Annotated in this window: 35 protein-coding genes; 13 read left to right on the top strand and 22 right to left on the bottom strand. The window is 41.6% G+C overall.

What is annotated here, in order from left to right; genetic code table 11:
• Positions 1-111: 111 nt before the first annotated feature.
• The 7 genes from BM308_RS07905 to BM308_RS07935 all read right to left on the bottom strand — a co-directional run bounded on the left by BM308_RS07905 (position 112) and on the right by BM308_RS07935 (position 8,293).
• Complete coding sequence (locus tag BM308_RS07905) at positions 112-1,392, bottom strand: TRAP transporter large permease (RefSeq protein WP_074944332.1); 1,281 nt, start codon at positions 1,390-1,392, stop codon at positions 112-114.
• Between the two features lie 19 nt (positions 1,393-1,411).
• Positions 1,412-1,906 carry a TRAP transporter small permease gene (locus tag BM308_RS07910; protein WP_074944334.1) on the bottom strand — a complete coding sequence of 165 codons (495 nt, stop codon included), beginning with the start codon at positions 1,904-1,906 and terminating at the stop codon, positions 1,412-1,414.
• Positions 1,907-1,964: 58 nt separating this feature from the next.
• Positions 1,965-2,939, bottom strand: a complete 975-nt coding sequence (locus tag BM308_RS07915; protein WP_074944336.1) for a TRAP transporter substrate-binding protein — start codon at positions 2,937-2,939, stop codon at positions 1,965-1,967.
• A 308-nt stretch (positions 2,940-3,247) separates the two neighbouring features.
• Positions 3,248-4,693: an L-arabinose isomerase gene (gene araA, locus BM308_RS07920; RefSeq protein ID WP_074944338.1), complete on the bottom strand. Its 1,446-nt coding sequence runs from the start codon at positions 4,691-4,693 to the stop codon at positions 3,248-3,250.
• An 84-nt stretch (positions 4,694-4,777) separates the two neighbouring features.
• Positions 4,778-5,758, bottom strand: a complete 981-nt coding sequence (locus BM308_RS07925; RefSeq protein ID WP_083425503.1) for an ABC transporter permease — start codon at positions 5,756-5,758, stop codon at positions 4,778-4,780.
• 70 nt (positions 5,759-5,828) lie between these two features.
• Positions 5,829-7,328 carry a sugar ABC transporter ATP-binding protein gene (locus BM308_RS07930; RefSeq protein ID WP_074944340.1) on the bottom strand — a complete coding sequence of 500 codons (1,500 nt, stop codon included), beginning with the start codon at positions 7,326-7,328 and terminating at the stop codon, positions 5,829-5,831.
• A 14-nt stretch (positions 7,329-7,342) separates the two neighbouring features.
• Positions 7,343-8,293: an ABC transporter permease gene (locus BM308_RS07935; protein ID WP_074944342.1), complete on the bottom strand. Its 951-nt coding sequence runs from the start codon at positions 8,291-8,293 to the stop codon at positions 7,343-7,345.
• Between the two features lie 600 nt (positions 8,294-8,893).
• Here BM308_RS07935 and BM308_RS07940 point away from each other — a divergent pair.
• Positions 8,894-10,036, top strand: a complete 1,143-nt coding sequence (locus tag BM308_RS07940) for a sugar ABC transporter substrate-binding protein (RefSeq protein WP_306705852.1) — start codon at positions 8,894-8,896, stop codon at positions 10,034-10,036.
• A gap of 56 nt (positions 10,037-10,092) precedes the next feature.
• On the opposite strand, the gene BM308_RS07945 is transcribed toward BM308_RS07940, so the two are convergent.
• Positions 10,093-10,647, bottom strand: coding sequence for a TetR/AcrR family transcriptional regulator (locus tag BM308_RS07945; RefSeq protein ID WP_074944344.1), 555 nt, complete (start codon positions 10,645-10,647; stop codon positions 10,093-10,095).
• Positions 10,648-10,873: 226 nt separating this feature from the next.
• On the opposite strand from BM308_RS07945, the gene BM308_RS07950 reads away from it, so the two are divergent.
• Together BM308_RS07950 and BM308_RS07955 are read left to right on the top strand one after the other, a co-directional pair.
• A complete protein-coding gene (locus BM308_RS07950) occupies positions 10,874-11,956 on the top strand; it encodes an efflux RND transporter periplasmic adaptor subunit (RefSeq protein WP_074944346.1) in 1,083 nt (360 codons plus the stop codon).
• Positions 11,956-15,000 (top strand): efflux RND transporter permease subunit, encoded by a 3,045-nt coding sequence (locus BM308_RS07955; RefSeq protein ID WP_074944347.1) that lies wholly within the window; start codon positions 11,956-11,958, stop codon positions 14,998-15,000. The genes BM308_RS07950 and BM308_RS07955 overlap by 1 nt, the downstream gene beginning before the upstream one ends.
• 243 nt (positions 15,001-15,243) lie before the next feature.
• On the opposite strand, the gene BM308_RS07960 is transcribed toward BM308_RS07955, so the two are convergent.
• The 5 genes from BM308_RS07960 to BM308_RS07980 form a co-directional block, all read right to left on the bottom strand.
• A complete protein-coding gene (locus BM308_RS07960) occupies positions 15,244-16,647 on the bottom strand; it encodes a sodium-dependent transporter (protein ID WP_074944349.1) in 1,404 nt (467 codons plus the stop codon).
• 316 nt (positions 16,648-16,963) lie between these two features.
• Entirely contained in the window at positions 16,964-18,319 is a 1,356-nt protein-coding gene (locus tag BM308_RS07965; RefSeq protein WP_074944350.1) for an ATP-binding protein, read from the bottom strand.
• Between the two features lie 184 nt (positions 18,320-18,503).
• Entirely contained in the window at positions 18,504-19,013 is a 510-nt protein-coding gene (locus BM308_RS07970) for a flavodoxin (RefSeq protein WP_074944352.1), read from the bottom strand.
• Between the two features lie 291 nt (positions 19,014-19,304).
• Positions 19,305-19,844, bottom strand: coding sequence for a hypoxanthine phosphoribosyltransferase (gene hpt, locus BM308_RS07975; RefSeq protein ID WP_074944354.1), 540 nt, complete (start codon positions 19,842-19,844; stop codon positions 19,305-19,307).
• 340 nt (positions 19,845-20,184) lie between these two features.
• Complete coding sequence (locus BM308_RS07980) at positions 20,185-20,640, bottom strand: DUF805 domain-containing protein (RefSeq protein ID WP_074944356.1); 456 nt, start codon at positions 20,638-20,640, stop codon at positions 20,185-20,187.
• Positions 20,641-21,028: 388 nt separating this feature from the next.
• On the opposite strand from BM308_RS07980, the gene BM308_RS07985 reads away from it, so the two are divergent.
• The gene (locus BM308_RS07985) at positions 21,029-22,177 is read left to right on the top strand and encodes a hypothetical protein (protein ID WP_074944359.1); all 1,149 of its coding nucleotides are present in this window, start codon (positions 21,029-21,031) and stop codon (positions 22,175-22,177) included.
• 72 nt (positions 22,178-22,249) lie between these two features.
• Here BM308_RS07985 and BM308_RS07990 read toward each other — a convergent pair whose 3' ends face one another.
• The gene (locus BM308_RS07990; RefSeq protein WP_074944361.1) at positions 22,250-25,513 is read right to left on the bottom strand and encodes an efflux RND transporter permease subunit; all 3,264 of its coding nucleotides are present in this window, start codon (positions 25,511-25,513) and stop codon (positions 22,250-22,252) included.
• 24 nt (positions 25,514-25,537) lie between these two features.
• Positions 25,538-26,719: an efflux RND transporter periplasmic adaptor subunit gene (locus tag BM308_RS07995; protein ID WP_074944363.1), complete on the bottom strand. Its 1,182-nt coding sequence runs from the start codon at positions 26,717-26,719 to the stop codon at positions 25,538-25,540.
• A gap of 378 nt (positions 26,720-27,097) precedes the next feature.
• Here BM308_RS07995 and BM308_RS08000 point away from each other — a divergent pair, with 378 nt between their 5' ends.
• Positions 27,098-27,736, top strand: coding sequence for a TetR family transcriptional regulator (locus tag BM308_RS08000; protein WP_074944365.1), 639 nt, complete (start codon positions 27,098-27,100; stop codon positions 27,734-27,736).
• 22 nt (positions 27,737-27,758) lie between these two features.
• Here BM308_RS08000 and yciA read toward each other — a convergent pair whose 3' ends face one another.
• Entirely contained in the window at positions 27,759-28,256 is a 498-nt protein-coding gene (gene yciA, locus BM308_RS08005; RefSeq protein ID WP_074944367.1) for an acyl-CoA thioester hydrolase YciA, read from the bottom strand.
• 89 nt (positions 28,257-28,345) lie between these two features.
• On the opposite strand from yciA, the gene BM308_RS08010 reads away from it, so the two are divergent.
• Both BM308_RS08010 and BM308_RS08015 read left to right on the top strand, forming a co-directional pair.
• Positions 28,346-29,368: a squalene/phytoene synthase family protein gene (locus tag BM308_RS08010; RefSeq protein ID WP_083425504.1), complete on the top strand. Its 1,023-nt coding sequence runs from the start codon at positions 28,346-28,348 to the stop codon at positions 29,366-29,368.
• Between the two features lie 14 nt (positions 29,369-29,382).
• Positions 29,383-30,000: a thiol:disulfide interchange protein DsbA/DsbL gene (locus BM308_RS08015; protein ID WP_074944369.1), complete on the top strand. Its 618-nt coding sequence runs from the start codon at positions 29,383-29,385 to the stop codon at positions 29,998-30,000.
• Between the two features lie 190 nt (positions 30,001-30,190).
• Here the strand turns inward: BM308_RS08015 and BM308_RS08020 are convergent, their stop codons facing one another.
• The 4 genes from BM308_RS08020 to BM308_RS08035 form a co-directional block, all read right to left on the bottom strand.
• Entirely contained in the window at positions 30,191-31,552 is a 1,362-nt protein-coding gene (locus tag BM308_RS08020; protein ID WP_074944371.1) for a sensor domain-containing diguanylate cyclase, read from the bottom strand.
• A gap of 51 nt (positions 31,553-31,603) precedes the next feature.
• Positions 31,604-32,362: a hypothetical protein gene (locus BM308_RS08025; RefSeq protein ID WP_074944373.1), complete on the bottom strand. Its 759-nt coding sequence runs from the start codon at positions 32,360-32,362 to the stop codon at positions 31,604-31,606.
• 181 nt (positions 32,363-32,543) lie between these two features.
• Positions 32,544-33,923, bottom strand: coding sequence for an ATP-binding protein (locus tag BM308_RS08030; protein WP_074944375.1), 1,380 nt, complete (start codon positions 33,921-33,923; stop codon positions 32,544-32,546).
• Positions 33,924-34,144: 221 nt separating this feature from the next.
• Positions 34,145-35,062: an acetyltransferase gene (locus BM308_RS08035; protein WP_074944377.1), complete on the bottom strand. Its 918-nt coding sequence runs from the start codon at positions 35,060-35,062 to the stop codon at positions 34,145-34,147.
• A 244-nt stretch (positions 35,063-35,306) separates the two neighbouring features.
• On the opposite strand from BM308_RS08035, the gene BM308_RS08040 reads away from it, so the two are divergent.
• From BM308_RS08040 to BM308_RS08060, 5 genes are all read left to right on the top strand, one after another.
• Positions 35,307-36,236, top strand: a complete 930-nt coding sequence (locus BM308_RS08040) for a branched-chain amino acid transaminase (protein WP_074944379.1) — start codon at positions 35,307-35,309, stop codon at positions 36,234-36,236.
• Positions 36,237-36,336: 100 nt separating this feature from the next.
• Positions 36,337-38,187, top strand: a complete 1,851-nt coding sequence (ilvD, locus tag BM308_RS08045) for a dihydroxy-acid dehydratase (RefSeq protein WP_074944381.1) — start codon at positions 36,337-36,339, stop codon at positions 38,185-38,187.
• A 4-nt stretch (positions 38,188-38,191) separates the two neighbouring features.
• A complete protein-coding gene (ilvA, locus tag BM308_RS08050) occupies positions 38,192-39,718 on the top strand; it encodes a threonine ammonia-lyase, biosynthetic (protein ID WP_074944383.1) in 1,527 nt (508 codons plus the stop codon).
• An 8-nt stretch (positions 39,719-39,726) separates the two neighbouring features.
• Positions 39,727-40,161: a hypothetical protein gene (locus tag BM308_RS08055; protein ID WP_074944385.1), complete on the top strand. Its 435-nt coding sequence runs from the start codon at positions 39,727-39,729 to the stop codon at positions 40,159-40,161.
• Positions 40,162-40,365: 204 nt separating this feature from the next.
• Entirely contained in the window at positions 40,366-41,415 is a 1,050-nt protein-coding gene (locus tag BM308_RS08060; RefSeq protein WP_074944387.1) for an OmpA family protein, read from the top strand.
• 179 nt (positions 41,416-41,594) lie between these two features.
• Here the strand turns inward: BM308_RS08060 and BM308_RS08065 are convergent, their stop codons facing one another.
• Entirely contained in the window at positions 41,595-42,311 is a 717-nt protein-coding gene (locus BM308_RS08065) for a hypothetical protein (RefSeq protein ID WP_074944390.1), read from the bottom strand.
• Between the two features lie 310 nt (positions 42,312-42,621).
• On the opposite strand from BM308_RS08065, the gene BM308_RS08070 reads away from it, so the two are divergent.
• Positions 42,622-43,656 (top strand): OmpA family protein, encoded by a 1,035-nt coding sequence (locus BM308_RS08070; RefSeq protein WP_074944391.1) that lies wholly within the window; start codon positions 42,622-42,624, stop codon positions 43,654-43,656.
• 370 nt (positions 43,657-44,026) lie between these two features.
• On the opposite strand, the gene BM308_RS08075 is transcribed toward BM308_RS08070, so the two are convergent.
• On the bottom strand, positions 44,027-44,217 hold a 191-nt coding region (locus tag BM308_RS08075), incomplete at its 5' end, for a zinc ribbon domain-containing protein (RefSeq protein WP_143098582.1).

Here is a 44,217-nt window from a genome sequence, read left to right on the forward strand (position 1 = left end):
CAACAAAATCGTATTTGAAAATTTCAATTCCCTAGAAATAACAAAATTCTATGTTTGAAAAATGAAAGAGGCTGACATACTTTTTAGTCAGCCTCATGAGAAGAATTTCCATTAATGCATCATATCCGGTACGAATGTGATGATTGATGGGAAATATGTCAGAACGAGTAAATCGACAATGAACATGGCCAGATAAGGCAGAATCTTAGCTGTTACCTTATCTACAGAGATACCTGTAATTGAAGATACCACGAACAGATCCAGTCCTACTGGTGGAGTTACGCAGCCGATAGCCAGGTTAACAACCATCAGCACACCGAAGAACATAGGATCGATTCCCATGCCGACTGCTACAGGAAGCAGAATTGGGGTCAGAATAACCACAGCTGCTGAAGCGTTAACCAGAGTACCGATAATCAGTAACAGCACGTTAATCATCATCAGGAAGACGAACTTATTGTCAGTTACGCTTGCGAAGAACTCTGCCAGCATGTGTGGCACATGTGCATTGGTCAGAATCCAGCCGAACAGGTTAGCGGCACCAACCACGAACATAATCATGGTGGTATTGTAAGCTGCACTTAGAAGCGTCTTTGGAAGATCACTCCACTTAAGCTCCTTATAAATGAACAGTCCTACAACTGCACCGTAAACAGCAGCGACAGCGGCAGCCTCGGTTGGAGTGAACAGACCAAGATAGATACCGCCTAAGATAATAACCGGCATCATCAGAGCCCAGAAACACTCTTTGAAGGATTTTGCCACCTTAACAATTGAGAAATTGCCTTCTCCGCTGTATCCGTTCTTTTTGGAAATGAACCAGGAAACGATACACATGGTTATACCCATCAGAATACCAGGAGCAAAACCTGCCATGAACAGATCGGCAACAGATACGTTGGCGATAGAGCCGTAAACAACCATGGTGATTGAAGGAGGAATAATAATACCTACCGTACCGCCGGCCGCCACGACAGCAGCTGCAAAGGCACGAGGATAACCACGTCTCTCCATCTCATCGATCATTGATGCACCGATTGCTGCGGTAGTTGCTGCAGATGATCCTGATAGGGCAGCAAAGAACATACCAGCAACAGATACCACCAGAGCCAGACCGCCTGATAGTGAACCTACCAGAGACATTGAGAAATCAACGATTCTCTTGGTAACACCACCGTCAGACATGAATGCACCTGCCAGCATGAAGAAAGGCACTGCCATGAACGAGAAGGAGTCTACTGATGTGAACATACGCTGCACAATAACCAGAAGCGGAGGCATATGTTCGCCGAAGAATAATCCTGCTGCAGAAGCAAGTCCCAGACCTACACCGATAGATGCACCGGTAGCCAGGATTACTGCAAAGGATACTAAAACGATTAAAAGAACCATATTTTCCTAAGCTCCTATACTATTCACTGCCCTTTGGCTTAATCTCTGAAGCAGGTGTTTTGAGAACCTTCAGCAGATTTAAGATGACATAGATAAGCATAACTGCACAGCCAAATGGAATTACCACATATACATATGACATTGGGATCTGCATGGCAGGTGAGGTTTGGAAACTGGTTCTTCCAACCATGATGCAACCGTAGTACACCATGATCCCCAGGAAAGTTATAGAGAATATGTCGGCGACAATATTCAGGAACTTAAGTGTTGCTCCTTTAACACGACTGGTCAGGGTTTCAATACACATATGTCCGCCGTAGCTGGCTACAAGAGGCATTGAAAGGAAAACAACCCAAACGAAAAGATAGCGTGCCAGCTCTTCACCCCAGGCAGGAGTCCAGCTGAACACATATCTGGTGATAACCTGAGCAAAAACCAGAATCAGCATCAGTCCGTTTGCGAATGTAACCAGAAGCTTGAGGAATTTTTCTAATGCCTGAAATAAAGCTAGCATAAAATCATCCTTGAATTCTGTTTAAAAAATCCTCGCCCGAAGGCGAGGAAGTAGGTTTTTATTTTACGTTTACGATTGCATCGACGGTTTCGTTACCGAATTTCTTGGTATATAGCTCCCAGACACTCTTGGTTGCATCGATGAAAGCCTGCTTATCAACGTCATTGTTGATCTGAGCTCCACCTTCCACGATGGTCTTGGCGAACTTGTCCTCAAGATCACGGCATAGCTGACGCTGCCAGTCTTTTGTTTCCATTGCGGCCTTGGAAATGATTTCCTTCTGTGAATCATTCAGTCCGTCCCATGCAAACTTGCTGATTAGAACAACCTCAGGAGCATAAGTATGAGCTGTTAGAGATACATACTTCTGAACTTCGTAGAAATGCTTGGTAGCAATCTGGCTTAATGGGTTTTCCTGACCGTCGATAACGCCTTTCTGAAGTGCGGTGTAAAGCTCACTCATAGCCATTGGGGTAGGGCTTGCCTTTAAAGCCTTCATAAGTTCGATATAAACAGGCTGTTCCATAACACGAACCTTCAGACCTTCCATGTCTTTTGGTGTCTTGATTGGACGCTTGTTGTTGGTCATGTGACGGATACCGTTTTCCCAGATAGCAAGAGTGATCATGCCTTTTGGCTCAACATATTTCTTGCACAGATCCATACCGATGGTATCCAGTGCCTTATAAGCGTGGTCTGTGTCTCTGAATAGGAATGGAAGATCGAATACTGAAACTTCTGGAGCAAAGTTTCCTAATACAGCGGTACCGGTCAGAGTCATTTCAACAGTGCCAAGAGTTAAACCTTCTACAAGGTCACGCTGGTTACCTAACTGTGATGATGGGAATACCTGAACCTCAATATCTCCGTTTGAATAGTTCTTAACAAGTTCTGCAAAATGATCTGCGCCCATGCCGTATGGGTTTGATGGTTCTGCGATATGACCTAGTTTAAGGGTTACTGAAGCAGCATTTGCGGCACTTAGAGAAAACATACATGCAGCAATGCAGGTTGCAACGAAACGAAACTTCATATGAGCTCCTATGTATCTGTAAAAACGTAATAAAAACCTAAAAAAAGTTTCAGATATGTTAAAAAACGACGTTTTTCGGACGTTTAATAAAACATACATCCGTTGTCAAAATTAAAATTAAGAGGATATTTAGTCAAGAAACATAAGTTTTTGTGTATAACATCTGATAGGTTACTCACACTTGGATTATTTTCTTAAAATTATTTTTGAAGTAGGTCACTAAGGCGGGTAGTTTTGGAGCAAAAAAAAGCCTACAGCCGTGAGCCATGGACTGCAGGCAAAAAATCATAAAGACTTAAAACTAGAAACTATTTGTAGTACTGAGTTGCCATCTTCTCAAGATCTGCCTCAGTGGTATCCTCACCAATGCAGATTAGCTCAGTACCGGTTAACTTGGCGAACAGAGCAATATCCTCACGGGTTAGAGCAGTTGATACAACGCTGTGGTGAGCACCACCTGCATAGCACCAGCCTGCAGTACCGATACGGAAGTTTGGCTTGTGACGGTACATGATTCTTGCAACTGGCAGCTTAGGCATTGGCTTAGGCTGTTTTACAAGCTCGATATCAGCACAGATAATTCTGAAGTGAGTGCCCATATCAACCAGAGTTACCTGAATACCGTCACCCTCAACACCGTCGAAGATCAGACGTGCAGGATCTTCCTTGCCACCGATGCCTAATGGAAGAACATCAATCTCTGGCTTGGTAGCTGCAAAGGTTACAGGAACCTCTAGCATGTGAGATGCAAGCTCAAGCTCTTTGCCCTCGGTTAAATCGTAGGTGTAATCCTCGATGAAGCCGGTTGCACCCTTACGGCCCTCAGCCATGTTCATAAGAACAGCTGACAGAGCTGAAATCTTGTAGTCACCCTCTGGACCAAAGCCGATACCCTTGCCCATCAGATTCTGAGCTGCAATACCTGGAAGCTGCTTTAGACCATGCAGATCCTGGAAAGTATCAGCAAATGCGCCTAGCTTTCTTGCTGACAGGAACTTCTCTAAACCAACCTCATAGCGAGCCTGTTCACGAACAGCTTCAATGTTGGTGGTCTTCATGGTGTACTTGGAGGTGTACTCATTCATCTTGGTATCAATTTCAGCTTCTGAAACTGCATTGATTTCCTTAACCAGATCACCCAGAGCAAAGTAGTTGCACTCCCAGCCGTAACGGATCTGTGACTCAACACGATCTCCGTCGGTAACTGCTACTTCACGCATGTTGTTACCGAATGAAGCAACCTTAAGGTGTCTTGAGAAATTGATTGCACGTGCAACATCAACGAATCTTGAAATTCTGTCAATTACGTCCTGATGCTCATAGTAGCCAGCAACAACCTGGTGTGGTATACGCAGACGTGCAAGAATAAATCCGTACTCACGGTCACCGTGAGCTGCCTGATTCAGGTTCATGAAGTCCATGTCAATTTCGTCGTATGGAAGCTTCTCATTTGCCTGAGTGTGCAGGTGAATCAGAGGCTTGCGCAGCTCCTGTAAACCCTTAATCCACATTTTTGCAGGTGAGAAGGTGTGCATCCAGGTCATAACACCGATACAGTCCTCGTCAGTGCTTACCTTTCGCATGTCCTCAATACAGGTCTCTGAATTGATAACAGTTGGAAGCAGCTCAACCTTAACGCCCTGAAGTTTCTTGTTAAAGAACTCAGTCATTCTTGCTGCATCTGCTGCAACCTGCTTTAAGCACTCCTCACCGTATAGATCCTGTGAGCCAACAACAAAATATAACTTAGCCATAATTGATGTTTATCCTTAAATGAATTTGATTAAAAATATTGTTATAGTTTCAAAAAACACCCCGCATAGAATGCGGGGGAACTGCTACTTGATAACGTGAATTGCTTTTCTGTCAGCAAAGATTGCTACGAAGATTAAGAATACGATACCTTCGATTAACTGCATCATTGGGATGCTGAAGCCGATCATGTTCAGACCTGAGTTCAGAACTACGAACAGCAGTGAACCTACGATGAAGTTACCGAATCTTGCCATAGCACCACCAGAGATTGGCATACCGCCTAAAACCAGAGCGATAAGGATCTGGGTCTCTAACTGGTTACCGCCTGAAGAGGTAACAGAACCGTTCTTGATGGATAGAATGAATGCTGCGAAACCGGTGATTGCACCTGATAATACATAAACCAGGAACTTGATTCTGTCGGTACGGATACCTGAGAACTTAGCTGCCTTTTCACCTGCACCGATAGCCTTCAGGTAGGTTCCGAACTTGGTGAAGCAGAAGAATACGAAACCAACTGCAACTACTGCTGCGGTACAGCCAACCTTAAGTGCGGTGCTGTCCAACTCAATCAGTTCGAAAGAACCTGCAACAGGTGCCTCAGTGGTCAGATACTTGATTAAGCCTCTGAACAGGAACATGGTACAGATTGTTACAATGAAGGATTTTATTTTACGGTTAACGTAGAAATATCCGTTGATTGCACCGATAGCAGCACCGGTCAGAATACCTCCGATGATTGCAAGCGAAATGCTGTACTGAGACAGAGAGCAGACCACAATTGCGGATAAGCCCAGAATTGAACCCTGTGAGAAGTCCAGACCGCCCATGGTCATGATGAAGAACACGCCCATTGAAGCAATCATGATTACGTATACCTGAGACATAGCTAATGGCAGCTTGTGCATCATTTTGCCATCGGTCAGGAAGTTGAACAGGAAGAATACTAAAACAAGTCCAACGATAGGCAGCAGAGAACGAATCATTCTCATTCTGCGAAGTTTTTTCTGTTCCAGATCTTTTTTATTATTATTCTGGTCTTTATTTCCTAGTGTGTCTGACATGGTCTGGCTCCTTAAACCAATATCTAAAGAAGTATTGTTTGCAATGTCTGTCATTTTTATTATTTCTCCGTTAAACCATCATTGAGATCAGGCTGTTTTCATTCAGTTCGCGGGAACGTGGCAGCTCACCCTTCAGTGCACCGTCCTTCATAATAATGATGCGGTCGCACATACCGATAAGCTCCATCAGCTCCTCAGAGATCATGATGATTGACTTACCCTGTTTTCTCATGCGGTCCATCAGCTGGTAAATATCCTGCTTAACCTTGATATCGATACCACGGGTTGGGGAATCGAGTACCACGATGTCTGAACCCTTACCAATCCAGCGAGCCAGAACAACCTTCTGCTTGTTACCGCCAGACAGTTCAGATACAAACTGATCGGTATTTACCATCTTTACAGACATTTCCTTTGCATAGTCGATTGCAAATTTCTTAATCTTGCCCCAGTTAAGAATACCGGCATTGTTTGATAATTCATTCAGTGAAGGCAGGGCGATGTTGTCGCGGATACTCTGATTCAGAACAACAGACTCATTATCTCTATCCTTTGAGGTGTATGCGATAGAGTGAGAAATTGCTGTTGGAATATCGTTAATCTGAGTGCCGTCTGCAAGTACTACAGAACCTTCTCTGTCAAAACTTGCACCGAAGATTGCCTTGCCGATTTCGTGCATACCGGACTCGGACAGACCACCGAAGCCAAGAATTTCACCTTTGTGAAGATCGAAGCTTACATTCTGGATCAGTCCAGGAACTGTTACGTTCTTAACTGAAAGTACAACCTCATCGCTAACCTTCTCACCGTAGTCTGAACGGTAGTAGTCACCGGTAACCTCACGGCCTACCATCAGCTTCTTCAGATCATCTTCTGTTACATCCTTACTCTTTACAGTGTCGATGTACTCACCGTCACGGAGAATGGTGATGGTGTCAGACTTGGCCAGAATTTCTGGTAAGTCGTGGGAGATGAAGATAACTGTATTACCCTGCTCACGGATACGGTTCATGTGCTTGTAAAGCTCTTCACGACCTTCCTGAGACAGTGCGGTAGTGGTCTCATCGATAACTACAATCTTTGGATTGAAGTAGGTTGCCTTTACGATTTCGATCAGCTTTCTTTCCTCGAAATTGTAGTTGTCTACAAGATCGTCTGCCTTGATGAAGTCAAATCCGTATTCTTTTAACAGACGGTTTGCCTCTGCGTTCATTGCTGGAGTATTTCTGAAACCGTAAGTGATGAATCTTTCCTCATGACCTAAAAAGATGTTCTCAGCAACGGTCAGACCAGACAGAGTTCCTAACTCCTGAACAATGATGGATACGCCTCTGTTGTTTGCATCTACCTGATTCTTTGGATGGATATCCTCACCGTCCAGGGTAAAGGTACCGCTTTCCATTGGGTAGATACCGGTTAACATGTTGGTCATGGTTGATTTACCAGAACCGTTTTCGCCGATAAGTGCGTGTACTTCGCCTTTGTTGATATCAAAAGATACGTTGTTAAGTGCTCTGTTGATACCGAAATGTTTGGTAATGTTTCTAACCTGTAATCTTACTTCGCTCATTTTTCTTATCCTTATTACTTAACGATTTCGCCCTTAGATACCTTGGTGGTTAATGTGATGATTACCAGCAGAGCAAGACCTGTGATAACGTCCTGAATAGCTGTTGGAGCACCAAGTGAAATGAAGCCGAAGAAGATGATGTTAACGATGAACTCACCCAGGATAATAGCCTGAAGAGGAATTCCGTACTTCATGAATGCAAGACCGAAGAAGCATCCCATTGTTGGAACGAAGTTACGTGCCATTGATGACATGCCGGTGGCTGCAACCATTGATGAACCGTAGCTGATGGTTAGAACAGCCATGGCACCGAAGAATGCGCCTGATAGAATGAATGCGTAAACCTTGAACTTGTCAACGTTGATACCCATGTTCTTGGCTACGAACTCGTCAGAACCGATTGCGTAGGTGTAGGTACCGAACTTGGTGTAGTTCAGAATACCGTATGCAATGATGAAGGTGATAACTGCAAGAATGATGTTGCCTGGCATTGAACCGAAAGCACGTAGTGATGAAGGAAGAGTCTGAACTACGCCACCTGCCATATAGTTGGCAACTGACTCATATATAAGAGCAAGACCTGCGGTAACAATCATTGAAGGGATACGCAACTTTACATATAGAACACCGTTTACAAGACCAACTAAAGCGCCGGTAATAATTGCGCCGCCAATCAGTCCGGTGTAGCCCATCTGGAAGTGGGTTGCCAGCTGGCAGCCTACAACTGCTGACAGGATGATGTTAGCACCGATAGAAAAGTCGAACAGACCCATATCCATCACGAAATAGAATCCGATGGCACCAACTGTGGCAATCAAACTTGCCTGAAAGTAGTTTAGAAGATTGTCTGGTGCTCCGAAGTTGTCTGGAGTTAAAACTTTGAATATAGCCCAGGATAGAAATACCAGTGCTACTAAAACTATGTAACCTTTAGTTGCACCGGAGAGATTTTTTATTCCAGTCATGATGTTGATTCCTTTTTTGCATGTGAGGTAAAACCTGACATGGGTTTGTTTTTAGTCTAAGGCACAAGCCATTTGTTGTATCCATGCACATTTGTGCATTTGAGTTAATTTAAATGTATACGAATTTTGATTTAAAATCACGTAAACGGTTACGATAATATATGAATACGCACAAATTTTAATTAAATTTGGTCATTTTTATGAATCAAATCACAAAAACTTTCAAAAAAATTTTAAGTTACAGATGGTTAAGAACCTTTATTCTTCCTATGTATGTAAAGAAGTTTCATATTGTCTGACCGGTAAATGCGCAAGTCCTTGCTATTACTAAAAAAATTTACAAAGCTTTTCGTTAAACTTTTGAGGAGATTAAAAAAATACACAAATGTAAACTTTGAATAAAAATGTTAACTAACTGAAAATAAAAGAGAAGTTATAAATGACAGGCACATATTAAAAAATAGTTTTCTGATTTTGTGATCTCCGCACACGTTTACGATAAAAAAATTTGTATTATTTACACATGTAACGAACGAGAGTTTTCTCTTCATTACGTGCAACCATAATTACGTTGCCAATCAAACATTGAAGGATAAATATATGAAATTTACTATGAAAAAATTTGCAAAAGCAATTGCTTGCGCAGCTGTTGCTACTACAATTGCATCTTTCAGCACCACTGCAAATGCAATTGAAAACAAGGACATCAAGATCGGTGTTTCCATCTGGTCATCAACTGACGTTCTAGGTTCATGCTGTAAGAAGGTTCTAGATGCTGCTGCAAGCGCACTAGGCGTTCAGGTTCAGTATATCGACCAGGCTCACGTATCAGAGAAGGTTACTTCTTCAGTAGAGCAGTTAGCCGCAGCAGGCTGTCAGGGTATCATTATCTGTAATTCTTCAGATACTGAAATGACTTCTGCAATCAAGACTGCAAATGACAACGAAGTATATTTAACTCAGTTCTTCCGTATTATTTCTAAGGATGCAAGCCCAGCTATCTACAAGATGGCAGAGAAATCACCTTACTACATCGGTGCTGTTCACGAGAACGAGCCAGAGAATGGTGAGAAGTTAGTAGGCATCCTATTAGACAAAGGCTGCCGTAACATCGGTCTGATTGGCTGGGAGCAGGGTGACGCTACCTGGTTAGGCCGCTGGGCTGGTTACAAGGCTGGCGTAGAGAAGTGGAACAAGGATCATCCAAATGATAAGGCTGTTCTATCAGATCCACAGTACGCAGGTACCACTTCAGAAGGTGGTTCAAAGGCTGCTGAAGCTTTAATGGCTGCAAATCCTAAGCTAGATGCTCTAATCCCAGCTGGTGGTGGCGGTGACCCATTACAGGGTGCTATTGCTGCTGTTGAGCGTGCAGGCAAGACCGGCAAGATCCAGATCGTTTCAACCGACTTCCTACCTGATTTAGGTGAGAGATTAAAGAATGGCTCAATGGCTGGTCAGTCAGGCGGTCACTACTGCGATCCTCTATTTGCCTTCATGATGACCTACAACGCAATCAAGGGCAACTACAAGGATTTCGAGGGCAAGTTTGAAGATGTTAACTTCCCATACCTATATGTATCTTCTCCAGCTGATTATGCTGAGTACGAGAAGTATTTCGTAGAGAAGCTACCATATACCGCTGAAGAGTTCGTTGAAATGTCTAAGCTAGACATGGAAGGCTTAAAGGCTGCTGCAGCTAAGCTATCAATCCAGGACGCAGCTGCTCGTTCAGCTAAATAATTTCCAAAACTCTTTTTAATAACGTAATGCTCCGGCTCTAATAAAGCCGGAGTTTTTTATTTGTAAATCTTGTACAAAACGTTGTTTAAAAGCTCTATCAGCTCTTTTTTCTTAAAAGGAATCTCTCCGCTCATCCAGCGGTTGATAACACCGATAAAGCCGCAGATGGCAAAAGTGCCTTCAATAAGATCCTGTCTTATAAGTTTCTCCTGCTCTTCCTTATATTCACAGCTGATGTATTTTCTAACAAAGATATTTACAGCACGGGAGGTGAATTCACCATTGGAATTTTTGATTAAAAGCAGGATGTTATCCTTGTTTTTTTCAAAATAATCAATCAGATAAACGATAAGACAGCTTACATTCTCAACTTTCTTGTCCTGAGCATTCTGATCATAGATTTCAGCCATATTGGCTATGGTTTCATCTTCAATAGCTTTTACCAGATCATCAATGCTCCTGTAGTGCTGGTAGAAGGTACCTCTGCCTAAAAGGGCATGTCTTGAGATTTCTGCAACTGTAATTTCACTGGATTTCTTGTTCTTAAGCAGATGGAAGAAGCTCTCTCTTATGGCAAGTTCTGTTTTTTTGAATCGTAAATCTTCTTTCATTTCTTGAGTCCTTATGCCATGGCCTTGTTCAGAGTTAAAAAAGATAATGAACACATGTTTAATAATTGTTTATTATCAGACAGATCTCATGTTCGATGAATTGACGCCTTATATATAGTTTATATACTTCTAATAAACAGGTGTTCATTAATTTTTAGCTATAAATTATCATCCTGATTTTACAGCAGAATTTTTTAAGAAAAATTAGGGTATTAAGGGATTTTCAATGAAATTTTCACGTAAGCAGTACCTGTACGGATTTGCTGCAACCGTGCTATTTGCGGTTGTTGCGATCTGCAATCTAGGTATAAGCAGAGAACAGATTCAGGCACAGCCACAGCCTTTGAGAGTAAAGACCATGACTGTATCCTCGGATATGCTGTCTTCTTCTCAGCTATTTGCCGGTGAAATTCATAGTCAGTTCGAAACCCCATTATCCTTCCAGGTTGCAGGCAAAATCTTAGAGCGACATGTGGAAGTCGGTGATCGTGTAACTAAGGGACAGGTACTGATTACTCTGGATAAGAAAGATCTGGAGCAGAGTCTCAGAAATTCATCAGCTCAGGTTAAGCACGCAAAATCAGCTTTGGAGCTGGCAAAGAAGAATCTTGAACGTTATAAGAAGCTGTTAAGCGCAGGTGCTGTAAGCAAGCTTGCATACGATCAGACCCAGCATGAATATAAGTCAGCTTTATCCTCTTTAGAACAGGCCAATGCCAATTATGAGGAGTGCAGAAACCAGCTTAACTATGCTGAACTTAAGGCTGATAAGGATGGAATTATCATTCAGACTCATGCCGATCCCGGTCAGGTTGTAAACACAGGCACCACTGTTCTTACCATGGCTGTACATTCCAATCTGCAGGCCCAGTTCAATGTTCCTGAACAGACCGTATCAAAGATTAAAGCCGGTGATGCGGTTAAGATTTCCTCAAACTACAGCTCTGACGAGATTGAAGGTCGAATCTTTGAGATTTCACCAATTGCAGATGAAAAGACTCATACCTTTAAGGTTAAAGCCTCATTTGAGGATAAAAGCACGCTTAAGCTTGGAATGACTGTAAGAGTTGCTTTGTCGACTGCAGGTTCTGATAACAGCAGCTTTATTCCACGCAGTGCTGTAACCGCCATAAACGGCGAAAGTGGTGTCTATGCTGTTGAAAACAATAAGGCTATCTTCAGAAAGGTATCTTTAGGACGCCTGCAGGATAGCAAGGTTGAGATCAAATCCGGTCTGAATACCGGTGAGGTTATTGTAATCGCAGGTGCTAACAGACTGCATGATGGTCAGCTTGTGGAGATCATGTAATGCGTCTGAACCTTGCAGGATGGAGCCTTTCACATAAGGCTCTTGTTTATTTCTTTTCCTTTCTTTTAGTCGTATCCGGCATTTTCTCCTATCTGTCCCTAGGCCGTATGGAAGATCCTGACTACACCATAAGACAGATGGTGATTTATACCCAGTGGCCGGGATCTACAGCCAAGCAGGTGGAAGAGCAGGTTACAGATGTTCTTGAGAAAAGACTTCAGGATCTGGAGAATCTTGATCATCTTGAAAGCTACTCTATGCCAAATCAGAGCATTATTTACGTAAATCTAAAGGATTCAGTAAGTAAGGATGATATCCGCCGTCTGTGGACTGATGCTCGTAATCTGGTGATTTCCGAAACACCTAATCTGCCATCCAGTGTAAAAACTCCTCAGGTAAATGATCATTTTGATGATGTTTACGGCATGATTTACGCTCTGACTGCCGATGAAGGCTATACCATGAGAGATCTTAAGGATGAGGCTGAGAATATCAAAGCTTCGATTCTTAACCTCAAGCAGACCAAAAAGGTAATGCTTTTAGGTACTAAGACTCAGTGTATCTACGCTGATGCTGATCCTTACGTGATGCAGAAATCAGATGTCAGTGTTTCAGAGATCAGAAAGCTGATTCAGAGTGAGAACACTGTAACTGATTCAGGAATCATATCCGGTTCTACCGATATGATCCCTCTGAGAGTAAACAACAATTTCAAATCAGAGGATGAGCTCTCCTTACTTCCTATTAATAAGAATGGAAAAGTAATAAGACTTGCAGACCTTCTAAAGGTAAGAAACACCTATGTGGAAACAGGAGAAAACGCCTTTTTCTACAATGGTGAGCCTGCCATTGGTATCGCTGTTTCAATGGTATCTGGCGAAAATATCATTGAATTTGGCGAGAAGCTTTCAAAGGTCATAAAAGAGTGTAATGATTCCTTGCCTGCCGGAATGGAACTCCACAAGGTAGCAGATCAGGCAAAGAATGTTGATAATGCCATATTCAGCTTTGTCCGCTGTCTGGTGGAAGCTCTTATTATCATTTTTGGCGTAAGTATCTTCAGTCTTGGAACTCACGCAGGCCTCGTTGTTGCTCTGTGTATTCCCCTGGTTCTGGCCATTACCTTCAGTATTATGTACTATCTGGGAATTGATCTTCAGAGTGTATCACTGGGAGGTCTTATAATTGGACTTGGACTTCTGGTAGATGATGCGATGATTGTAATTGAAATGATTATCGTAAAACTAAGTGAAGGCCTAGGAAAGGTTGAGTCTGCTGTGGTTGCCTTCAGTGAAACAGCTGTTCCGATGCTGACAGGAACACTCATCACCTGTGCAGGCTTTATTCCGGTTGCTCTTGCTGAAGGTTCCGCCTCAGAGTTCTGCTGCTCTCTGTTCTATGTCATAACTATTGCGCTGATTGTCTCCTGGCTGGTAGCAGGTCTTGCTACTCCGCTTTTTGCATATCATCTTATCGGCACCATCTCAGAGAAAAAGGAAAGTCCGGTTGCTGCCTTTATTCTTCGTTTCAGAGCTAATTATAAAAAGCTACTGACATTCTGCATTGAAAAAAGAAAGCCTGTGCTTCTTTCGGTCTTTATTGTGTTTGTTCTGTGTGCCTATGGCTTTACACAGCTGCGAACTGAGTTCTTCCCTGCCTCCTCTCATCCTGAGCTGGTATTAAGAATGGAACTGCCTGCCGGAGCCTCCTATAAGAACAGTGAAGAAATCGCAGGCCGTTTTGCAAAGGAAATTAAAGAAAGCGATAATCTTGAATATTATTCCTATACCATAGGCCAGGGCAATCCTCGTTTTGTGCTGACTTTCTCTCCTGCCAATGCCAAACCAAATATGGCTGAATTCATTATGGTGGCAAAGGGAATTGAGGAGAGAACTAAGTTAGAGAAGGAAGTAAAGACTCTTATTGCCGAGAAGTTCCCTGAGGTAATTGGTCATACCATGTTGATAGTTACCGGTTCTCCAACAGAATATGCTGTGACCTTCAGGATCCAGGGCCCTGATCTAAACAAGGTAAGAGACATCACCTCCAAGGTTGAGAAGATCATGTACACCTACGATAGCCTGAAGAACATCAGGAAGAAAGGTGGAGAGGAGATGATAAGCCTTGATACCAGAACTCAGAATCTTAAATTAAAACAGTTAGGTCTAACCTCAGGTTCTATCGCTTCACAGGTGAAACTTCTAACCTCAGGAGAAATCATCAGCTCTATACAGGATAAGGATGTAACCATTCCTATTATCTTCAGGCTTAAGTCTGAGAATGCTGATATCTATCAGACCTTGGAAGATATGCCGATTGAGCTTCCTGACGGGAAGAAACTGACTTTAGGTTCTGTTGCTGACCTTGAGGCAGGAGTAGAGGAGGCCAATATTCTTCGTCGTGATCGTCTGCCTGCAGTAAAAATCTGTGCGGAGGTTAAAGACGGACTTAGCGGTGATGATGTAACTGCTCAGATATACAATGATCTTAAGGAGTTCAGAAACTCACTTCCTCGCGGTTACAGCATAGAGCTGGATGGCGGGCTTGAGGATAGCCAGAAGAATACAGCCTCCTTCCTGAAGCCAGCTCCGGTAATGGCTATCATAATTCTGGTTATTCTGATGTTTGAACTTCAGAGTATCAAGAAGGTAGTAATTACTCTGCTTACGGCACCACTGGGCATTATCGGTGTAACTATCGGTCTTGGATTAACCGGAAGACCGGTCGGCTTTGTCGTTATATTAGGTCTGCTGGCCCTGTTCGGTATTATTATCAGAAACTCAGTGATACTTATCGATCAGATTGAAAAGCACATCAAAGAGGGCATGAGTGTTTACGATTCTCTGGTCAGTGCCTCTATCAGCCGTTTAAGACCAATTATGCTGACAGCTATGGCTGCAATTCTTGCTATGATTCCTCTGGCAACAAATGCTCTATGGGGGCCTATGGCAACTGCTATGGCCTTTGGTCTGCTCTTTGCTACTATCCTAACTCTGCTTGTTCTTCCTGCCATGTACGCTTCTGTGTATTTAAAAGAAGAGTAATCAAAGTTTGGCCTGATTATCTTCAGAAATTGATTTGATAACAGGCCTATGAACTTATTGATCTTTCAATAATAAGCTAGAGGTCCATTTATAAACTAAGAATAATCTATGCAAGTAATAGATTCATGTAAAAACTAAATTGTCTGTCTCAAGACTGTTAGGGGGACTATCAACTGTTTAATAGAGATTTTGAGCGGAGAATATGAATACTCCGCAGGGATTCTGCGGAGTACTTAGAAAGGATTAGCCGAACTTGATTCCGAATAGCTGAGTTACCATGATGAAGATAATCAGTAATGGAATAATATACTTCAGCAGAATCAGGAATGGACCAACAAGAGTGAACTTGAAGGCACCGTTTGAGGTAAGTTCCTGAATAAGCTGTGATCTCTGCATTCTGTAGCCTACGAACAGTGATGCACCTAAGCCGGTCAGAGGCAGGATGATCTGAGCTGTGAAGAAGTCAAGGAAGTCAAAGAAGTTCATTCCGAAGAATACCTTAACATCCCATGGGCCGTATGACAGCGAAGCTGCTACACCGATAACAAAGGTACCAATGGTAACAACTAATGCTGCGGCACGTCTTGACATATTAGCTCTTTCAGCAATGAAAGCAGTACCTACTTCGTGTAGGAAGATACATGAAGTGATAGCTGCAACCAGCAGAATCAGATAGAAAGCTGATGGAATAATCCAGTTGAAGAAAGGCATGGTGTGCAGTGCACTGTGGAATACGTTTGGTAATGAAATAAATACCAGACCTGCTCCTGCTGATGGCTCAACACCTGCAACAGAGAATACTGCAGGGAAGATGATCAGACCTGCCATTAAAGCAACCAGAGTATCAAGACCTGCTACAGACAGAGCTGTACGGGTCAGATTAACTTCTGATCTGAAGTATGAAGCATAGGTAACAATACCCATACCTAATGAGAATGAGTAGAAACACTGTCCTAATGCAGCCAGCCATACGTCTGGATTCTTGATAGCCTCAAAATCAGGCTTGAACAGGAATGCATAGGCATCTTCTGCACCAGGCATAGTTGCAGCAAAGATTACCAGCATAACCATGATAATGAACAGTGCTGGAACCAAAAGCTTTGATGATCTCTCAATACCTTTCTGAACACCGCAGACGATAATACCGTGAATGATTGCAAGAACAATGAACAGAGTTAGAATTGGCTTCCAAGGATTGGTGATAAAGCCAACGAAATGATCTGTGAATACGTCTTTACCTGCCTCAGCAGTTGCCTGAAGTGCAGCTAAATCATTAAAGGTTCCGGTTACAGAATCCCATGCATAATATAGAACCCATCCTACAACCACGTTGTAGTAGCACAGAATAATTGTTGCCACAGCAACAGAACCGATACCTACGAATTTCCAGAAAGAATTTGGAGCTAGAACGCTATAGGCATTACCTACGTTAGCTCTTGAATGACGACCAATTGAAAATTCTGCAATTAGAAGTGGAATTCCGAATGAAATAATAATCAGGAAATACACTAGTAAAAAGGCTGAACCTCCGTTTTCACCACACTGGGTAGGAAAACGCCAGATGTTACCTAAACCGATAGCAGAACCGGCAGCGGCTAGCAGTCCACCTAATTTAGATGAAAAGCCTACACGTTTTGTAGAAGTCATAGTCTTACCTAAAGTTGAAAAATAATACTTATTATCATGTCTGATAAAGCGCTCAATTATAAGGTTTTATCGGACATAAAATAAAGTGTTATTTTATTAAGCAAAATAACAATAGTTTGAATTATTGGGATTTATTGTAGTTTTTTAGGCTGTTAAAAAAAACGTTTATGTGATTTTGCTATGTTTTGGTGCATAAAAAACAGATAAAGATAAGAAAGTAGTGCAGTCCCTGATTGCAAATGGATCAATTCGTTTAATAAAGCTGCATCGAATTATATGAATTTACATGATGTTTCTCTGCAGCCTGATAAAGAACTCAAATAAGGTACATCATATATGGAGGTATCTTAATCACGCCATCTGCTTCTGAGTAATTCTTTGGATGTATTATTATCTGCTTATCAATTCTTTTCTTGAAGATTTCTTTAAATGTCGAAAGTGATGTTGTCGTGTAATTTTTTGAAGATTTTACTTCTATAGGTGTAATCTTGAATTTAGTCTTGCTTTCATTTGAAATGATAAAGTCTATTTCTATATCATTTCTGTGTTTTTCCTCACTGTATCTGGTATAAAAATACAGTTTACGTCCTGATGCTGTAATTATTTGCGAGATTAAGTTTTCATAAAGCATTCCCTGATTTAGGGACAATTTTCCATCCATTATCTGTTTATAAAGCTGTTCATCTGTAATTTCATTTTCACTGAATGCATGGCTAACAAGTAAACCTGTATCACCCATGTAGCATTTGACGTATGAATCATTTTTATTCAAGGCAAGTCCTACGTTAGGATCATTACATTTATAACAAAGGTTGCAGATCATCGAATCTCCAAGCCAGAACAATGGTTCATCATATCTGTCAAAAGATCCTTTTTTATCGACTTCACTTAATACAACTCTTTTCTCATGTGTAGATAGGAAGCCAGGTATGTTATCAAAAATTGCTGATACTTTAGACTGGTACCTTTTTGCAGATTTTTTAATGTCATCCTCGTAAAGTGAGAGAATATCTCTTTTCTCCACATCTGCTGCATGGAAATCTCTGTCATTCTTTTTATAGGCAACAAGAGCCTGAGGCATTCCACCTACCAGCATATACTCCATAAAAAGACGCATAGCTTTATTATGCATCTGCCTATCAAGAGGTTGTCCTTTTTCAAAACACTCTCTTATGTAATCAAGTAGAATTTCTTCACTCATGTAAACCATGAATTCTTCAAAATTCACTGGATACATCTGTAGCTTACGTTCTTCTGAAGGAATAGTAATATTTTGAACGTTTTCTTTTATTGAAATTAGCGAACCTGTTTCTATGTAATCGTATCTTCCATCAGCCACCAAATACTTAATTGCTTCTCTTGCTTTTGGAAATTTCTGTATTTCATCAAATATTATCAGAGATTCTCTTGGATAAAGTCTCGTATTATATTCAAGTGTTAGAGTCTGAAAAAAAACATCTAGATTTTCAAGAGAATCAAAGGCCTCTTTAACATTCTTACCTGCTTTATTAAAATCAATGAGGATATACGATTTATACTCATTCTTTGCAAATTCTTTTGCTACGGTAGATTTACCGATTCGTCTTGCGCCCTCAATAAGAAGAGCCTTTGTTCCTTTTGCTTCATTTTTCCAATCTGCTATCTTATTGTATATACTTCTTTTTATTTCCATAATTCTGTTATCCTGTCAGCTATGCGCAGAGTAAAATATGTTGAAATATGGGGGAGTGCGCAAAGTAATAATATCACTTTTATAGGTGAGTGCGCAAAGTACAGTATTTATTTTTTGAGGATAAAGCGGAGAGTATTTTCAATAACAAAAAAGGCTAACCTTTAATTGGCTAGCCTCTCTGCTGTTATAAACCCAATTGAGGTTTAATCTGACTGCACCATTCTTTGATGCGTTCGTCTGTCAGCTCTGGCTGATTGTCTTCATCGATTGCCAGTCCCACAAAATGATCATGATCCAGTAGAGGTAGAGGACTGGTAAAGTCATAGCCTACAGTTGGCCAGTATCCAATGAAGTTTGCACCTCTGTACTGGAAGGTCTCATAAAGCATTCCCATACCGTCAAGGAAGGTATCAGGATAGCCAACCTGATCTCCGGTACCGAAGAGGGCTACTGTCTTACCGGTAAAATCCATCTTCTGCAGCTTAGGCATAAAATCATTCCAGTCTTCCTGAAGTTCGCCAATACTCCAGGTTGAAGTTCCGATAATGAGCTTCTTATAGTTTTCCATCTTATCGCCGTCTTTGCTGATATTGAAAATATCAACCTTATCAGGACCTAGCTCATTAACAATTTTCTGGGCAACCTCTCCGGTTACACCAGTATAAGTTCCATAAAAGAGTGCTACTTCTTTCATAAATCTTCCGAAATCTAAAAATAACCAACACAGAAATTATATTTTTTACATTTAAAATAAAAAAGACTTTTTGCTAACCTTTATCATCTTTGATGAAAAAACTTGGTTTTTGATAAAAAAGGTGAAAATCACTGTATTTCACTTACTGAATTTCTAATTCTTTGGAGAAATAAGATTGGAAAAGTCTGAGATTGGAATTCTTAATAATATTTGTGTTTTTTATACAAAAAAAGCTCTTTTCTGATGATTTTTTACAGAAAAAAGCCTGTTTTAAGCAGAAATTGTTGAAAATTACTCTTCTTTGATAACTGCTTCGTAAACTGCTGGAAGATTACGGTATCTGCCGTCAAAATCCATGCCGTAACCCAGAATAAAGCCCTTATCCAGCTCAAAACCGTAGTAATCGATATCAACATCAACCTCACGGCGCTCTTTCTTGTTGATAAGAGCACAAAGCTTGACTGACTTGGCTCCACGCTCAATGAATACTTCCTTGACTCTCTTCATAGTCAGACCTGAATCAATCAGATCTTCGATGATAAGAACATTCTTGCCTGCCATATTGAATTTAACGTCTTCAATAATCTTTACAACTCCAGAGGTCTCGGTTGCGCTGCCGTATGATGATACGCGCATGAAATCAAGTGAAACTCTGGTGGAATCAATGTTCTTCAGCAGATCTGAGAAGAAGATAACTGCACCGCTCAGAACCCCGACACAGATGAAGTCCTTTCCTTCATAGTCGCGGGTGATCTGTTCGCCTAGTTCTTTAACTCTCTTCTGAATCTGTTCAGCGGTAAATACTGGTTTTAATTCCTGAATTGTAATCATAATGAAAACTCCAGACAGGTTTTTCCTGTAGGTAATATTCAGGCAGAGAGGATCGCTCTCGTACCTATAAAAATCTATGTCTTATCACAATAGTATGGTTTACTATTGGAAATTTTGAAGGGCTAATTATAGCACCATTGGGCAGATAAATCGAAAAATGTGACGAAAATTACATTATTTTTGGATAACACACAGGAATATCTGGTCTTTATTTTGGAATTTGAGAATAGCTCATGCAGAAAGTAATGTTACATGAAGGATATAAAACAATATTTTCTTTGATATTTGAGGTACAAAAAAGGACAGTCTGAGCTGTCCTTTTGATCCTTTAAACTAGGTATTAGCCCTGAACAGTTGCTTTCTGCTCTGTGAATACATATGGACCTTCACCGTATTTGTTTGCACCCTGAGTGCCAGGGAAGATGAAGTAGATAGATAGAGCAACACCACCTAAGGCACCGAGAATAAGAATTATTGAGCCTGCGGATAGCATGCTTTCGCTCTGGGTATAGATTGCGGTACACATAATCAGGGCACCGAGAATGATACCTGCTGCTGGGGCTAGAATTAGCCAGCCGGTTTTACCAAGATCGTGACAGCGTCTTACAGCCACAGTAATGCTTGGAATTATCAGAGCTAGAGAAACTACAATAGATATTAAAGGTAAAAAGCTGCAGACAAAGTTTACTACATAGCTGAACAGCGCAAACCACCAATACTCAGAACGGCTGGCTCTTCCCTGAACTGAAATGTATTTCTGTAATAAGCAGGTTTTGATTGATTCAACGAAAGTCATAAAAATCCCCAAACTTTCAAAATGTTAGTTTAATCCCTCAAGAGTAATCACCTGCAACGGAAAATGTTTGTTTGAAAATAATTTTAATTAATATTTAATGGTGAATTAAAATTTTTTACATTTTGGGTTGCGCTCTGAATTTACTCTCTGAATATTAGCATAAAATTAGTTTGATAAAATTCTGTTTAAATGCACTTGTTATGGACGTATGATTTGTAGTTATCTTCTTAACAAGAATAATTATCAGTAAGTAAATATTATTATACAAATGCAGGTATCATGTACGTGAACAGTAATATTTTTTTCCTGAGCGTGAGAATTTAATCATGGTAAATCCAACGTCATTTCTTTATTATTTCCTCACGTTCTTTTATATAGAGATAGTTTTATGACAAGTTTTATTGTAGATGAAAGCAGGTTTATGATTTCAGATGAAGAGAGTAATGCATTTTTTGATTCTGAGTATAAGCTTGCATCCGGTATTGTAATCGGTGAACTTGAGGATGAGTCTGATACCTGGCAGCTTTATATAAGTGCTGACGGCAGACATTATATTCTGGCAGTTCTGCCTGAGCTTCGTGATAAATGGGTCGAAAGCCGCTTATTAAAGGCCAGAGATTTTGAATGTGTCGAGGTTGATTCAAGGAAGCTTTATCTTTTATTCTCCTCCTCAGTGCACAGAGTAACCAGACTTACCAACATCAGAGTCAATAATTCTCTGCGCTATGCACATGCTCTTTTCTCTGCTTTTGTTCATACCAGACAGCTTGATCTTGAGTCAAATCTACGAGATGGTCTGTATTTTGAAGCTCATTCTATAATTCTTCCAACCTATTCTCTTGTCGGTAAGGTTTCAGACAGATGTCTGTTTGAAAATGCCTTAAGAGGAAAGAACGATCCTGAGAAGCTGACAGCGCCAGATGGTCTGAATGATTCCGTATCATATTTCTATTTCAGAAAATATCTCTCAGAGCATGGCTTTGCGCTAAATGCCAGTGAACCATTATTTGAGGCAGGTGAGATTGTGGATGACTTCCTGCTAGGGGAAGAGAACAACTCCATGATTACAGCTCCTCTAATCATTCGAGATCACTACCAGCTTTTTGATACCACCTCAGACAGCTATATCCTGATGATTGACAGTCTGTGGGGAGAGGCTCTGATTGCATCTAATCTTGTAAATCAGATACAGATGAACTCATTCCCAATCAATTCTCAGAGATATTTCGCACTTTCCTTCAAAAAAGATCAGATTGTTGAGTGCATGGACAACCGTCACGGCGGACTTAACAAGGAGAATGCCTTTGAGCTTACAGAGGCTATCCGCAGAACCCGTGCTCTGCTGCCGGAATGCGATCTGACCAATGCTCTGTATATTCAGAAACTAGGATATCTGCTTCCTGAGAAATTCACCGGCTCAGAGAATACCAATGATCGCGAGCTGCTGGTTGACTGTCTGTCCCATGGTCCATTTGCTATGGCTCCGCTGATGGATGATATCAACCACGATCTTGTAACTATTCTGATTCATCAGTAGAAATATTTAATTCGAGCAAAAAAAATGGTCACTATTTGCAGTGACCATTTCAACAGAACCCTTTCTTAAATACTAATCTTCTTCTTTAGCTTCGTTTATCTCAGAAACAAGTTTCTCCTGATGAACTTTTGCCTTTTCCTGTTTTACATCGGCAGGAACATACTTGGTGAAGTATCTCATGATCAGCACGAAGAATACAGGAACATAGAAGATAGCAAGTACAGTTGCTGTCAGCATACCGCCGATAACGCAGATACCGATTTCGTTACGTCCTGCAGCACCTGCTCCTGAGGATACAGCCAGAGGCAGCACACCTAAAATAAAGGCCATAGAGGTCATGATGATAGGACGGAAACGCAGTCTTGCAGCATGTACAACAGCCTCGGTAAGTCTTTCACCACGGTCGTACAGATCCTTTGCGAACTCAACAATCAGAATTGCGTTCTTAGAGGCCAGACCTACAGTCGTCAGCAGACCAACCTGGAAGTATACGTCGTTGGTAAGTGATGTAACAAACGGAATATACTGTGTCAGGATTGCAGATGCGATAGCACCGATAATACCTAAAGGAACAACCAGCATTACAGCAAAAGGAATTGACCAGCTTTCATATAGAGCAGCCAGTGACAGGAATACAACCAGCAGAGAAACGAAGTAAAGCATAGGTCCCTGAGCACCTGCCAGTCTTTCCTGATAGGAAACGCCTGTCCAGGAGATGCCAAAGCCAGGAGGAAGAACCTCTTTAGCTATACGCTCCATTTCGTTCATTGCCTGACCTGATGATACTCCAGGTATGGCTGCACCCTGAATTTCCATTGCAGACTGACCGTTGAATCTTTCAAGACGTGGAGAACCGTAGGTCCACTCCATGGTTACGAAAGCGCTGAATGGAACCATGCTGCCGTTATTGCTCTTTACATACCATTTCTTCAGATCGTTCTCGGTCATACGATCCTTTGCGATACCCTGTACGTATACCTTCTTAACACGGTTTCTGTCCATGAAGTTATCAACATATGCTGAACCCCATGCAGTAGAGAAGGTATTGTTAATCTGAGCTGCAGTCAGACCTAAGGACATACCCTTTTCGTAATCAATCTTGATCTTGAGCTGAGGGGTATCGTCCATACCGTTGGCACGAACCTGAGTTAAAAGTTTTGATTGGGATGCAGCATAAAGAAGCTGATTTCTAGCCTCGGTCAGTTTCTCATGACCCTGGGATGCACCGTCAACTAGATAGAAGTCAAAACCGTCAGCTGTACCTAGTTCTGGAATTGCTGGAATATTGAAAGCAAAAGCCAGACCATCACGAATACCTCCTAAAAGCGGCATCTGAGCACGGTTTGAAATTATGTCAGGATGCTGATCTCGTGAAGTACGTTCTGACCAGTTCTTAAGCTTGATAAATCCCATACCGGTATTCTGGCCCTGTCCTGCAAATGAGAAGCCTGCTACGGTCAGAATACTTTCAACATTCTTTGTTTCTGCGTGCAGGAAGTACTCTGCTACCTGATTCAGAACACCTTCGGTCTTTTCCTTGGTGGAACCAGCAGGCAGGCTTACCATGGTCAGCAGCACACCCTGATCCTCACTTGGCAGGAAGGCTGTAGGAATTCTGGTGAAGCCGAATACCAGAGCAATACAGATAATTGTGTAATAAACCAGATATCTGCCGATTCTGTGAACAATTACCAGTACCATATCCTGATATTTCTGGGAAATATAGGCAAAGAAGTTGTTCCACATCGCAATCAGTTTACGTACAGGAGCATAGAACTTGTCGAATCTGTAAACAATATAGGTAAACAGGTTGCGTTTTTCTGGCTTGTATCCTGGTGGCAGAAGGATGGTTGCACACAGTGCAGGGGTCAGCACGATAGCAATGAATACAGACAGCACCATGGCTGATACGATGGTAATTGAGAACTGACGATAAATAATACCGGTAGAACCACCGAAGAAGGCCATAGGCACGAACACAGCTGACAGTACCAGAGCAATACCTACTAGAGCACCGGTAATTTCATCCATGGACTTAACTGTTGCCTGTTTTGGTGTCAGATTTGGTTCTTCATGAAGAATACGCTCAACGTTCTCGACCACAACAATAGCATCGTCAACCAGAAGACCAATTGCCAGTACCAGACCGAACATAGTCAGAGTATTGATTGAGAAGCCAAAGGCCTGCATGATGGCAAATGTACCTAAAAGCACAACCGGTACTGTGATAGATGGTATCAGAGTTGCACGGAAGTTCTGCATAAACAGATACATAACCAGAACCACCAGCAGAATAGCTTCAAACAGGGTGTGATATACCTCGTTGATAGACACTTCAATGAACTCGGTGGTGTCGTAAGGATAAGTCAGCTCAACCCAGTCTGGGAAGTACTGAGCCTTTTCGCTTACAACTTCCTTGACTCTCTTAGCGGTTTCAAGAGCGTTGGCTCCTGATGCGAGCATGATAGCCAGACCAGATGAAGGTTTGCCGTTGAATTTACCACTGGTATTGTATGATTCTGAGCCCAGCTCGATCTTGGCGACATCCTTGAGTTTTACCATGGTGCCGTCAGGATTTACCTTTAGCAGAATATTCTCAAACTGATCAACAGTTTCAAGTCTCTTCTGACCGGTGATTGTATAAGTGTACATCTGACCGGCAACAGCAGGAGTACCACCTAGAGAACCGTAGGTAACCTGAGCATTCTGTGCCTGAATTGCAGCGGAAACTTCAGCAGCGGAAATAGAAAAGTTGTTTAGCTTTTCAGGATCAAGCCAGACACGCATTGCATACTGGGCACCGAAAACCTGCAGAGAACCTACACCGTCAACACGAGACAAAGGCTCTTTAAGGTTGGTTTCCATGTAGTCTGAAATATCGGTTGAGTTATGCTCACTGTCTGTTGCTGACATTGACACAATCAGCAGGAAGGCATCGGTTGATTTTGAAACATCAACACCGTTCTGCTGAACTGTGGTTGGCAGCTGAGACTGAGTCTGCTGCATCTTGTTCTGTACCTGAACCTGAGCAATATCTGCATCGGTACCTGGTTCAAAGGTGATAGTAATGCTGGAATTACCGAATGAATCTGAGGATGAGCTCATATACATGTAGCCATCCAGACCTGTCATGTTCTGTTCGATAATCTGAGTTACTGATCTTTCGACAGTCTGGGCATCAGCACCTGGATATGATGACCTGATGGAGACTGATGGAGGTGCAATTGTAGGATACTGTGAAACAGGCAGAGTATTAACTGCGAATATACCTGCAAGCATAATACAGATTGCAATCACCCATGCGAAAATTGGGCGGTTAATAAAAAAACGAGCCATCTACTGTTTTTCCTCGTTACTATCTTATTTCTGCTGTGGCTGTGGCTGCTGAGCCTGCTGTCCATCCTGAGGTGCCTGCCCTGGAATGATTGGAGTTACAGGTACTCCCGGGCGGATTTTCTGGGTGTTGCTGGTAATAACCTTGTCACCTTCTTTTAGTCCGTCAATAACAACGTATGCGTTTTCACTCTGAGCCCCAAGTTTTACGTTGATTCTCTGAACCACATTCTGATCATTTACAGCATATACATAGGTTATACCGTTAGCCTCACGCTGAACACCGTTTGCTGCAACGGTCAGAGCCTGTGGCATAACACCCTGGTTGATTTCACCGCGAAGGAAGATTCCTGGCAGCAGAATATGTTCTGGGTTTGGAACCAGAGCTCTGAGGTTAACCATGCCGGTTGACTCATCTACGCTCATTTCTGCAAACTCAATGGTGCCTGAATGGGCGTACTTGGTGCCGTCAGACAGGAAGATATCAACCTTTGCCTTACCATCGTTCAACAATTTGCCGTCGGTTAGATTCTTACGTAAAAGAATGTTTTCCTCAGCGGTCTGACCTAAGTCAACGTATATAGGATCAAGCTGCTGAATGGTGGTCAGTGGGGTAACCTGCCCTGATGAAACCAGTGCACCCTCGGTAATGTCTGAACGGCTGATGGTTCCTGTAATAGGAGCGTATACCTTGGTGTAGGCAAGGTTGATGTTGGCGGTTGCCAGAGCTGCTTCTGCGGATTTTACACTGGCATTGGCTGTCAGATAGGCAGCCTGAGCGTCATCATAATCCTGCTTACTTACAGCTTTTTTCTCTAAAAGGCTTCTGTATCTGTCAGCCTTTAGTTTGCTGGAGTGCAGGGTTGCCTTGGCACTTGCAAGGGCTGCTTCAGCGGATTTTACATTTGCCTCATAAACAGAAGGATCAATCTGATAGAGCTGATCTCCCTGATTTACTATAGAACCTTCTACAAATAAACGTTTCTGAAGAATACCTGTAACCTGAGGTCTAACCTCAGCCTTACGGGTTGCAGAGGCTCTTCCGGTCAGACGGGAAATAACTGCAACATCGGCCTTTTTAACCAATGTAACATCAACTGGTAGAGCACCGTGCTGCTGATTTTCTGATTTACCACATCCTGCTAAAGATACGATCGCAGCTGCAATCGCACAAGGTAATATGAATTTGTTTGCTCTGAACAATAACATACACAAGGGTCCTATAGATATTGAGGAGTCATTTATAAGTATAGAGTGAAAAATGCTTTTATATAGCAGGGTGTAATTATGCTACTTAAATCGCATTTTGTTATTAAACACAAATACGACAAATGTATGTCATTTTTAAGAAAAGCTTTAGTTTTTTCAAAAGATTACGTAGATTTAGATGTTTTTTTGAGAATTAATCTTGGCATTGCAGTTTTATTTAATAGTTAAGTTGATCGTCCTAACTGTTGCATTAATAAGGGGTATTTATGAGAACAATTCCCAAATTTATTGACAAATTGCACAGATTTCTTAAAATCTAGCTGTGTTTACATACAAAAATCAGAATCTTGTTCAAAAGATAAATCAAAGGTGATTTTTATGCCTCGCAGAACTCAGGAAGACTCCCAAGCAACCAGAAGAAAGATCCTTGAAAGTGCTCAAAGATTATTTACCCGCAGAGGTTACGAGAGAACCAGTCTTTCTGATATTGCCAAATATGCAGGTGTTACCAGAGGTGCTATCTACTGGCATTTTGAAAATAAGGAAGAACTTCTGGTTAATCTGATGGATTTTCTGGATAAGGAGAAGTTCTCAATTGATCTTCTGCATGAGGCTGCCGATCCTGATGAAAAAGATCCTTTGTCAAAGCTTAAAGGCTGTATCAAATCAATGGTTGATGAGGAAGGCAACAAATTCATCAGCTCTTCTCTGATGTCGATGATCATTTCCATTATGGCAGGTTCAACCGGTAACGAGGAAGTTAGAACCAGAGTTTTTGATTTTATAAAATCAAGACATGACCTTATGAACAAGATTTTCAGAAACTGTATCTCCAAAGGTCAGCTCCCATCCAATCTTGCCATTGAAGCAGCTCAGGAACATCTGGCTGTTTTCTGTGTAGGTTTCTTCCATCAGTCAAGACTTGGCTATACAGAGAATTTCAAAAAGAATTTTGAGTTCTTTGTTGATAGGGAATTTGAAGAGCTCAAAACCTTTACCACAGATAAAATTAGATAGGAATACTGACAGAGTTGCTCTGTCAGTTCTGTCCTTTCTTTAAGGTTCCGTCGCTGTTTAAGCCCACTCTGGCGGCATCAATTCCCTGCTCGGCAACAATCTTTGCTGTTGGAGGCAGCGGTTTTGGATTTCCATCCTTGTCAACACTGACATATATAAAGTTTGCTTCGGTCACCAGATATCTGTCCACATGTTCATCGGTTGGTGAGACAATAAACTTTTTTACCCAGATTTCCATATGTACTTTTAGCGAGGTGTGTCCAACATGGGTACATTTGCCGTAGCAGCAGACTATATCACCCACAGCAACCGGCTTTAGAAAAGACATGCCTTCAACAGCAACAGTTACTACTCTACCGTTTGCCACTTCTCTTGCCAGAAGAGCTCCTGCTATATCCATCTGCGACATGATCCAGCCACCGAAAATATCTCCGGCAGGATTAGTATCTCCCGGCATTGCAAGTGTTCTTAATAAAAGATTTCCTACAGGAGGATGTTCTCTTTGTACGCAGTTATCCATGATATACTTCTACCCAAATCTTTTTTGTATATTATTTGTTTGTTATCTGTTTCATTATAGAAAATTTTGTGTGACGGGGTTTTTTCAAAGTGTTAACTGAAATTGATTTTTCTTCTCAGCAGGAACACCTGAAAAATGTTTCAAGAACCTTTGCTCTTACTATTCCAATGCTTCCTGAAGCACTTATTGATTATATATCAAATGCTTATCTTTTGTGTAGAATTGCTGACACTGTAGAAGATGATCCCAAGGCCGCAGTGGATAAGAAAATCTCATGGTTAAAGTCTTTTTCTCTATTCTGTAAAGAAGGCTTTAATGATGAGATGGAACTTCTAAAGCTTCACCGCCAGGCAGTTGATCTAGTTCGTGACGGAGCTGTAGACAAGGAGTTTGCTCTTATCTCTGATATGCCTGCTGTAGTTAAGAGAACTTTAACCTATCCGGTAAAAATCAGAAATATTCTTTCAAAAGGCGTTTCAATTCTTTCTTTAGGTATGTCCCGTTCTTTAGAGGGGACAGAGATTAAAGATCTCAATGACGTAGATCATTACTGCTATTATGTTGCAGGTGTTGTCGGTGAACTTCTGGCCGCCCTGTTTTATGAGCATAACCATGATATAGACCGAAAAGAGCTGATGGCTCTCTCTGTTAGTTTTGGTGAAGGACTGCAGCTTACAAATATCCTCAAGGATCGTCTTGTTGATAAGGATCGTGATGCCTGTTTTCTGCCAATTGCAAGGGACGGCTCTAATTCAGCTGAGGTTATAAAGGAATATCTTGCAATCTGTCAGGGGCATCTTGATGATGCACTGAATTTTATTCTCAGAATCCCTAACAAAGAGTCCGGAATAAGATTATTCTGTCTCCTCAATATTGCCATGGCCACCGCTACACTGAAATTACTCAGCGATGCAGACACGGATACAGACAGGAATGTTAAAATTTCCAGAAGAACCGTAAAAATACTTTATATTTTAAGTAAAATGGTGGTGAGAAGTAATATTCTTACAAGGATGTTCTTCTCTTACATAAGTCGTGGGGTAAAACGAGTGAAGCGTGACCCTCATGAACTGCGCAGCAGAGTTTCCTGCTGGGAAAGATTGCCTTTTTAATTAAGGAATTGTTGATGTTTAAGAATGCATTTAAAGTTTGTTTTGCTTTAATCGTCGGTTTGTTTTTTGTGAACAGTGTTGCTGCAAAGGAATACAAGCAGGGCACAGACTATAAGATTGTAACTGAGCATATCACCACTACTCCGCAGATAAGAGAGTTTTTCTCTTTCTTCTGCTCCCACTGCTATGCTCTTGATCCAAGCTTTAATGAAATCAAAAAGGCTTTTGAGGGAAAGGCTGAGTACATTTACAATCCAGTGGGCATCATTGGCGGTGACGTTGGTGTTGAAACCCAGAGAGCTTATGCTGTTGCCCTTAATCTCGGCATCAGTGAGGAATTAAGAGAAGAACTTTTTGACAGAATCCATGTTAAGGAGAAGTATCCTGAAGATCCTGCTTATTTCACTGAGCTCTTTGAGAGTCTTGGTGTTTCCAAGGAGAGATATGAGCAGGAGTCAAAATCCTTTATTACTGCAGCTAAAATCTCCGAGTATGACCGCTATGTAAAAGAGTACGGAATTGAGGCTGTTCCTGAGATTGTGGTTAACGGCAAATATCTTGCGATGACAGATAATGTTGATACTGCAGAGGAATACATCGAGCTTATCAGATATCTTCTGACTCTTAAGTAGAATTCAATCAAAATCAAAAAGGCTAAACATTTTTGTTTGGCCTTTTCGATAAATTATACCTATTTCAATCAGTTAACTGACTATTTTTCCGCATACTCATTTTTCTGAAGCTTAATATCTGCAGTAATCTCATTTTCACTGAGAATGTCTTTTAATGTCTTAACAGTCAGCTCCAGTACCTCTTCAGCTGTTACATCAACGGTATGCTTTTCCTGTCTATTCCATGCTCTCTGTAATACGCAGCTTTAGCTTCATACATGTTCTTATCTGCAATCTTGGCAAGTTCATCAATTGAAATCTCAGGATAGTCAGCCTTTGAGGCCTTTCCATAGGCAATGGCCATTTTCTCTACGTTTTTGCCACGCCATTGCTTTACCAGTTCATTGAAGGCTTTTTCGGTTAAGGCATGTTCCTTTGCATCCATGAAGAAAATGCCGACAAATTCATCTCCTCCGGTTCGAAAGATTCTGGCTTTCTTCCCGTATAAAGAGTGTAATTCGTTGAGAACACTGGCAAAGCCACATATAAGCTCATCACCTGCAGCATGACCAAGATTGTCATTTACATATTTAAGCTGATTTATATCGAATACAACAAAAATCAGATTCTCAGGTATAGGCTGGCGACGGTAGAATTCAAGCTGCTCCTCATAGGCTCTGCGGTTTAGAAAACCAGTCATATCGTCGGTAACAGAACGTAAAAACAGCACCTGCTCCTGCTGTTTACGCTCATCTATAATCTGGGTGGTGAACAGAACCAGTGTCGGATAGCCTGATTCATCTGCTTCAACGGTTATAAAGTTTGCAATAAACCATCCTGTATATATTCCGACAAATTCCGATGAAAGAGTTTTCAGTCCCTTCATACGTTCTCGAAGTGTTGTGAGATTGGTAAATTCAAGTGCACTGTGCCGAAACTGAGGAACGATAACATTCTCCATTACTGTCCTCATTTTTTCTGAAGCAGGAAGATCCTGTTTTAAGAATGGTCTTAGGTCCTCACCCGAGGAATACTCGGTTATTGATCCTGTAACCAGGTTAATAAGATGCATAGAGTAATACATACCTGCAAGAGACTGCAGAATCCTCAGCTGCTCAGACTTTGCTTTGTTTGCTGCTTTAACTCTTTCCTCGGATTTTTTTCTGTCATCTATATCAACGAAAAATCCAACAATGGAAATTGGCGAACCGTCCTCTCTTCTGGCAATTCTTCCTGCGGCATGGAACCAGCGATAGCCTCTGTTTTTTGTCAGAAAACGATATTCGGTGTCATAAACTGTCCTGTTGGTAAAGTCCTTTACAGCATTCCAGTAGCCACTAACAACCTGTTCCTGATCCTCAGGATGAAGATGTTCTATAAACGCACTAATATCATTTGGAAAATCCTGCTCATCTCTGTATCCAATCATGCGTCTGAATACCGGACTCCAGAGTACAGAGGTAAGTTCAGCATTTCGGTCGAATGTCATATGCCAGGCTCCGGAACTTAGCGCTTCCTGTAAAAGTTCAACCTCATCAACCTGACCTATTTCATCGGAATCAACAACAGCCATAGATTCAACTACCTGAATTACAATGAGAAAAAAACATAATAAAGGTTTAGATTATTTTATCTCGTCGATAAACTCCTGATAACTCATGCGATTCTTTACTTTTATCAGTGTTCCCTTTGGCACAATAAACTCGCTTACTCCAACATGGTCTTTTGAATTGCTGTTCCAGTCATAGCAGTAGCCCAGCTGAGTGAAAGGATATGCTGGTGTGCCCTTGTAGGACTGATCTTTAAGGTTTTCAAACCATTCTATGTACTCTTTTTTGGTACCTGCTGGATACTCAAGAGGGCAGACGTCTGTGGTGGTTTGTGAATTCTTACATGGTCTGAAGATTTTTTCTGCATCGGCGTAAAACTCAATCATTACAGAATAATGTTCATCCTGAGGTATTCCTACCAGCTGCTGCATTCTAATCATGTCATGGGCATCGTTAAGCGGTACAAAATCCTGTTTAAAACGACTCCACTCCGAAGGTATGCTTACCCAGCAGTCGATCTTTAGTTCAAACGGCTCATCATTCATCCAGTATTTTAGGAACTCATCTTTGATAAGTGAGGTCACCAGTACCATTTTTCTTCCGTCAACAGTTACCCATTCCTGTCCTGTACTGTTTTCTGGACCTTTTATTTGCATTAGACCTGAATGAACTTTGTTTTTATCAGGAATAACCGCATCAATAACTGCATTCTGATAATCCCTGCTAAGAGCATCGTTATTGGAGAAATACTTGTCCTGAGGACTCTGTTTTAAAGGTGCGCAGGCAGTTAGAACACAAAAAGAAAGGTAAGTGAGCAGGGCAATGTTCTTCATAGAATTGGTCCTCTGTTAAGAGTGAATGGTTACTTTGCAGTTTTGTTTATGCTTGGGCGCTTGTCTAGAGAAATGCTTGTGATTTGTGAGAGATAGATGATTATTTACGAAAAAAGCCAAACCATTAGTAGTTCGGCTTAATTAAATCGCATTTCCTGAGTTATATTTTTTCGATATCTTCTTAATTGAATAAATCTGATAAATCTATCAGCTCAAGATTATCCTCAGGAGAAATTTCAAATCCAGATCTGGATATGAACACGTATTTGTAGGGATTTAACTCTGTAGCTTTTACCTGTTCAATTTCTTTATCGATTATTGCCTTAGAAATCCTGTTCTTCCTAAACTTAACCTCGTAAAAAACGTACCCTTTTTCATCAAGAGTTACAACATCAAATTCTCCATTCCTGTGATTGACAGGATCATCGTAATAATATTTGCCTATTTTCTCTATGACAGGAGATATCTGTCCAATCCGATTCTGTCTTATTAGGTATTGTCTGCAGATAGTTTCGAAACGGTGCGGAACGTAGTCTTCCTCGAAATTCTGGTCGATGTATTTGTCATAGAATACATCCTCATCCATTATTCTCTGCTGTGATGAGTATTTAAAAATATATCTGTAGTAAAAGAGAGAGAGATTATCGCAGATACTGTAACTTGTTTTCTTTCGGTTGTTTTCATCGTTAATAGGTGAACTTTTCTCAACAAGCTCCATTCTTATCAGTTTATTTAGGATATCCACCAGAGTAGGGCTACTTGTAACGTGTGATTGGGATAGAATATCACTGAATTTTGAATATCCTCTTGATAGGGCATCAATAACCTCATTTGCATTGTTTATCTTGGCTATTTCTGAGTTCAGATACATCGTAACTTCGTTCTCAAGGCGTGCGCCTGGTGCTGAAATTAGCTCAATAATATTCTCTCTGACTGTTTTTCTGTCATCTATCAGTCTGTTGTAATAGGGAATTCCACCAAAGACTGAATAGATTCTGATTTTGTCTTCGGCTGAATAATTTGGATAAAACAAAGCTGAGTCGTAGAAATCCATCTGCTGCAGATTTATAACAAGGTCTACTCGACCAAACAGTGGATTAGAGTGTTCAAGCAGGGATTTCATGATCTCAACATAAGAGCCGAGGATCACAATAGTGAGCTTGGAATTTTCTCTATACTGATCTATTTTTGCCTGCAGAATGCTATCCAGGCCTTTTATCCCTTCCCTAAGGTATGGGTATTCGTCCAGCACTAAAACCAGTTTTTCATCTTTCGCTGCTTTAAATAAATAGTCTAAAACCTCTTCAATGGAGTCTAAACCCAGCTTTGGAAGATTAAACTGTTCTGATAGTAAATCGCATATGGCATCAACATTACTTTTCTCTGATACCTGTTTGCATTCATAGTATAAGGATTTCTTTTGACTGTCTTTTAACGCCTGTTTTATCAGCTCGCTTTTTCCGATGCGTCTTCGACCATAGATGAGAGCAAAGCTCATTCTGTCCGTATCGATTTCCCTTTCAAGCTGTTTTAACTGTCTTGTTCTGCCGATAAATTTCATTTTTTACTCGATCTCTTCCGACTCGGTTTAAACCGACTAAACTAATTATAGTATTTTATTTGTGATTTTCAAATTTTACTCGGTCGTTACCGAGTCGGTCTAGACCGAGTAAAAAAGGAACAGAGATTAAAGACTATTAATCTGGAATCTGAATACGATTGGTAGCAAACAAAAAAGGCGGCATGTGCCACCTTTCAAAATATTAAGTATAAAACAGATAGTTATTTGTTATCTTTTCTACTGCGATAGTCAGCTTCCATCTCATCTAAAAGCTGATCCTTCTTCTCCCAGAGCTCACGCAGGTACATGGTGAAATCGTGCTTGAAGGTTTTATCCTCAAGATAATTTCCACGCAGACGGTCGTCCTTTTCAAGGATCTCTACATTTACATAGACATCCTTAATCTTTCCGAACATCATATCCATGAAAGCTCCTTTTGAGTTTTCAGGATAGTAGAAGGTGTTGTTGAAGATGTATTCAACCTCGTCATAGATTTCTGAGAGTGCAACACCTAAAGATGCAGCCTTTGGAGGCATCAGGTGTTTATAGGTTGATTTTGCTTTCTTAGCCTTTTCAGGAGTAAAACGGGTGCCTTCACAGAAGTTGATAAGTGATGAAGGATATTTAATCAGATCCTTGCAGACTTTCTTGGTAGTCTCCACATCCTTGGTTCTGAGGGCAGGATTCTTCAGCAGCTTCTCTTTAGGATATCTGCGTAAAAAAGGCATGCCTAAGGTATAGCAGGCCAGACCTACAAAAGGAATATAGATAAGGTTCTGCTTCATGAAGAACTTGGTGATTGGAATTTTTCCGCCATATACGGAACCGATAAACAGAATATCAAGCCAGCTGATGTGATTTGACATCACGATGCAGGATTTACGGGTAGATGGGATCTCATCTCCTGTTATATGCCATTTGATATTGTTGGTTAATGCCATAAGCATTCTGTTGTCCACAACCCAGATCTTATACAGGTAATAGTTGCAGTTGTCTACAAAACGCAGAATGAAACCAATAGGAAGAATCAGCTTAATGATACCCATTAACAGAATAGGGGTGGCAATCAGGATTACATTCACTGCAATCAGCAGGCTGTTGATAATAAACAGCAGCGGGCCAGGTAAAAAAGAAAGCATATATATAGATAACCTTAACGTTGGATAATTGAGTTCACATTCTACCACTTTTTGAGCATAATTCTATTTTTGCAAAAAAAGGAACATAATATTAACTATGTTTCATTTTTTGAGATATAATCGAATTAGACTTCAAATTTCAAAAATTGCTTCAGACCATGATTTATTTGGCAATTTTGGTTTGAACAAAATGATAGACTTTTCAGAACTTACGTTCGATTGAAATAACAAAAGGGGATTTAAAATGGACTCAGATGCAACTAAGTTTATATGGTTCAACGGAAAGATGGTTCCATGGGCAGATGCCAAGGTTCACGTAACCGCTCATGCTCTGCACTATGGTTCAGCTGTGTTTGAGGGTATTCGTGCCTACAAGACTGCAAAGGGACCTCAGATTTTCCGTCTAAAGGAGCATATCGACAGATTATTCAACTCTGCAAAGATCTACAGATTCCCTGTTGCTCAGACCAAAGAAGAGATTATGGATGCCTGTAAGAAGGTTATCACCGAGAACGGTCTTGAGTTTGGCTATATCCGTCCTCTGATCTTCATGGGTGAAGTTGGTCTGGGTGTTAAGTTCAAGAAAGGTGTTAACGCCGATGCTATGGTCTGTGCTCTTCCATGGGGAGCTTACTTAGGTGAGGAAGGTCTGAAGAAAGGTATTAAGGCCTGTGTTTCTTCATGGCGTCGTCTTGCTCCAGATACCATTCCTACAGAGGCTAAGGCTGCAGGTAACTACCTGTCATCAATTCTGATTGCAAATGAGTGCACCAACAACGGTTACACCGAGGCAATCGCTTTAGATTCAAATGGTTACGTTTCAGAAGGTTCAGGCGAGAACGTATTCTTTGTTAAGGATAACGTAATCTATACCGCTCCAACCACAGCAGGTCTGCTTCCTGGTATTACCCGTGATGCAGTTATCAAGGTTGCTCAGGATTTAGGCTATGAGGTTCGTACTCAGCCTCTGCCTCGTGAGTTTGTATACCTTGCTGACGAAATGTTCTTCACTGGTACTGCAGCTGAGATTACTCCAATTGCTTCAGTTGACGGTATTGATGTTGGTCAGGGCTACAGAGGTCCAGTTACCGAGAAGCTTCAGAATGCATTCTTCGCAATCGTAAGAGGCGAGACTGAGGACAAGTATGGCTGGTTAACCCCTTGCAAAGCCTAATCTAAACATTGTGACTGCTCCTTAACTGGAGCAGTTCTGTTTTTAAATACTAATAACACATGCATCAGTAGAATTGCGCAGATAAAAAAGGAAACCGCATATGTCAAACAACTATCGTTCTAAGGTAACCTATGAAGGCAAAATCATGGCCGGTGCCCGTGCTTTATGGAAGGCAACCGGTGTAAAGGATAGTGATTTTGGAAAGCCAATTATTGCGGTTGCAAACTCATTTACCCAGTTTGTACCAGGACATGTTCATCTTCACGAAATCGGTCAGCTTGTTGTTGAGGAAATTCAGAAGGCTGGCGGTATTGCCAAGGAATTCAATACCATTGCTGTAGATGACGGTATTGCCATGGGCCACACCGGTATGCTTTATTCTCTGCCAAGCCGTGATATTATCGCTGACTCAGTTGAATACATGGTAAATGCTCATAAGGCTGATGCTCTGGTATGTATTTCAAACTGCGACAAGGTAACCCCTGGTATGCTGATGGCTTCAATGCGTCTGAACATTCCTGTAATCTTCGTTTCAGGCGGTCCAATGGAAGCCGGTCGTATGGACGGCTGTGATCACAAGGTTGATCTGATCGATGCCATGGTGGTATCCGCAGAACCAAATGTTACCGATGAAGAGGTTCGTGCTGTTGAATCTGCAGCATGTCCAACCTGCGGTTCATGTTCAGGCATGTTCACCGCAAACTCAATGAATTCACTGACCGAGGCCTTAGGTTTATCTCTGCCTGGCAACGGTTCACTTGTTGCAACCCACGAGTACAGAAAGCAGCTGTTTGTTAAGGCTGCTCAGCGAATTGTGGAAATGGCCAAGGCTCATTACGAGCATGGAGACAATTCCGTACTGCCTCGTTCAATTGCAACCAAGAATACTTTTGAAAATGCCATGAGCCTGGATATTGCAATGGGCGGCTCAACCAATACCGTGCTGCATCTTCTGGCTGTAGCTCAGGAGGCCGGTGTTGATTTCACTATGGCTGATATCGACAGATTATCAAGAAAGGTTCCTCACATCTGCAAGATGTCTCCATCAACCCCTCTGTGGCATATGGAAGACCTGCACAATGCCGGCGGTATCATGAATATCATGGCTCAGCTCAAAAAGAAAGGTCTGCTGCATGAGGATTCAAAGACCGTTCTGGGCATGACCATCGGTGAGCAGATTGACAGATACGATCTTGAGAAATCACCTTCTGAGGAAATAAAACAGTTCTACAAGGCCTGTGCCGGTGGCAAGTACAATATCAAGGCTTTCTCTCAGAACAACACCACAGACAAGCTGGATACCGACCGTGTAAACGGCTGTATTCACGATATTGATCATGCCTACTCTCAGGATGGCGGTCTGGCTGTACTGTACGGTAATCTGGCAGAAAACGGCTGTATCGTTAAGACTGCAGGTGTTGATGCTTCTATTCTTAAATTTGTCGGTCCTGCAAGAATCTTTGAGAGTCAGGAAGAGGGCGTAGAAGGTATTCTAGGCGGAAAGGTCAAGGAAGGCGATGTTGTAATCATCCGTTATGAAGGTCCTCGCGGCGGTCCTGGCATGCAGGAAATGCTGTACCCAACTTCATACATCAAGTCAGTAGGTCTGGGCAAGAAATGCGCTCTGGTTACCGACGGCAGATTCTCTGGCGGTTCCTCTGGTCTTTCAATCGGTCACGTTTCTCCAGAAGCTGCAAACGGTGGTAACATCGGTCTTTTAGAGGAAAACGATCTGATTGAGATTGATATTCCAAACAGAACCATTCGCATGGCTGTTTCTGATGAGGAACTTGCTGCAAGACGCAGCAGAATGGAAGAGAAAGGTAAGAACGCCTGGCAGCCTGTAAACCGTGACAGAGAGATTTCCTTTGCACTTAAGGCTTACGGCAAGTTAGCTTCATCTGCTGACAAGGGCGGTGTGCGTGATCGCAGTAAATTAGAAGGTTTATAATAATATGGCAGAAAAACAGTTAGATGCACAGGGCTATCTTAAGAAGACTCTATTAGCCCGTATTTATGATTTAGTGAAGGTAACTCCTCTGCAGAGCCTTGATTCACTTTCCTCAAGACTGGGGGTCAACGTTCTGCTTAAAAGAGAGGATTACCAGAAGATTCATTCTTTCAAGCTTCGCGGTGCCTACCATAAGATCAAGAATCTGGATGAGGCTGCCCTGAAGTCAGGTATTATTACCGCATCAGCAGGCAACCATGCCCAGGGCGTGGCCTTATCTGCAAAGAAGCTTGGCATCAAGGCTGTGATTGTAATGCCTACAACCACTCCTGATCTGAAGATTGATGCTGTAAGAAACTATGGGGCTGAGGTTGTCCTATACGGTGACAGCTTCAATGAGTCCTATGATTATGCTCAGCAGCTTTCTAAAAAGAAGAATCTGACCATGATCCCTCCATATGATGATCCTGAGGTGATTGCAGGTCAGGGCACAATCGCTCACGAAATCATCGGTCAGTGTGACAGCATCGATACCATTTATGTTCAGATCGGCGGTGGCGGACTTGCCGCCGGTATCGCCTCGTACATCAAGGCAATCCTGCCTCATATCAAGGTTATCGGTGTTGAGGCTGAAGGTTCTGCCTGTATGAAGGCTGCCCTTAAGGCAGGTGCTCCTGTGGATATCGGTTATGTTTCCCACTTTGCCGACGGTGTTGCTGTTAGCAAGGCCGGAACCGAAACCTTCAGAGTATTAAGCAAGTATCTTGATGACATCATTACCTGTTCAAATGATGAAATCTGTGCCGCCATGAAGGATATCTTTGATGATACCCGTGCTATTGCTGAGCCTAGCGGTGCCTTATCACTTGCAGGTCTTAAGAAATATGTCCGCGAGAACAACATCAAGACCGGCAATCACATCGCAATCCTTTCCGGTGCCAATGTGAAGTTCCACTCTCTGCGTATGGTTGCAGAGCGCTGTGACGTCGGTGAGATGTCAGAGGGTATCCTGTCTGTTGAAATTCCTGAGAAGATCGGAGCTTTCCTTGATCTGGTCAAGTCCCTGGGCGATCGCGTGGTAACTGAATTCAGTTACAGATATAATAAAGATGACAGAGCACGTGTGTTTGCATCAGTTGAACTGACTGAGGGCAAGAAGGAGCTAAACGATATCTGCAAGTCTTTAAAGAAGAACGGATATCTGGTTACCGACCTTACTGATGACAGTCTGGCAAAAGATCATCTGCGCTATATGGTTGGCGGTCATCCTTCATCCAAGCTCAATGAGAGACTGTTCCTCTTTGAGTTCCCTGCAACCTCAAATGCACTGCTAAGATTCCTTGAAACTCTGGGTAATTCCTACAACATTACTCTGTTCCACTTCCGTATTACCGGTCTTGAGTTCTGCTCAGTATTGTGCGGACTTGATGTAACCGACAAGGAAGAAGGGGTTAACGAGTTTATCAAGGCTATTAACTATCCTGTTGAGGAGGTAACCTCCAATACAGCTTATCAGCAGCTTGTAAGGTAAATTTGTTTATGAAGAAGCTTTTTTCTCTGTTTCTGATCTTCCTTTCTCTGAGCACCTATGCTGCAGTTGATGATTTTGAAGAAGTTATAGTAGGGAATAAGGCTTCTTACTATGATGAGCAGGGAGGCAAGAATGCTTCTCTGCAGATTCTGGAGCCTATCGTTAATCTCTCAACAACCAAACAGTATGCTCAGTATATGATGGACTCCTATCAGGGCTGGGATCTCAAGGCTGTTGTGGATTTGAGAGGTTTTGCCTTCAAGTATGTGGATAATGCTCCATGTTCAGGTCTTCTGACTTACTTTGACGGAAGGTCATATCTTTTCTTTCAGGCCTGTGGAAACTTCGAGCAAGATGAGCTTACCGCTCTTTATAAAAAGGCCAATCAGGCTCTGAAAGTAAGCGAGATTCTGAAGCTTCAGGCCCGTCCAAACCTTTACTGATCTGTGATGTCAGGCACTACAAGATCTTAACCTCATAAATTTCAAATAAAAATCTGCCTTATATCTAATTTTTCATCTCTTTTCTGAAAAAGAGATGAATATGTTCACATTCCTGATATTTATCTGATAAATCAATGGTCCGTCAGCAAATTGTTTTCGTATAATAGAATGACCAATTTTGGGTATTTTATGAAGGACTATATTATGAAACTAAACGTATTGGCTGTTGCTGTTATTACAGCATTTGCGGTTGGTTCAGCAAATGCTGCTGTTCCTGAGACTTGGACCGTTGGTGCTGCCGCTGGCTGGTCCCATGCTTTTGATCATTCCTTCCCAGGTTCTGCATTAGGAATAGATCTAGATGGTCAGACCTATATAGAAAGCTATGATTATGATAAAAACGGCTATGGAATAAAGCTATATGGTGAATATAACTTTACAGACTGGTTTGGTTTAGGTCTGGGATACAACTATATCGGTGGTCAGAGTGCATCCGTAACATATACTCCTCCTGTTTTTTGGTCTCCTTTTATTAAAACAAAGGGCTCTATACATGCAAATATTGCTGAAGTATACGGTAAATTTGCATATTCATTTGATAACACTGGTTCTGATGTATTCTTCAAGGTTGGTCCAACAGGTAACTGGGCAAGCGCGGGTGAGGGCTCTGATTTCAAATTAGGCGCTGTTGCAGGTATTGGTGCTCAGTGGGCAATTACTCCTAATTTTGCTCTTCGTGGTGGATATGATTACTTCTACAACGTTGCTAGGGATGATGGCGTTCGTCTGGATGAAGGCTTGCTATATGTTGGCTTCCAGTACACCTTCGGTGGCCCAAGCAAGCCAGCTCCTGCTAAGAAAGTTAGAACAAGTCAGACTCACACCTTGGATGCCGGTGTTCTATTCCCATTCGACAGCGCAAAGCTATCAGCTGAAGGCCAGAACGCAGTTGCAACTGTTGTTCAGTCAGCTAACGGCTATGAGAATGCAGAGTTTGAAGTTTATGGACACACTGACCGTATCGGTTCAGATGCTTACAACAACACCCTGTCTCAGAAGCGTGCTGACGCTGTTAGCGCAGAGCTTCAGAACAATGGTGTAACTCCAAAGGTATCTGAGGGTAAGGGTAAAGCAAATCCTGTAACTGGCGACAAGTGTAACGGCGTAAAGGGACGTAAGGCAGTAATTGACTGCTTAGCTCCAGATCGTCGTGTAGAAATTGTTGTTACCGGTGAAACCACCCAGAATAACTAATCTTAAATTAGATTAAATACTGAAAAGCTCTGAGTAAAATCAGAGCTTTTTTCTTGCTTAACATCCTGTAGTTTGCTTTTAATTCTTAGATAAAACAAAGTAGGAAGCTTACTTAATGCCGGCAGGCAGTGTTGAAACAGGAAGTTCCACCTTGTTATAGATTCCTTCAAGCATAAGTTTTATGGCATCAGTGTGCTGCAGCATAATCTGTTTGATACGGTTTCTGCCTTACCTTCATTACCGTCATACAGGGAGGTATCAGAAGGCATAAACAGATCTGCTATAAAATTGTGAATAAGCTTCTGATTATCTGTCATTCCCTGCTGAGGATCGGTTCTTACCTGACCGATGTTTGTAATATCAACCTTAGAACGAACAGTTTCAGGATTTTTTGTCAGTAGATCTTCGATCATTGCAAGGTCGACCGCTGCCTCAAGAGAGTTTACATTCTCAAGAATGCGTGTTGCTTTATTAAGATTGTTTATTTCGGTTCGTATACTCTTGTTGGTCATCTTAGGATCAAGCACAATCTGTGCGGCCCAGTGACCTAGAGTCTTAATACCGATGTTGTTAAACTCATTTGGCTCAAAATTACGCTTTAACTTCATTGCATCAATCAGAAGACCTCTGTTTAAAGAGGCCTTTGGACTCTGTTCGCTTGCAACTAAATGCTGATCCAAGGCGTCAAAGGTTGTTGCAGCCTTTGGGTTTTCAGGATCGTATACCTTCACCTCATAAAGTTCAGCGTGTTTTATGACATCCTCTGCGATAAGTAAAGAGAATCTGCTGGTGGTATCGTTGATTTCCACCTGTCTGTTGAAAACAACATTTCTTTGCTTATTGTTGATATTATTGTTCAGCTGAATCTCTTCATCATCAAGATCCTTTTCTCCCATTCCCCCTTCAAGATCGAGGTTTTATTCAATGATATGATATTTCCTCATTCAATATCAAATAGATAATAATTTGTATTAACCTTTCTAATCATCGTAATCTGCTTCAGACTATGATTAATTGCATCTTTTTTAAGCAAAATGAACAAAAATGAACAAAATTAATTTAACACGGCATTAATTATGTGATTTTTGCACGTATTACTTCACATTTTGGGAAATTCAGCTGTCTTATCTACTCTTTGATTTATTTGGCAAATGTATAATAGGTTTGACTAATTTATTTAGTTTACAAAACAAAAGGAAATATATTATGAAATTTAATCTATTGGCAGCTGCAGTGATTACTGCTTTCGCTGTAGGTTCGGCTAATGCAGCTCTACCTGATTCTTGGACCGTTGGTGGCGCTGTCGGCTGGTCTCACGGTTTTGACCATAAACTAAATGGCTCATTCTACGATGTAAATGGTGTTTATAGCGATTCACATTTTGATGATGATGGCTATGGTACCAAGATTTACGGTGAATATAACTTTAATAACTGGTTCAGCTTAGGTTTAGCTTGGGATTATATCGGTGATCAGAATTTCACCAGCTATTATGGAATCACCAGAGAGGCTTTCCATCTGAATATTGCTGAGTTATACGGCAAATTTGCTTATACCTTTGATACTAAGGGCTCAGATGTATTCTTCAAGGTTGGTCCTACCTATAACAGATTATCAGCTCTTGGTGAGAGTGAGAACAAGTTAGGCGCAGTTGCTGGCGTTGGTGTTCAGTATGCATTTACCAACAGCTTCGCAGTTCGTGCTGGTTATGACTATTTCTATCATACTGCAAAGATTGGTGTTGAGCCATTCGATGATGACGCCCGTCTTGATGAAGGTTTATTATACCTAGGCTTCCAGTACACCTTCGGTGGTGCACAGCCTGCAGCTCCTGTAGCTAAGAAGAAGGTTAAGACCACCCAGACCCACACCTTAGATGCAGGTGTTCTATTCCCATTCGACAGCTCAAAGCTATCAGCTGAAGGTCAGAGCGCGGTTTCAACTGTTGTTCAGTCTGCTAACCAGCTTGAAGAGGCTGAGTTTGAAGTATACGGCTACACCGACCGCATCGGTTCAGACGCATACAACAACAAGCTGTCTCAGAAGCGTGCTGATGCAGTTAGCTCAGAACTTCAGAACAACGGCGTAGCTGCTAAGGTATCTGAGGGTAAGGGCAAGGCAAATCCTGTAACCGGCAACAAGTGCGACGGCGTAAAGGGCCGCAAGGCTTTAATCGACTGCCTAGCACCAGATCGTCGTGTTGAGGTTGTTGTAACTGGCTTAACTTCAGAAGTTAAGTAATTAACGTTTTCTCTGAAAAATACAAGCAAAATCCAGTGTCTAAGCGATGCTGGATTTTTTTTAACAGTCTTTTCTAGATAAAAATGGTCTTTTAAGGGGACTATTTCTCAAAAAATTTACTCTAATTAACACTTTTCCTTCTTTTGTTTTTTTACTTAATTATCTCTTTACCTCGTCGATAAAAAAGAAATAAAGGAATTTCTTTAAATAAGTTTCAATAGACAGCTTGTGTCAAATACCCTCGGATAAATCCGAGGGCTTGCTAGTCAGCATAATATAGGTACAAGCGATACCAATTGGTAATCTCCCTACACTGCCAGCATCATCGGACAATTGACAATGCCCGCTTTGAAAAAGAGTTTACTCTTAATCAGTTATTTTCCTTTTTGTATCTAGGATTCTTTTCTCCTGACAGCCATCTCTTTCCAAGATTCTGAATATTCATGGCTCCAACTCTGTCATCATTGGATTTATAGCCGCATGGGCAGCTATACAGATGTCTGTTATGGTCTCTGCTCTGTTTGTGGATTCTTCCACATACGGGACATCTCTGAGATGTGT

This window comes from Succinivibrio dextrinosolvens, from assembly GCF_900116345.1.
Taxonomy (GTDB): domain Bacteria; phylum Pseudomonadota; class Gammaproteobacteria; order Enterobacterales; family Succinivibrionaceae; genus Succinivibrio; species Succinivibrio dextrinosolvens_B.

Excerpts from the sequence above, each read along its gene's own strand:
- BM308_RS08055 (WP_074944385.1), top strand. The coding sequence starts at position 39,727 with ATGAAGAAGCTTTTTTCTCTGTTTCTGATCTTCCTTTCTCTGAGCACC.
- BM308_RS07905 (WP_074944332.1), bottom strand. The coding sequence starts at position 1,392 with ATGGTTCTTTTAATCGTTTTAGTATCCTTTGCAGTAATCCTGGCTACC.
- BM308_RS07925 (WP_083425503.1), bottom strand. The coding sequence starts at position 5,758 with ATGTCAGACACACTAGGAAATAAAGACCAGAATAATAATAAAAAAGAT.
- BM308_RS07910 (WP_074944334.1), bottom strand. The coding sequence starts at position 1,906 with ATGCTAGCTTTATTTCAGGCATTAGAAAAATTCCTCAAGCTTCTGGTT.
- BM308_RS07935 (WP_074944342.1), bottom strand. The coding sequence starts at position 8,293 with ATGACTGGAATAAAAAATCTCTCCGGTGCAACTAAAGGTTACATAGTT.
- BM308_RS07960 (WP_074944349.1), bottom strand. The coding sequence starts at position 16,647 with ATGACTTCTACAAAACGTGTAGGCTTTTCATCTAAATTAGGTGGACTG.
- BM308_RS08070 (WP_074944391.1), top strand. The coding sequence starts at position 42,622 with ATGAAATTTAATCTATTGGCAGCTGCAGTGATTACTGCTTTCGCTGTA.
- ilvA (WP_074944383.1), top strand. The coding sequence starts at position 38,192 with ATGGCAGAAAAACAGTTAGATGCACAGGGCTATCTTAAGAAGACTCTA.
- BM308_RS08040 (WP_074944379.1), top strand. The coding sequence starts at position 35,307 with ATGGACTCAGATGCAACTAAGTTTATATGGTTCAACGGAAAGATGGTT.
- BM308_RS07985 (WP_074944359.1), top strand. The coding sequence starts at position 21,029 with ATGACAAGTTTTATTGTAGATGAAAGCAGGTTTATGATTTCAGATGAA.
- BM308_RS08015 (WP_074944369.1), top strand. The coding sequence starts at position 29,383 with ATGTTTAAGAATGCATTTAAAGTTTGTTTTGCTTTAATCGTCGGTTTG.
- BM308_RS07940 (WP_306705852.1), top strand. The coding sequence starts at position 8,894 with ATGAAATTTACTATGAAAAAATTTGCAAAAGCAATTGCTTGCGCAGCT.
- BM308_RS08000 (WP_074944365.1), top strand. The coding sequence starts at position 27,098 with ATGCCTCGCAGAACTCAGGAAGACTCCCAAGCAACCAGAAGAAAGATC.
- BM308_RS07980 (WP_074944356.1), bottom strand. The coding sequence starts at position 20,640 with ATGACTTTCGTTGAATCAATCAAAACCTGCTTATTACAGAAATACATT.
- BM308_RS08065 (WP_074944390.1), bottom strand. The coding sequence starts at position 42,311 with ATGGGAGAAAAGGATCTTGATGATGAAGAGATTCAGCTGAACAATAAT.
- BM308_RS07995 (WP_074944363.1), bottom strand. The coding sequence starts at position 26,719 with ATGTTATTGTTCAGAGCAAACAAATTCATATTACCTTGTGCGATTGCA.
- yciA (WP_074944367.1), bottom strand. The coding sequence starts at position 28,256 with ATGGATAACTGCGTACAAAGAGAACATCCTCCTGTAGGAAATCTTTTA.
- araA (WP_074944338.1), bottom strand. The coding sequence starts at position 4,693 with ATGGCTAAGTTATATTTTGTTGTTGGCTCACAGGATCTATACGGTGAG.
- BM308_RS08025 (WP_074944373.1), bottom strand. The coding sequence starts at position 32,362 with ATGAAGAACATTGCCCTGCTCACTTACCTTTCTTTTTGTGTTCTAACT.
- BM308_RS07970 (WP_074944352.1), bottom strand. The coding sequence starts at position 19,013 with ATGAAAGAAGTAGCACTCTTTTATGGAACTTATACTGGTGTAACCGGA.
- hpt (WP_074944354.1), bottom strand. The coding sequence starts at position 19,844 with ATGATTACAATTCAGGAATTAAAACCAGTATTTACCGCTGAACAGATT.
- BM308_RS07950 (WP_074944346.1), top strand. The coding sequence starts at position 10,874 with ATGAAATTTTCACGTAAGCAGTACCTGTACGGATTTGCTGCAACCGTG.
- BM308_RS08030 (WP_074944375.1), bottom strand. The coding sequence starts at position 33,923 with ATGAAATTTATCGGCAGAACAAGACAGTTAAAACAGCTTGAAAGGGAA.
- BM308_RS08020 (WP_074944371.1), bottom strand. The coding sequence starts at position 31,552 with ATGGCTGTTGTTGATTCCGATGAAATAGGTCAGGTTGATGAGGTTGAA.
- BM308_RS07965 (WP_074944350.1), bottom strand. The coding sequence starts at position 18,319 with ATGGAAATAAAAAGAAGTATATACAATAAGATAGCAGATTGGAAAAAT.
- BM308_RS07990 (WP_074944361.1), bottom strand. The coding sequence starts at position 25,513 with ATGGCTCGTTTTTTTATTAACCGCCCAATTTTCGCATGGGTGATTGCA.
- BM308_RS07945 (WP_074944344.1), bottom strand. The coding sequence starts at position 10,647 with ATGAAAGAAGATTTACGATTCAAAAAAACAGAACTTGCCATAAGAGAG.
- BM308_RS07955 (WP_074944347.1), top strand. The coding sequence starts at position 11,956 with ATGCGTCTGAACCTTGCAGGATGGAGCCTTTCACATAAGGCTCTTGTT.
- ilvD (WP_074944381.1), top strand. The coding sequence starts at position 36,337 with ATGTCAAACAACTATCGTTCTAAGGTAACCTATGAAGGCAAAATCATG.
- BM308_RS07915 (WP_074944336.1), bottom strand. The coding sequence starts at position 2,939 with ATGAAGTTTCGTTTCGTTGCAACCTGCATTGCTGCATGTATGTTTTCT.
- BM308_RS08060 (WP_074944387.1), top strand. The coding sequence starts at position 40,366 with ATGAAACTAAACGTATTGGCTGTTGCTGTTATTACAGCATTTGCGGTT.
- BM308_RS07930 (WP_074944340.1), bottom strand. The coding sequence starts at position 7,328 with ATGAGCGAAGTAAGATTACAGGTTAGAAACATTACCAAACATTTCGGT.
- BM308_RS08035 (WP_074944377.1), bottom strand. The coding sequence starts at position 35,062 with ATGCTTTCTTTTTTACCTGGCCCGCTGCTGTTTATTATCAACAGCCTG.